Annotated in this window: 43 protein-coding genes, 1 pseudogene and 2 riboswitches (1 of these 46 cut by a window edge); of the genes and pseudogenes, 2 read left to right on the top strand and 42 right to left on the bottom strand. The window is 40.8% G+C overall.

What is annotated here, in order from left to right:
• Positions 1-132: 132 nt before the first annotated feature.
• The 30 genes from gcvPB to PG766_RS07905 form a co-directional block, all read right to left on the bottom strand.
• Complete coding sequence (gcvPB, locus tag PG766_RS08050) at positions 133-1563, bottom strand: aminomethyl-transferring glycine dehydrogenase subunit GcvPB (RefSeq protein WP_008372053.1); 1431 nt, start codon at positions 1561-1563, stop codon at positions 133-135.
• The gene (gcvPA, locus tag PG766_RS08045; RefSeq protein ID WP_118198824.1) at positions 1563-2876 is read right to left on the bottom strand and encodes an aminomethyl-transferring glycine dehydrogenase subunit GcvPA; all 1314 of its coding nucleotides are present in this window, start codon (positions 2874-2876) and stop codon (positions 1563-1565) included. Before gcvPA ends, gcvPB begins: the two co-directional genes overlap by 1 nt.
• Before the next feature lie 24 nt (positions 2877-2900).
• Positions 2901-3278: a glycine cleavage system protein GcvH gene (gene gcvH, locus PG766_RS08040; protein ID WP_008372058.1), complete on the bottom strand. Its 378-nt coding sequence runs from the start codon at positions 3276-3278 to the stop codon at positions 2901-2903.
• A gap of 106 nt (positions 3279-3384) precedes the next feature.
• Entirely contained in the window at positions 3385-4473 is a 1089-nt protein-coding gene (gene gcvT, locus PG766_RS08035) for a glycine cleavage system aminomethyltransferase GcvT (RefSeq protein WP_055246402.1), read from the bottom strand.
• A gap of 15 nt (positions 4474-4488) precedes the next feature.
• The gene (glyA, locus tag PG766_RS08030) at positions 4489-5736 is read right to left on the bottom strand and encodes a serine hydroxymethyltransferase (RefSeq protein ID WP_118198823.1); all 1248 of its coding nucleotides are present in this window, start codon (positions 5734-5736) and stop codon (positions 4489-4491) included.
• A gap of 264 nt (positions 5737-6000) precedes the next feature.
• Positions 6001-6113: riboswitch (glycine riboswitch) on the bottom strand.
• A gap of 463 nt (positions 6114-6576) precedes the next feature.
• Positions 6577-7968 carry a glycine--tRNA ligase gene (locus tag PG766_RS08025; protein WP_117822739.1) on the bottom strand — a complete coding sequence of 464 codons (1392 nt, stop codon included), beginning with the start codon at positions 7966-7968 and terminating at the stop codon, positions 6577-6579.
• A gap of 178 nt (positions 7969-8146) precedes the next feature.
• Positions 8147-8899 (bottom strand): DNA repair protein RecO, encoded by a 753-nt coding sequence (recO, locus tag PG766_RS08020; protein ID WP_270590726.1) that lies wholly within the window; start codon positions 8897-8899, stop codon positions 8147-8149.
• On the bottom strand, positions 8844-9014 hold the full coding sequence (locus tag PG766_RS08015; RefSeq protein WP_173699385.1) for a hypothetical protein: 171 nt from the start codon (positions 9012-9014) through the stop codon (positions 8844-8846). The genes recO and PG766_RS08015 overlap by 56 nt, the downstream gene beginning before the upstream one ends.
• A 116-nt stretch (positions 9015-9130) precedes the next feature.
• A complete protein-coding gene (gene era / locus PG766_RS08010) occupies positions 9131-10027 on the bottom strand; it encodes a GTPase Era (protein WP_008372068.1) in 897 nt (298 codons plus the stop codon).
• 11 nt (positions 10028-10038) lie between these two features.
• Positions 10039-12963: an insulinase family protein gene (locus tag PG766_RS08005; protein ID WP_182438606.1), complete on the bottom strand. Its 2925-nt coding sequence runs from the start codon at positions 12961-12963 to the stop codon at positions 10039-10041.
• Positions 12964-13248: 285 nt separating this feature from the next.
• Positions 13249-14847, bottom strand: coding sequence for a Na+/H+ antiporter NhaC family protein (locus PG766_RS08000; RefSeq protein ID WP_243014401.1), 1599 nt, complete (start codon positions 14845-14847; stop codon positions 13249-13251).
• Positions 14848-14986: 139 nt separating this feature from the next.
• Positions 14987-15154: riboswitch (Lysine riboswitch) on the bottom strand.
• A 62-nt stretch (positions 15155-15216) separates the two neighbouring features.
• Positions 15217-15438, bottom strand: a complete 222-nt coding sequence (locus PG766_RS07995; RefSeq protein ID WP_182438605.1) for a hypothetical protein — start codon at positions 15436-15438, stop codon at positions 15217-15219.
• Between the two features lie 46 nt (positions 15439-15484).
• Positions 15485-19024, bottom strand: coding sequence for a pyruvate:ferredoxin (flavodoxin) oxidoreductase (gene nifJ / locus PG766_RS07990; RefSeq protein WP_118198820.1), 3540 nt, complete (start codon positions 19022-19024; stop codon positions 15485-15487).
• A gap of 264 nt (positions 19025-19288) precedes the next feature.
• Positions 19289-20389, bottom strand: a complete 1101-nt coding sequence (ychF, locus tag PG766_RS07985) for a redox-regulated ATPase YchF (protein ID WP_022220674.1) — start codon at positions 20387-20389, stop codon at positions 19289-19291.
• 83 nt (positions 20390-20472) lie between these two features.
• On the bottom strand, positions 20473-21603 hold the full coding sequence (locus tag PG766_RS07980) for a tyrosine-type recombinase/integrase (protein ID WP_117980708.1): 1131 nt from the start codon (positions 21601-21603) through the stop codon (positions 20473-20475).
• A gap of 115 nt (positions 21604-21718) precedes the next feature.
• Complete coding sequence (locus PG766_RS07975; RefSeq protein WP_008372088.1) at positions 21719-21919, bottom strand: excisionase; 201 nt, start codon at positions 21917-21919, stop codon at positions 21719-21721.
• A 41-nt stretch (positions 21920-21960) separates the two neighbouring features.
• Entirely contained in the window at positions 21961-22776 is an 816-nt protein-coding gene (locus PG766_RS07970) for an ATP-binding protein (protein WP_008372090.1), read from the bottom strand.
• Positions 22776-23303, bottom strand: coding sequence for a replication initiator protein A (locus tag PG766_RS07965; RefSeq protein ID WP_117781072.1), 528 nt, complete (start codon positions 23301-23303; stop codon positions 22776-22778). Before PG766_RS07965 ends, PG766_RS07970 begins: the two co-directional genes overlap by 1 nt.
• Before the next feature lie 977 nt (positions 23304-24280).
• On the bottom strand, positions 24281-25189 hold the full coding sequence (locus PG766_RS07960) for a sensor histidine kinase (protein WP_243014396.1): 909 nt from the start codon (positions 25187-25189) through the stop codon (positions 24281-24283).
• A gap of 113 nt (positions 25190-25302) precedes the next feature.
• A complete protein-coding gene (locus PG766_RS07955; RefSeq protein WP_044998951.1) occupies positions 25303-25980 on the bottom strand; it encodes a response regulator transcription factor in 678 nt (225 codons plus the stop codon).
• A 19-nt stretch (positions 25981-25999) separates the two neighbouring features.
• On the bottom strand, positions 26000-28072 hold the full coding sequence (locus tag PG766_RS07950; protein ID WP_008372098.1) for an ABC transporter permease: 2073 nt from the start codon (positions 28070-28072) through the stop codon (positions 26000-26002).
• Positions 28062-28829, bottom strand: a complete 768-nt coding sequence (locus tag PG766_RS07945; protein WP_062304187.1) for an ABC transporter ATP-binding protein — start codon at positions 28827-28829, stop codon at positions 28062-28064. Before PG766_RS07945 ends, PG766_RS07950 begins: the two co-directional genes overlap by 11 nt.
• Positions 28830-29997: 1168 nt before the next feature.
• Entirely contained in the window at positions 29998-30327 is a 330-nt protein-coding gene (locus PG766_RS07940) for a TfoX/Sxy family protein (protein ID WP_118198819.1), read from the bottom strand.
• Between the two features lie 33 nt (positions 30328-30360).
• The gene (locus PG766_RS07935; RefSeq protein ID WP_008372125.1) at positions 30361-30744 is read right to left on the bottom strand and encodes a VOC family protein; all 384 of its coding nucleotides are present in this window, start codon (positions 30742-30744) and stop codon (positions 30361-30363) included.
• 54 nt (positions 30745-30798) lie between these two features.
• Complete coding sequence (locus tag PG766_RS07930) at positions 30799-31413, bottom strand: TetR/AcrR family transcriptional regulator (RefSeq protein ID WP_118198818.1); 615 nt, start codon at positions 31411-31413, stop codon at positions 30799-30801.
• 137 nt (positions 31414-31550) lie between these two features.
• Positions 31551-32453 carry an ABC transporter permease gene (locus PG766_RS07925; protein WP_118198817.1) on the bottom strand — a complete coding sequence of 301 codons (903 nt, stop codon included), beginning with the start codon at positions 32451-32453 and terminating at the stop codon, positions 31551-31553.
• Entirely contained in the window at positions 32453-33364 is a 912-nt protein-coding gene (locus tag PG766_RS07920; RefSeq protein ID WP_118198816.1) for an ABC transporter ATP-binding protein, read from the bottom strand. Before PG766_RS07920 ends, PG766_RS07925 begins: the two co-directional genes overlap by 1 nt.
• A gap of 626 nt (positions 33365-33990) precedes the next feature.
• Positions 33991-34791 (bottom strand): helix-turn-helix transcriptional regulator, encoded by an 801-nt coding sequence (locus tag PG766_RS07915; RefSeq protein WP_118198815.1) that lies wholly within the window; start codon positions 34789-34791, stop codon positions 33991-33993.
• Positions 34792-35142: 351 nt separating this feature from the next.
• Positions 35143-36540 (bottom strand): MFS transporter, encoded by a 1398-nt coding sequence (locus PG766_RS07910; protein WP_055157439.1) that lies wholly within the window; start codon positions 36538-36540, stop codon positions 35143-35145.
• 169 nt (positions 36541-36709) lie between these two features.
• Entirely contained in the window at positions 36710-39748 is a 3039-nt protein-coding gene (locus PG766_RS07905) for a glycoside hydrolase family 2 TIM barrel-domain containing protein (protein WP_118198814.1), read from the bottom strand.
• A gap of 200 nt (positions 39749-39948) precedes the next feature.
• On the opposite strand from PG766_RS07905, the gene PG766_RS07900 reads away from it, so the two are divergent.
• A complete protein-coding gene (locus tag PG766_RS07900; protein ID WP_055157435.1) occupies positions 39949-40812 on the top strand; it encodes an AraC family transcriptional regulator in 864 nt (287 codons plus the stop codon).
• Positions 40813-41197: 385 nt separating this feature from the next.
• Here PG766_RS07900 and PG766_RS17235 read toward each other — a convergent pair whose 3' ends face one another.
• From PG766_RS17235 to PG766_RS07865, 7 genes and pseudogenes are all read right to left on the bottom strand, one after another.
• Positions 41198-41704 carry a hypothetical protein gene (locus tag PG766_RS17235; RefSeq protein ID WP_182438603.1) on the bottom strand — a complete coding sequence of 169 codons (507 nt, stop codon included), beginning with the start codon at positions 41702-41704 and terminating at the stop codon, positions 41198-41200.
• 317 nt (positions 41705-42021) lie between these two features.
• Entirely contained in the window at positions 42022-43197 is a 1176-nt protein-coding gene (locus PG766_RS07890) for an IS91 family transposase (RefSeq protein ID WP_330428608.1), read from the bottom strand.
• 2 nt (positions 43198-43199) lie between these two features.
• Positions 43200-44042 (bottom strand): tyrosine-type recombinase/integrase, encoded by an 843-nt coding sequence (locus tag PG766_RS07885; RefSeq protein ID WP_118198812.1) that lies wholly within the window; start codon positions 44040-44042, stop codon positions 43200-43202.
• 314 nt (positions 44043-44356) lie between these two features.
• On the bottom strand, positions 44357-44647 hold the full coding sequence (locus PG766_RS07880; protein ID WP_243014394.1) for a cyclophilin-like fold protein: 291 nt from the start codon (positions 44645-44647) through the stop codon (positions 44357-44359).
• A gap of 171 nt (positions 44648-44818) precedes the next feature.
• Positions 44819-45361: a flavodoxin family protein gene (locus PG766_RS07875; protein ID WP_118198810.1), complete on the bottom strand. Its 543-nt coding sequence runs from the start codon at positions 45359-45361 to the stop codon at positions 44819-44821.
• A 2-nt stretch (positions 45362-45363) separates the two neighbouring features.
• Positions 45364-45955: pseudogene (locus PG766_RS07870) on the bottom strand (sugar O-acetyltransferase).
• A 2-nt stretch (positions 45956-45957) separates the two neighbouring features.
• Positions 45958-46956: an alpha/beta hydrolase gene (locus PG766_RS07865; RefSeq protein ID WP_118198809.1), complete on the bottom strand. Its 999-nt coding sequence runs from the start codon at positions 46954-46956 to the stop codon at positions 45958-45960.
• A gap of 119 nt (positions 46957-47075) precedes the next feature.
• On the opposite strand from PG766_RS07865, the gene PG766_RS07860 reads away from it, so the two are divergent.
• Positions 47076-47513 (top strand): MerR family transcriptional regulator, encoded by a 438-nt coding sequence (locus tag PG766_RS07860; protein WP_118198808.1) that lies wholly within the window; start codon positions 47076-47078, stop codon positions 47511-47513.
• Between the two features lie 55 nt (positions 47514-47568).
• Here PG766_RS07860 and PG766_RS07855 read toward each other — a convergent pair whose 3' ends face one another.
• The 5 genes from PG766_RS07855 to pknB form a co-directional block, all read right to left on the bottom strand.
• On the bottom strand, positions 47569-47868 hold the full coding sequence (locus PG766_RS07855; protein ID WP_270590727.1) for a winged helix-turn-helix transcriptional regulator: 300 nt from the start codon (positions 47866-47868) through the stop codon (positions 47569-47571).
• A gap of 281 nt (positions 47869-48149) precedes the next feature.
• Positions 48150-48800, bottom strand: coding sequence for a thiamine diphosphokinase (locus PG766_RS07850; protein ID WP_008372144.1), 651 nt, complete (start codon positions 48798-48800; stop codon positions 48150-48152).
• Positions 48793-49455 carry a ribulose-phosphate 3-epimerase gene (gene rpe, locus PG766_RS07845; protein ID WP_118198806.1) on the bottom strand — a complete coding sequence of 221 codons (663 nt, stop codon included), beginning with the start codon at positions 49453-49455 and terminating at the stop codon, positions 48793-48795. Before rpe ends, PG766_RS07850 begins: the two co-directional genes overlap by 8 nt.
• Position 49456: 1 nt before the next feature.
• Entirely contained in the window at positions 49457-50344 is an 888-nt protein-coding gene (rsgA, locus tag PG766_RS07840) for a ribosome small subunit-dependent GTPase A (RefSeq protein WP_008372146.1), read from the bottom strand.
• 12 nt (positions 50345-50356) lie between these two features.
• Positions 50357-51051, bottom strand: partial view of a Stk1 family PASTA domain-containing Ser/Thr kinase gene (gene pknB, locus PG766_RS07835; protein WP_118198805.1) — the end only. Its footprint extends 1408 nt past the window's final position; only the last 695 of its 2103 coding nucleotides appear in the window; its start codon lies off the right edge, out of view — the gene reads right to left on this strand; its stop codon occupies positions 50357-50359.

Below are 51051 nucleotides of genomic sequence, written 5' to 3'. Positions count from 1 at the left end.
CTGCCGCTTCACGAAAATTCATTCGTTAAAGCGACAGCCCCCTGCAAGATTTCTATATGGACTGAACTGATTGCTTTCAATATAAGTAATCTTTTCAATCATAGTTTTTCCCTCGCTTTAAGCTATAACTTATTAGTCCTGCCATTCGTATCGCAGATATGGATGTCTTGCTGCTCCAACCTCATCCATTCTTGTAACCGGTGTTGTAACAGGAGCCTGATGAAGCTGTTCGGCATCTGTTTCTGCAATTTCATACAGTTTGCGTAATACTTCTACTGCTTCATCCAGAGTTTCTTTGGACTCTGTCTCTGTCGGCTCTACCATCAGTGCTTCCTCAACGATCAGCGGGAAGTACATTGTCGGTGGATGTATACCGTTATCAAGAAGTCCTTTTGCAATATCCATTGCAGAAATTCCTGTTTTCTTTTTCAGATCTGCAAGACTCATTACGAATTCATGCATACATACCTCGTCATACGCCATTGTATAAAGGTCTTTCAGTTTGTTCATCATGTAATTTGCATTCAGAACTGCATTCTGGCTCGCTTCCGGAATACCTTCGCGTCCCAGTGTCTTCACATAGGTAAGTGCTTTTACGATGACTGTAAAGTTTCCATAGAAGCTCTTCATCTCACCGATGCTCTGTGGTTCTTTTACAAATTTCAATTCTTCTTCTCCATCTACTACATAAGACGGAAGGAACGGAACCAGCATGCTCTTGCATCCAACAGGTCCGCTTCCAGGACCACCGCCACCGTGCGGAGTTGAGAAGGTTTTGTGAAGATTCAGATGGATCACATCAAATCCCATATCTCCAGGGCGAACAGTTCCCATAACTGCATTTAAGTTTGCTCCGTCATAGTAGCAAAGTCCGCCACAGTTATGAACGATCTCCGTGATCTTCAGGATATTCTTATCGAAAAGTCCTACCGTATTTGGATTGGTAAGCATAAGTCCTGCTGTATCCTCTCCGCATACTTCCTGTAATTTTTCAAGATCAACACCACCATCCGGTGCAGATTCAATGCTGACTACCTGGAATCCTGCCATTGCCGCACTTGCCGGGTTGGTTCCATGTGCAGAGTCCGGAACGATGATTTTCTTTCTCTTTTCGTCTCCACGGCTCTTATGATATGCTTTGATCAAAAGGAGCCCTGTAAACTCTCCGTGAGCACCGGCTGCCGGCTGGAATGTCATACGATCCATACCTGTGATCTCGCAGAGAAGATTTTCAGATTCTTTGATGACTTCCAGGCATCCCTGTACCGTATGTGTCGGCTGCAGTGGATGAATCTCTGTGAATCCCGGAAGTGCTGCCATATCTTCATTGATCTTTGGATTATATTTCATTGTACAAGATCCGAGTGGATAAAAACCATCATTCACACCATGTGATTTCTTTGCAAGTTCTGTATAATGTCTGCTCAGTTCAATTTCAGAAAGCTCTGGCAGATGAAGTTTTTTCTCTCTTTTATCTTTTTCCTGTGGAAGTGTTACTTCTACATCGCATTCTGGCAGTAAATCGCAACCTCTTCCAGGTCTGCTTTTTTCAAATATTAACATTACTGTACCTCCTTCAGAATCTGAACAACTGCGTCCATCTCTTCTTTGGTATTCACTTCTGTACAGCACCACAGGATTCTGTGTTCGTCAAGCGGAAATCCTCCAAGGATTCCTTTTTCCTCAAGTGCTGCAAGTGCTTTTGCGGCCGGAACATCGGATACAGTTACGAATTCATGGAAAAATTCTCCTTTGTTCTCGGTCTGATATCCAACTTTTGCAAGTTCTGCTGAAAGATAATGTGCTTTTGAAGTTGAAAGTGTTGCTGCTTTCTTAATCCCTTCATTGCCCATTGTTGCCAGATAAACGCCTACTGCAAGTGCGCAGAGTGCCTGGTTTGAGCAGATATTGCTGGATGCTTTTTCACGACGGATATGCTGTTCTCTTGCCTGAAGAGTAAGTACATAACCTTTCTTTCCATTGTGGTCTTCTGTCTGTCCAACGATACGTCCCGGAAGATTTCTCATCATCTTCTGTGTTGCAGCCATAAATCCAAGATATGGTCCGCCGAATGCAATAGAAAGTCCAAGTGGCTGTCCTTCGCCAACTGCCACATCAGCTCCATATTCTGCCGGTGTCTTTACTACACCGAGAGAAATCGGATTGACATTCATCACATATTTCGCACCAGCTCCATGTGTGATCTCACCAATCTCGGCTGCTTCTTCCAGATTACCGTAATAGTTCGGATGTTGGATCAGTACACATGCTGTCTGTGCATCTACATGTTCTTTCAGATATTCCATATCTGTAAGTCCGTCTTTTTCCGGAATTACTTCTATTTCCATTTCATTACCGAAGCAGTATGTTTTGATTGTTTCAAGAACATATGGATTCACGGTAGCTGAAACAAGTGCTTTGCTGCGTTTTCTGTCACGGCACATTGCCACACCTTCTGCGGATGCTTCTGCACCATCATATACGCAGGCATTGGAAATATCCATTCCTGTCAGATCACAGATCATGGTCTGATATTCAAAGATCGACTGCAGGATTCCCTGGCTGATCTCTGCCTGATAAGGAGTATATGCAGTTAATAAATTTTCTTTTGAAATCACGCTCTTTACTGTTGCCGGAATAAAATGCCGGTAAGCGCCTGCGCCGCGGAAAATCGTCTTAAAGACCTGATTCTTTGCAGCAATATTTTCCATATCACGACGTACTTCTAATTCTGTTTTTCCTTCCGGAATATTAAGACCGCCCTGGATCTTTACTTCTGCCGGAATGTGTGCGAACAGATCATCAATTGTCTGAAACCCGATTTCTTTCAGCATTTCCTGACGCTGTTCTTTTGTATTCGGTACATAGCTTCCCATAAATGGTCCACCGCCTTTCCCTGATTATTCTTCGCTTGCTACAAATGCCTCATATTCTTCTGCTGAAAGAAGTTCCTCTGTTCCCGATACATCTTTTACTTTGATGAACCATGCATCATACGGAGCGCCATTGATCTTTTCTGGTGCGTCAAGAAGTTCTTCGTTGATTTCTTCAACTTCTCCTGTTACCGGTGAGTATACATCTGATACCGCTTTTACAGATTCAACATCTCCAAATACTTCTCCTGCCTCTACACTGTCTCCGGCTTCCGGAAGATTTACAAATACGAGATCACCGAGTGCTGACTGTGCATAATCCGTAAGACCAATTGTCCAGACTCCACCTTCTTCTTTTACCCATTCGTGTGATTTTGTATATTTTAATTCTGCTCTTACTTCCATGATTTTAATCTCCTTTTCTTTTCAACTGCCGGTCGCCTTTTCCAAACACTCTCTATCGCTTTTTTCTGCGACCGGACTGTTAATCTATTTTCGTTATTATTTTCTTTTATTTTGCTCTCTTATAGAACGGAAGCTGCACAACTTCTGCTTCCACTCTTCTTCCACGTACATCTGCTTCTACTTTGTCGCCAATTGCTACGCTTCCGGCATCAACAAGTGCCATGGCGATCGGATATCCAAGATAAGGGCAATGCGTTCCGGATGTTGTATGTCCGATCTTCTGATCTCCAGCATACAGATCCTGATGTTCACGGATGATTCCTCTTCCTGTTACTTTAAGACCAATTCTTTCGATCTTTGGTGTTCCTCTGTCTTCCATGGCTTTCTTTCCGATGAATTCGTCTTTCTTCATCTTAACACCGAAGTTCAGACCTGTTTCAAGAGGTGATACTTCATCATCCATCTCATGTCCGTAAAGAGGCATTGCTGCTTCCATACGAAGTGTATCACGAGCACCAAGTCCACAAGGGATCAGTCCCTCTTCTTTTCCTGCTTCAAGAAGTGTCTCCCACATCTTTTCTGCCAGATCACTTGCCAGGTAGATCTCTACACCATCTTCACCGGTATATCCTGTCTTGGATACGATGCAAGGCATTCCGGCAACTTCTGCGCCAAATACTGCATGATAATATTTCTTTGGAATATTTTCTTCTGTTGTAAGTTTTCTTAAAATTTCCATCGCCTTCGGTCCCTGAAGAGCGATCTGTCCATACTGGTCGGATACATCTGTAAATGTAACCTCTCCTGACTGATGTGCGAGCATCCACTGATAATCCTTATCCTTGTTTGCTGCATTTACTACGATAAAATAGTGATCATCTGATCTTTTGTATACGATCAGGTCATCTACAGTTCCACCGTTCTCGTTACACATCGGGCTGTATCTTGCCTGTCCGTCAACCATATTTGTAAAATCGTTTGTAAGGATGTGCTGCAGATTGACAAGAGCATCTTTTCCTTCACAAAGGATTTCGCCCATATGAGATACATCAAAAAGTCCTGCCTGTGTACGTACTGCCATATGCTCTTTGATCACGCCTGTCTCATACTGAACCGGAAGAAGGTATCCGGCAAACGGCACGATCTTTCCACCTGCTTTTACATGAGCGTCATAAAGGGGTGTTTTTAATTCCATTATTTTTTCCTCCTGTTATTCATAAAGTGGATATTTATCGCAGATCTTTGTAACTTCGGCACGGATTTCATCTGCTTTGGTATCAAAGTCTGTAATCGTCATCTTGATCAGTTTTGCGATGGCCTTCATATCTTCTTCTTTCAGACCTCTTGTTGTAACAGCCGGTGTTCCAATACGAACTCCACTGGTCACAAACGGGCTTGCAGGATCATTCGGAACTGCATTCTTATTAACTGTGATGTAAACTTCATCCAGTCTGTTCTGAAGTTCTTTTCCTGTGATGTTCATGTTCTGAAGATCTACCAGAATCAGATGGTTGTCTGTTCCACCACTGACAAGGTTGAATCCTTCTTCAACCATGGCTTCTGCAAGTGCTTTTGCATTCTTGACAACCTGTTCCTGATAGATTTTGAATTCCGGTTTTAATGCTTCTCCAAAGCATACAGCTTTTGCTGCGATAATGTGCATCAGAGGTCCGCCCTGTGTTCCCGGGAAGATTGCTTTGTTGATCGCTTTTGCATATTCTTCTTTGCACATGATCATTCCACCACGAGGTCCTCTGAGTGTCTTATGTGTTGTTGTTGTAACTACATCAGCATAAGGAACCGGGCTCTGGTGAAGTCCTGCTGCAACAAGACCTGCAATATGTGCCATATCTACGAAAAGATAAGCTCCAACTTCTTTTGCGATATCTGCAAAAATATCAAAACGGATCTCTCTCGGATAAGCCGAAGCTCCTGCTACGATCATCTTCGGTTTGCATTCATGTGCAAGCTTTCTGATCTCATCGTAATCCAGAACACCGTCATCATTGACATTGTAAGGTACGAAATTGTAAAGGATACCGGAAAGGTTTACCGGTGAACCATGTGTAAGATGTCCGCCGTGTGCCAGGTTCAGTCCCATAACTGTATCGCCTGGTTTGATCAGCGCCTGATATACAGCTGTATTCGCATTTGCTCCTGAATGCGGCTGTACACATACATGGTCACATCCGAATAATTTCTTTGCACGTTCAATTGCAAGATTTTCAAGAATATCTACATCCTCGCATCCGCCATAATAACGTTTTCCCGGATAACCTTCTGCATACTTGTTTGTCGGTACAGTTCCCATCGCAAGCATAACTGCCGGGCTTACGATATTCTCTGATGCGATCAGTTCAAGGTTTCTACGCTGACGGCCAAGTTCTAACTGCAGCGCTTTCCCTACTTCTTCATCACATTCAGTAATGTAATTTGTTACATCTTCAATTCTGTTCATTCTCTTTTACCTCCTTAGAACCAACTACCTGGTCTTTTTTGCTCCCTTTTCGGTGTGTTAAATTCAGAATTTTATCATTTATATCTATGTTTTTCTGAATATTCTGCTTTTTAGGGTACAAAAAAAACAGGCAAAAAAGTTTTCGTCATTGAAATCTTTTTTGTCTGCCTCTGTCCGTTCACCTGAAAGATCACCTGGGCTTTTGCGCTATACAGTCCAGACTACTTCTTCGGTACAATACATATATATTGTTCTCCAGAGTGTTGTCCGAATATGTTCCTTTTGCCTGAGAGTTTCTGCCTGCCCCTTCGGCTCATGCTGCACATTAAATAACGGTGCGCGCCGTCTGTACAACAAGTATCTCACATATTCATCTTCCAACCTTAACGTTAATCCCATTATATAATTGTCGTTACAATTAGTCAAGCGTTAAATAATTTTCTTTATTGTTTATTATTTGTCAGAATATTTAATAGTTTTTCCCTATAAGCATTGTTTTTATTGACTATTTTTTAACTATATCATCGATTTTCTTTGTCTATTTTCACACTTGCCAGCATTTCCCCTGCCGAAAAAAAGTTTCCACCAGTAAAGTTGAATGACAAATGGGACAAATATAAGTGTTCAAATTCGATTGTTGTGCCATGGCGAGGAGACTCAGAAATTATGGAAGCCTCTGCTGACATAATTTTCGCTTTCAGAGGCTCCTCAGAATGGTTGGCACAACGGAATTTGAACACTTATATTTGTCCCATTTGTCTCACAACTTCCCCAACAAACTTTTTTGCACAAAAAGATCCGGACTTCCCAAACATGGGAAATCCGGATCTTTTCAAATCTCTACCACTCAAATTTCTTCTCAAAGTATGCTTTGAGATCTTCAATTTTAATTCTTTCCTGCTGCATTGTATCACGGTCACGAACAGTAACTGCTCCGTCTTCTTCTGAATCAAAGTCATAAGTTACGCAGAACGGTGTTCCGATCTCATCCTGACGACGATATCTCTTACCGATATTTCCTCTGTCATCAAATTCGCAGTTGTAGTATTTGCTAAGCATAGCATAAACCTTCTCAGCGCCTTCGTTCAGCTTCTTGGAAAGCGGAAGCACACCAATCTTAACCGGTGCAAGTTCCGGATGGAAATGCATCACAGTACGTGTAGAACCGTCTTCCAGTTCTTCCTCATCATATGCTGCGCAAAGGAACGCAAGTACCACACGGTCAGCTCCAAGTGATGGTTCGATTACGTATGGGATATATTTTTCATTGGTCTCATCATCAAAGTAAGTCAGATCCTGTCCGGATACATTCTGATGCTGTGTCAGGTCATAATCGGTTCTGTCTGCGATTCCCCACAGCTCGCCCCATCCGAATGGGAAGAGGAATTCTACGTCTGTTGTAGCCTTGCTGTAGAAAGAAAGCTCTTCTTTATCGTGATCTCTGTAGCGGACTTCATCTTCCTTCAGTCCAAGTGAATACAGCCAATTCAGGCAGAAGTTCTTCCAGTAAGCAAACCATTCAAGGTCTGTATCCGGTTTGCAGAAGAATTCAAGTTCCATCTGTTCGAACTCACGGGTACGGAATGTAAAGTTACCCGGTGTAATCTCGTTACGGAATGATTTACCGATCTGACCAATACCAAATGGAAGTTTCTTTCTTGAAGTTCTCTGTACATTCTTAAAGTTTACGAAGATTCCCTGTGCAGTCTCAGGACGAAGGTAAACAACGTTCTTTGCATCTTCTGTTACACCCTGGAAAGTTTTGAACATCAGGTTAAATTCACGGATCTCTGTGAAATTATGTTTTCCACAAGTCGGGCACGGAACTTCATGTTCTTTAATAAATCCTTCCATCTCTTCATGTGACCATCCGTCAATGCTGTCCGGAATATCAATTCCATGTTCATGTGCATAATCTTCAATGATCTTATCTGCACGGAAACGTTCGTGACATTCCTTACAGTCCATCAGCGGATCACTGAATCCTCCCAGATGTCCGGAAGCGATCCATGTCTGCGGATTCATCAGGATTGCACAGTCAACACCTACGTTGTACGGGTTCTCCTGTACAAATTTCTTCCACCATGCTCTCTTTACGTTGTTCTTAAGTTCAACACCCAGGTTACCATAATCCCATGTATTTGCAAGCCCACCGTAGATTTCAGACCCCGGATATACAAAGCCTCTTGATTTTGCCAAAGCTACAATTTTGTCCATTGTCTTTTCTACCATAACACTAATCCTCGCATTCTTTTTATTTTTCGTTAGAAGAACAACGCCACTTATCGCGATAACATTTATTCCTCTCTGATTCACCTATTATACCTATTGCATATAGGTTTTGCAAGCTTATCCTGCTAATTTTCGCCAAATTTGTCTTTATTTTCTAATCTAATATACAATTTTCCGGTTATTTCAGCCCTGTGAGCTGCTCCAGAATCTCAAGCGACTTGAATCTGTGAGCCACGTATACATCCAGATAACGCCCCATTAGCTTTCCCAGTTCCTTTAAAACTTCATCGCTTAAGGTAAAGGTATAGAGCTTTTCCACCGGTGTCCCGACAATGAACTGCATGGCATAAAGGGTAGACGTATTCAGCCGCATTCCGTCATAGACATTCTGACCGCATTCACTGCAGACCAAACCCCCCTCCTTTACACTGAACACACAGGGACGTTCCCTGTTTCCGCATCTGACACACTGAAATACCTGCGGTCCTTCCCCACTGACACTGAGTGCCTTCAGTTCAAATATGTAGCGTACCAGCTCAAATGGAATGATCTTTTTCGTCAGCACGCGCATCGTCTGATAAAGAAGCTTCAACATTTCCCGCTCGTCATTGGCTTCCCTTGTATAAAAATCTGCAAATTCGAGAAAATAAAATGCATAGTATGCCGCTTCCACATCCGTGCGGAGCTCTGCAAAATAATTTTCGATCTCTGCCGACTGAAGAGTGTTGGAATTTCTTCCTTCATACAGCATGAATTTTCCGAAATTACAAGGTGTACAAGCCCCTGCAAGCGGACTGTTCGGTCGTCTCGCCCCTTTTGCAAACGCTGATATTTTCCCTTTTTCTTTTGTCAGGATCACGACTCTTTTATCATATTCACCGATCGGTGCTGCCGACAGAATCATCCCTGTCATTATTGTTAACTGATTCACTGCATTTGTCCCCGTATTTCTCCGTTTTCGCTTTACAGACTTCCTTTTCCCGGTAGGAGAGATAATCCTCCACCCGTCCTGTCCTTGCAAACTGATCCCAGTATTCCTGATTCATCCTTCGGTCACCTCATCTTTTTCTTATGCCTTTTAAGATTAGGTTCTCCCATATTTTCAGATGCTATACTGCGTAATATCTGCCAGCTGTTTTTCCGAGAAACACCTTGACATTTTTTACTCGTCTTCTCGGTATCCGAAGTTCTTGATCAGGAAATCGCTGTCTCTCCAGTCTTTCTTTACTTTTACCCAAAGCTGGAGATTTACCTTACATTCGAGCATCTGCTCGATCTCATATCGCGCCGTACTGCCGATCTTTTTCAGCATGGATCCCTGCTTGCCAATGATGATTCCTTTATGTGAATCACGTTCACAGATGATCGTTGCCTCAATATCCATCACTTTTTTGCGTGCTTTCATCTTCTCGATCGATACCGCAATTCCATGTGGAATCTCCTCATTCAGGCAGTGTAGTGCTTTCTCACGGATCAGCTCTGCCACGATCTGCCTTTCCGGCTGGTCGGTAATGGTATCTTCATCATAAAACTGCGGTCCATACGGAAGATATTTCATGATGACCTTTAAAAGCTCATCTGTATTTTCACCGGTTCTTGCAGATACCGGAACGATATCTGCAAACTGGTATACTTCGTTGTATTTTGCAATACACGGAAGAATGTCTTCCTTCTTCACGGTATCTGCCTTGTTGATGACCAGCACGACCGGTGTCGTCACCTTCCCAAGCTGCTGCACAATGTGCTGCTCTCCGGCTCCGATAAAGGTACTTGGTTCAACCAGCCACAGTACCACATCCACTTCATTTAAGGTGCGCTCTGCCACATTTACCATGTAGGTCCCAAGCTTGTTTTTCGCCTTATGGATTCCCGGTGTATCAACAAATACAATCTGTCCTTCATCGGTCGTAAGTACCGTCTGGATCCGGTTTCTGGTGGTCTGTGGTTTATTCGATGTAATAGCGATCTTCTGACCGATCAGATAATTCATAAGTGTGGACTTCCCCACATTCGGCCTGCCGATCAACGTTACAAATCCTGATTTAAAATCTGCTCTCATGCATTCTCCTTCTAAAATAAATTCTCAACTGTCATAAACAGTTCTTTTTCTTCTTCTATCTTTGCTTCGTTTCCGATCACACAGATCTGATCATTTGCAAGCACCGCACGTGCCACACCTGCAAGTGCACGGATATCATCCTGGTTGGCCGTAAGGATCTCTTCTCTTTCTTTTCTGATCATCTCTGCACTGACATGATTCATATAAAGGTTCATAGAACGGTCTCCCTTGGTTGCCGGTGTCATCGGCTGATCAATGTTGCTGATCGTTCCGATAATATATTTTGTCATATCACGCTCACTAACCGTGAAGTTCTCCAGATATTCCGGAACTCCGTCATAGATTTCCAAAGTTCTTCCCAGATTCGGATCACGGTAAGATACAAAATACCCCTCACCAATGCGGTTAAAGTTGCTCATGCATCCATAAGCTCCTCCTTTTACACGGATATTGATCCAGAGATACTCATAACTCATGATCACTTTCAGGATCTGCAGTGCCCCGTTATATTCTTCTCCTGCATCAATAAAGTTGCCTGCCTTTGCCGCAAACTGTACTTTTGAAGAAGTCTTAAAGCCTTCATTCTTCTTCTCACAGTGCAGGATGCATCGGCTCTGTGGCATCCTCTCCGGATAAAGGACTTCTTTTAAGCTTCCGATCTCCTCTTCTAAAACGGCAAGTCCCTCTCTTGAGGCTGTGTAACTGATCATCACATTGCCTTTTCTGAAAAGCAATTCCGACAAAGCCTTCAATCCGCTGATGATTTCTTCTTTTTTCTCATCAAAATGTTCTTCCATCTCACGGATATTCTGGTAATATTCTATTCCATTCGTCGTATCTTTGAATTTTGAAATCGGTGACTTATAAGACATTGCCCGGAGTGCTGCTGCGGAATGTCCTGCAGACAGGAAACGATCCTGCAATCTGGTCTTTGTCATAGAAAGAATCTCTTTCAGACGTTTTTCATCATCCAGTTTCGATGCTGTCAGAATCTCTTTCATCATACGGATGGCAAATGGAATCTGTCCATAAAGTGCTTTCCCTTTGATTTCAAAAGTTGCCCTGAATTCTTTTTCTTTGACCTTCGTCACATCCGGATAAAGCTCCAGTGAAGTTCCGATTCCTCCGGTATGTCTGTTGATCTCGTTGAAAAGTTCTCCATATTCATAATGCTCGGTGTCAATGATTCCGAGAACTGCCTGCAGAAGTCCTACCATCGGGAGATCTTTCTCCGGCACATCGGAAAGGTCAAACATCAGATCCAGATAACCGATTCCGTTCGTTTCAATCTCATGGAAGACAGTCGGGATATCTGCAATCTTCATCTCTTCATTGTAAATCGGTGCGATCTCTCTGGAAATATCCTCCCTTGTCAGCATCGGAATCTTCTCCAAATCCTCCTGACTTGACGGTTCTTCCTGATACTCCTGTAAATGCTTCGTATCTGTAACCAGCTTTTCGATTTCTTCCCTGCTAAGGCTTTCTTTGTATGCCTGCAGTTTTTCTTTTAATTCTGCATCCAGTCTGGCTGTACGTCCCGGTTCCGGCACGATCGTAACCAGTGCTCCATGCTGATTATCCAGAAGGTATGTCTGAATCAGCTTTTCAAAATACCCGGTACTGATCTGCTCTTTTAAGAATGCAAAGGTGCCCAGCGCCTCCACATGGATAAACGGCTTTGTTTCATCATAAAGCCAGCTGTCAAATATCTGCAGACCGTACATCAGTCCCTTCGGATAGCCTCCGAAGTCTGCTTCACGGTAACGGAATTCATGGTAATTGATTCCCGCTTCCAGTGCCTTTTTGTCCATTCCGTTTTCTACAATACCTTTTAATGTATCTTCGATCACTTTTACAAATTCTGCCTTCTGCTCTTCATTCGCATTCTTTGCCACGATCGAGAAAATCGGCTGATAGGTGCTGCTGTCATAAGATCCGCTGATATCTTTTCCGATTCCTGCTTCCAGAAGTGCTTTTGTGATCGGTGCTCCCGGAGCAGAAAGCAGTGCATAATCCAGGATCTGGAATGCCAGATACAGCTTTTCATCCAGAGAAGTCCCAATGACCTTATTGTAGGAAAGATAGGTATTATCTTCTGTCGATTCATTACTTGCGATCGAATACGGCTTTGTGATATCATGCATTTTTTCAAACGGCTCCTGCAGATGGATCTCAGAATCTACTTCTTTTCTATCGTAAGCAGACAGATATTCCTGATCCAGCCAGTTTAATTTCTCTTCCATATCCATATTGCCATAGAGGTAAATATAACTGTTGGACGGATGATAATAAGTTCTGTGGAAATTCAGATATTCTTCATAAGTCAGTTCCGGAATCACATCCGGATCTCCGCCGGACTCATTTGCATAAGTCGTATCTGGAAACAGAGAATTCAGGATCATACGGTCCAGAACACCATCCGGTGAAGAAAAAGCTCCCTTCATCTCATTATAAACAACTCCGTTATAAGAAAGCTCCCCATCTGCTTCCTCCAGGTGATAGTTCCAGCCCTCCTGCCGGAAGATCTCTTCGTGTTTGTAAATATTCGGATGCAGGACTGCGTCCATATACACGTCCATCAGATTCTGAAAATCCTTTTCATTACAGCTTGCAACCGGATATACGGTCTTGTCCGGATAAGTCATCGCATTCAAAAAGGTGTTCAAAGATCCTTTTACCAGTTCCACAAACGGATCCTTGGTCGGAAACTTTTCCGAGCCACACAGAACAGTATGTTCCATGATATGTGGCACTCCGGTACTGTTCGTGGTCGGTGTGCGGAATCCGATATTAAATACTTTATTTTCATCATCATTGGAGATCAGAAGCACCCTCGCACCGCTCTTTTTATGTCTTAAAAGTGCTCCTTCCGATTTCAGATCCGGAAGAGGTCTGTGCTCAATGATCTCATATGCTGTAAGCTTTGTTAAATCCATATATGATTTCCTCCAAGTTCTGTAGTTAGTCTCATAAATAACATTGTACACATTTCTTTGATTTGATACAAGGTCTTGGTGGGAAATGTTTTCCATATGTTTTCCATAATCCGATGTATCTTCCCAGTTCTTCATGATTTTTCCGTCAACTATGAGAAACACGCTCCGCGAGTTTCTCAAGTTATCGCGTCAGTCACCAAGGTCTCGTGCAAGCACGGACTTTGATTCATTACTCGCGTAAATAAAATAAGGAACAGCTACGAAAGCCATTCCTCATTTTCTCTATTATGCTTCTTTCTTCTGTGAAAAAGCTGCTGTCTGCTTTTTCTGTGAAAATTTCATGAATGTCACAAAGGCAAGCATCATGATGATTCCTGCCGGAAGTGCGATCCATGCACTCTGTACGAATCCGGCAATAATATAAGTGATAAACGAGATCACCGCGCAGCTTGCCGCATATGGAAGCTGTGTATTGACATGATTAATATGATTGCACTGTGCACCAGCAGATGCCATGATCGTTGTATCCGAAATCGGTGAACAGTGGTCACCACAAACTGCTCCGGCCATACATGCGGAGATAGCAATGATCATCATCGTCTCATTCTTTCCTTCAAATGCATGTACCACGATCGGGATCAGGATTCCGAATGTTCCCCAGCTTGTACCGGTTGCAAATGCAAGAAAGCATCCCACAAGGAAGATGATTGCCGGAAGAAGATTTACCATACCTTCCGCACTTCCGGCTACAATGCCTGCTACATATTCTGCCGCTCCAAGACTGTCAGTCATAGATTTCAGTGTCCATGCAAAAACAAGAATCAGGATTGCCGGAACCATCGCCTTAAATCCGTCAGGGAGACATGCCATACACTCATCGAATTTCAGCACACGTCTTACCAGATACAGCACGATTGTGATCACAAAAGCAAAGAAACTTCCATACACCAGTCCCTGGGAAGCATCACTTCCAGAAAATGCTTCTACAAAACCGACTCCGTCAAAGAACCCACCGGTGTAGATCATTCCGATCACACAGCAGATGATCAGTGAAATGATCGGGATCAGAAGATCCATTACTTTTCCTTTACAGTTATCCACTGCCTCTTCCTCCGTATTTGCATACGGTCTGTCCGGTGTGGTGTAAATATCACCTTTTTTTGCATTATCTTCATGAACCTTCATCGGACCATACTCAACCTTCATCACAACCATTGCGATCATCATCAGGATAGTAAGGATTGCATAGAAGTTATATGGAATTGCACGGATAAATATTGAAAATCCATCTTCACCTTCTACAAAACCCGTAACGGCTGCTGCCCAGGATGAAATCGGTGCAATGATACATACCGGAGCTGCTGTCGCATCGATCAGATACGCAAGCTTTGCTCTGGAAACATTCTGCGCATCCGTTACCGGACGCATCACGCTTCCGACTGTCAGACAGTTAAAATAGTCATCGATAAAGATCAGTACACCAAGAATGATTGTTGCCAGCTGTGCACCTACACGGCTCTTGATATGGGTACTTGCCCATTCACCGAATGCGGCAGATCCTCCTGCCTTATTCATCAGGCAGACCATGGTTCCTAAGATAACCAGGAAGATCAGGATTCCCACATTATAGCTGTCAGAAAGAACAGCTACGATCCCTTCCTGAAAAATATGGGTGATGGTTCCTTCAAAGGAAAATCCGGAATAGAATATTCCACCTACTAAAATTCCTACAAATAACGAGCTGTACACTTCTTTTGTGATCAGTGCCAGTGCGATCGCAACCACCGGTGGAACCAGTGACCAGATGCTGGCGTACATCTTCGGTACATACTCCTCCGCGTCTGCTGCAAAGGTGACAAGGGGACTTGCCATTACGCAGATCATTACAGCTGCGAGCAGACTGCTTAACTTTCTCATTTTTTCTCTCAATTAAAATACCTCCTGTTTTAAAACATAAAAATGCCATGAATAACGCTTGCACCGGCAAAACGCATTCATGGCATGTAAAGTCTTCCTTAAATGTTCTTCCGATAGCGCTCCACGTGTGTGACAGTACGCTGCATCTTCTGCATCGTCCCAGAAACCGGGGTTGGGGTTCCGGCTCCTTCGGCGGTATTTCCTTTCTCTTCTGTCGGCTTCCCTGCCGCATCTTTCAGAAGATACTGATAAATCCCGCGCCTCTATCAAGCTGAATATTCATCATTTTCTTTATCAACCATACTACAAAATTTTCATTTTTGCAAGAGATAATTGCTATTTTACAATATCTACCGCTTCTTTTGTCATTTCTTTGATCTTTTCAAATTCTCCGCCATTTATCAGAGCATCCTTTACCATCCAGGTTCCGTCACATGCGAGTACCTTGTCAAATGCAAGATAGTCTTTGACATTCTGTGGACCTACAACACATTTGCAGGCAGTGTGCAGCGCAAGTTCTTTTGTGTACGCGTCCCCTTTTGAATCCCCCCAAACCAAAAAGGAGTCAGAGACTTTCGTCCCTGACTCCTCATTAAAGTCAATCTTATTCTTCAGAACCGTACAGTGTAACGAGTTTCTGCAGATATGCATATCTAGCTTTTGCTTCTTCTTCGTTCTTAGCAAACAGAACTTTAGCCTTTTCAGGATTGAATCTGGCAAGAGCGTTGTAACGAACTTCACCGTTAAGGAATTCTTCGTATCCGGCAAGATCTGGTGCCTTGCTGTCAAGAGTGAACTTAGATCCTTCTGCTTCTGGATTGAAACGGAAGTTGTTCCAGTATCCACATTCAACTGCAAGCTGTTCTTCTGTCTGAGCTTTGCTCATACCCTTCTTGATACCATGGTTGATACATGGAGCGTAAGCGATGATCAGGGATGGTCCCGGATATGCTTCAGCTTCTGCGATAGCTTTTACAGTCTGGTTGAAGTCAGCACCCATAGCGATCTGTGCAACGTATACGTAACCGTAGCTCATTGCGATAGAAGCAAGGTCTTTCTTCTTAGTTTCTTTTCCGCCTGCCGCGAACTGAGCGATAGCACCAGTCTTAGTAGACTTAGAAGACTGTCCACCTGTATTAGAGTAAACTTCTGTATCGAATACCATTACGTTGATGTCTTTTCCACTTGCAAGTACGTGGTCAACACCACCGAATCCGATATCGTAAGCCCATCCGTCACCACCGAAGATCCACTGGGATTTCTTAGCAAGGAAGTCTTTCTTTTCTACGATATCTTTGCATGTCGGGCACTCGCATCCTTCTAATGCAGCAACAAGTTTGTCTGTAGCTGTTCCGTTAGTAGCTCCGCATCCGTATGTTTCAAGCCATTCGTTGCAAGCAGCTTTTGCTTCTTCGCTGGCTTTATCTGATGCAGCAACTTCTTCTACTTTCGCTTTCAGACCTTCTCTGATTGCTTTCTGAGCAAGTAACATACCATAACCGAACTCAGCAGCATCTTCGAACAGTGAGTTAGACCAAGCCGGTCCCTGTCCCTTAGAGTTTACTGTGTAAGGTGTAGACGGTGATGAGTTACCCCAGATAGATGAGCATCCTGTTGCATTAGCGATGTACATTCTGTCACCGAATAACTGTGTGATAAGTTTAGCGTATGGAGTCTCTCCACATCCAGCACAAGCTCCTGAGAACTCAAGCAGTGGCTGTTTGAACTGAGATCCTTTTACTGTATTTTCTTTAAATTTAGCAACAACTTCCGGTTTTACTTCGATTTCTGTACCAAAGTCAAAGTATACCTGTTCTCCTGCGTTCTCTTCCATGTTACCCATAACAAGAGCTTTTTCACCCTTCTTACCTGGGCAGACATTTGCACAAGAACCACATCCTGTACAGTCATAAGCTGATACAGTCATTGTGAACTTCATTCCCGGCATACCGATCATGTCGATTGCTTTCAGTCCTTCTGGTGCTTTTGCAAGTTCTTCTTCTGTAAGAGCTACCGGACGGATTGCAGCGTGCGGACATACATATGCACAACGGTTACACTGGATACATGTCTCTGACTGCCAGATCGGGATATCTACTGCGATACCACGTTTTTCGTATGCAGCTGTTCCTGACGGTGTAGATCCATCTACATAGTCTTTGAATGCAGATACAGGCAGTGTGTTACCTTCCTGAGCATTAACCTTAGCCTGAATGTTCTTAACGAATGCTACTGCATCTTCTCTTCCACCCTTAACTTCTGGTGTGAACAGACCTTCGTCTTCGCAGTTCTTCCAGCTTTCCGGTACTTCAACAGCGTTAACCTGTTTAGCTCCGGCATCGATAGCATCGTAGTTCATCTGTACGATCTTATCACCCTTCTTGCCGTATGTAGCTTTTGCAGCTTTCTTCATAAGGTCGATAGCTTCTTCTTCCGGAATGATGTTAGCCAGTTTGAAGAATGCAGACTGAAGAACTGTATTGATACGTCCGCCAAGTCCGATTTCTTTACCAATCTTGATACCATCGATTGTGTAGAATTTGATGTCATGGTTAGCGATGAATGCTTTTACCTGTCCTGGAAGATGTTTGTCCAGTTCTTCTACTGTCCATGGGCAGTTAAGAAGGAATGTACCACCATCTACAAGTTCCTGAACCATGTTGTATTTGTTGATATATGACGGGTTATGGCATGCAACAAAGTTTGCTTTGTGAATCAGGTAAGTAGATTTAATTGGTTTCTTACCGAAACGGAGGTGAGACATTGTAACACCACCGGATTTCTTTGAGTCATAATCAAAGTAAGCCTGTGCATACATATCTGTGTTATCACCGATGATCTTGATAGAGTTCTTGTTAGCTCCGACTGTTCCGTCAGCTCCAAGTCCCCAGAACTTACAGTTGATTGTTCCTTCCGGTGTTGTAACCAGTGGAGCACCTACTTCAAGAGAAAGTCCTGTTACATCATCAACGATACCGATTGTGAATTTAGCTTTTGCTTCATTTTCAAATACAGCAACAACCTGAGCCGGTGTTGTATCTTTAGAACCAAGTCCGTAACGTCCTGAGTTGATCTTAACAGCATCGAATTTTGTTCCTTTAAGAGCTGCAACAACGTCAAGGTACAGAGGTTCTCCAAGAGATCCTGGTTCTTTTGTTCTGTCAAGAACGTTAATGTACTTAACGGAATCCGGAATTGCATCTACAAGTGCCTGTGCACAGAATGGTCTGTAAAGGCGAACTTTAACAACACCAACCTTCTTGCCCTGAGCAAGTAAGTAATCGATTGTTTCATCGATTGTGTCGCAAACAGATCCCATAGCGATGATTACGCTTTCAGCGTCCTCTGCACCATGGTAGTTGAACAGTTTGTAGTTTGTTCCGATCTTAGCGTTAACTTTGTCCATGTATTCCTGTACGATTGCCGGCATAGCATCGTAGTATGGGTTACATGCTTCACGAGCCTGGAAGAATGTATCCGGGTTCTGAGCTGATCCTCTTTCACATGGATGGTTCGGGTTCAGTGCATGTGCACGGAATTCCTTGATTGCATCCTTGTCTACGAGATCTTCCAGATCTTCGTAATCCCATGTTTCGATCTTCTGGATTTCGTGTGATGTACGGAAACCATCGAAGAAGTTAATGAATGGAATCTTACCTTTCAGTGCTGCACAGTGTGCAACCGGTGTCAGGTCCATAACTTCCTGTACGCTGGATTCACAGAGCATTGCGCATCCAGTCTGACGACAGGCGTAAACATCTGAATGATCACCAAAAATATTAAGAGCGTGTGAAGCTACTGCACGGGCAGATACGTTGAATACACCCGGAAGCTGTTCACCAGCAATTTTATATAAGTTAGGAATCATAAGAAGTAAGCCCTGGGAAGCTGTGTAAGTAGTAGTAAGCGCACCTGCTGACAGTGAGCCGTGTACAGTACCTGCTGCACCTGCTTCAGACTGCATTTCTGTTACCTGAACAGTCTGACCAAAAATATTCTTTCTTCCTTGTGTTGCCCATTCGTCTGTGGCTTCAGCCATTACAGATGAAGGTGTGATCGGGTAAATAGCAGCAACTTCTGTATAAGCATAAGAAGCATGAGCAGCTGCATGGTTACCATCCATGGTCTTCATTGATCTTGCCATTTTCTTTGTTCCTCCTTAGATTGTGTCAAAACTTTTACTTGTGTTAAAATTTTTCTACACTTTCGTTCGATATTATTATAGCTGTTCATATATGAAAAGTCCAGTCATTTTACTGTTCTGATTGTTCCTTTTGACGTACAACCCCTGCATTTCAAGAGGTTGTTTTATGCAAACTATAGTAAGCTTATACTATCTTATATCATAAAAGAGACGGACATCTGTCCGTCTCTCACCATACATTATCAATTACTTTTTTAACAAATATTATACGTTGAATCTAAACAGGATAATATCTCCGTCCTGTACAACATAATCCTTACCTTCCAGTCTTACCAGACCTTTTTCTTTTGCAGCGTTATAAGTGCCACATGCCATCAAGTCATCATAGGATACGATTTCAGCGCGGATGAATCCTCTTTCAAAATCAGAATGGATCTTTCCTGCTGCCTGTGGTGCTTTCGTTCCTTTTTTGATTGTCCATGCACGGACTTCCGGTTCTCCTGCTGTCAGGTAACTAATCAGTCCAAGAAGGCTGTAACTTGCCTTGATCAGCTTTTCAAGACCAGATTCCTTAAGTCCCAGTTCTTCCAGGAACATGCTCTTTTCATCATCATCAAGTTCCGCGATCTCCTGCTCAATCTCTGCACATACAACGAATACTTCGCAGTCCTCTCTTTTTGCATACTCACGGACTGCCTGTACTCCTGCATTACTTGCACCGTCATCGGCAAGATCATCTTCTGCCACATTTGCAGCAAAAATAACCGGTTTGTAGGTCAGAAGATTGTAGCTTTCCAGCCACTGCTGCTCATCTTCGTCATTGATATCGTCAAAGCTCTTTGCCATCTTTCCATCTTCCAGATGTGCTTTAATTCTTTCCATCAGTGCCAGTTCTTTTGCAATCGTCTTGTCATTTCTTGCTGCTCTGACTGCTTTGGAAATTCTTCTTTCCAGGATCTCAAGGTCTGAAAAGATCAGCTCCAGGTTGATCGTCTCAATGTCACGCAGCGGATCGATACTTCCGTCTACATGGACAATATTGCTATCCTCGAAACAACGTACTACATGAACAATTGCATCAACCTCACGGATATTTGCAAGAAACTGGTTTCCAAGACCTTCTCCTTTGGATGCACCTTTTACAAGACCTGCGATATCTACAAACTCAATCGCTGCCGGGATGATCTTTTTGGTGTGATACATCTCACCAAGCACATTCAGACGTTCATCCGGTACAGTAACAACACCCACATTTGGATCAATGGTACAGAATGGGTAGTTAGCTGATTCTGCTCCTGCTTTTGTCAGTGAATTAAATAAAGTACTTTTTCCTACATTCGGTAATCCTACGATTCCTAATTTCATTTTTTCTATTTCCTCCTATAAATCCTTTGATTTCAAGGGATTTCAGCATACTTATTTTTGCAAGTGGGCCATTTAGTGGGCCATTACATTGCCATAAGTGCTTCTGCTACCAAGTCCATTTCTTTTTTCTTTTCTTCCTCGGTAGTATGAACATATAAGTTCATTGTAATTCCAATATTCGAATGGCCCAGTAACATCTGAAGTGTTTTCGGTTTCATTCCTGCTTCAATACATCTGGTAGCAAAAGTATGTCTCAAGATATGCATCGAAAATCTTGGAATTTTTGCTTTGTCACAGATTTTAAACAGCGCTGTATCATATGTACTGTTCTTGACAGGTGTTCCTTTTCGACACAGAAACACAAATTCTTCCCATTCTGTTGAAATTTCTGAAATCCTCTTATTCTTTTCTTTTTGTTTTTTTAGTATAGAAACCGCTTCTTCTGTTAAGGGTATCGTACGGTAACCTGATTTACTCTTTGGTTCTCCGATACGCCACTCCTTTGCACTGTAACGATATTCCATACTTCTGCGAATCTGAATTGTTTTGGATTTAAAATCGACATCTCCCCATTTCAATCCTACCAATTCGCCTGTTCGCAATCCGGTTTGTAGTATAAAACGATACTGATTTTCATAGCTTTGATTTTCTGCATATTGTAAAAATGTTTTTTGTATGTCTCTTGTTAAAGCAACCTTCTTCTCAGAAGGCTTTCCCATATCACTTTTCACAGATTTTTTACAGGGATTGCTACGCAAGACTTCATTCTCTTTTGCATACTCAAACATATTGTATAATGCAATTCTTGCCTGATAAATTGTAGATGTGCGATACCCCTGATCTGCCATATCATAAAATATTTTCTGACATTGAAGTGGTTTCACGTCTGATAGTGTCATCTTCCCAATTACCGGTTTAATATTTTTAATATATCTCTCCGTATAATTGCGAACAGTATTTGAACGGACTGTTTTCTTTTTTATCCCAATCCAATAATCAAACCATTGATCGACCAGCATATCTGATGGCATTGAAATATCACTGTGTTCATCCACATAAGTCGCATCAGCAATCCATGCTCTGCACTCTTGCAGCTTTTTGAATCGTTTATGTTTTCTCTTTCCAAACCGATCTACAAATCTGGCTGAGTATAATCCCGTACTTTCCTGGGATATTCCCTTGCCAAGTTCTTTGCCTTTTAAATCTTTTCCCATATTTCAGCTCCTCTCATAAGAAGCCCTAATACAGTACCTTGTATTATACCATAGCATCTTATTTTTGTGAATATTCATTTTCATCTCATCTCCTGCCCCATCTCCTGTCAATCATTTATATTTCCACACTTTCCGAAATGAATTTTTCAAATTCTTTTCTCTTTACAAGTTTTTTCGTGCCTACGTAAAGCACAAACGGACATCTCGGTTCTTTCAAAAGACCACTTATTCTGTTTTGTCCAATATTACTGTATTCTGCTGCCTCTTCAATTGTAAGAGCCACTTTTTCACATATCGCAACATGTTGTTTGCTCATAAAATCCTTCCCTTATTATTTAACGTGCGTAGCATACACTTCTATCCGCAATACACACGATCATTCTTTGTATTCAACAACGTTTTCGCTTTCTCCATTTTCATACTTGCAATCGCTTCTCGTTTACTTGTACCTCCAACATACATTGGTGTACACATTTCTAAAATACGATCATAGATACGCCTTTTGTCCAACATGGTCTCGCTTTTTATTTCTTTCAGCGGAAGATTGGTTGTGATGATCAAAGGTCGTCCCGAACGGATCCTGCGGTCTATGACGCTAAAAACAATTCCTAACGCATATTCTGAATTTCGTTCCACTCCAAGATCATCAATAATCAAAAGCTGGTAAGAAGCCAATGCATTGATATATTCCGTTTTGTCTGCCAGTGGAAATATATCATCAATAATGGTATTGAAATTTGTCATCTTTACCGTTACTTCCCGCTTAAGAAGTTCATTGGCAATACATCCGGCAACATAACTTTTCCCGGTACCAACCGGTCCCCAGAACAAACAGCCTATATGATTTCTTTTCATTTTCTCCCAGTTATCAACATAATTTTTTGCCTTATGCATTACCGCATCTGACATATCTGCATTCTCAAATGTCCACTCTTCCATTCTGCTCTCGTCAAAACAGATGCTTGTATTTCTGCTGACTAATTCCCGGTGCTCTTTGTCTTTAAAATATTTTTGTTCTTCTTCATACGCTTTTCTGTCACAGACACATTGCCTGGAATGTTTCTTCATTCCCATAAAGCCCCCCTTGGGGAAAAATGCTTCTTTCGCTTCCCCACAGACTTTGCAGTATTTCAAACCATCACTGCCTACACATACAGTATCTTCTTCTCTCATCACAAACTCTCTCCTTCCCCATAGCAATAATTTACTTCATGATATTTATTTCTTTTATATTTCTCAGTTACTTTACTAGGTGCCACATTTCCGACTCCTGCACAGCCATTTTTGCAACCAGATGATGGGTGCTTTCCCGACTCTGTTGCAGCCATCTTTTCAACCGCCTTATCATCAACCGTCTGTAAACCTATCTCATCAGATGGAATTTTTACATATAAATGATTGGGTTTTGAAAATCCACCGGATCTGCGAACCAATAGTCCCACATCATCCAATTCCTTCAATGCTGTTTTTACAGAAGATTTGCATTTGCCGATTTGAACAGACAATTCATCAATTGGAAATATCAAATAAACATTTCCATACTTGTCTATCCAGCTATTCTTTCTCGATATCCGCGCCCGGTCATACAAAATCATATAAAGAAATTTTGCATTTTGAGAAATTCGAAGCTTTAGCAAAAACTTCGGAAACCGGAAGTACTGAAGCATCTGCTCTGACTCCTTCATGTATTCATATTTCATTCTTTTCTCGCCTCGTTTCTATTTCTAAGTGTTGTAAAAAACATTTTTATGCCGGCTCAAAAATGTCCTTACATATATTCAAAAGATGAAGGGCATAAATACAGGTTCTTGATGAAAATTTTTATATTTTTCCTGTCCAAAATACCCTTACATAAAACGAAACGCTGAGAGACATTTTTACAGCCCCCTGAGGAAAACTTTTTTATTTTTACGATTAATTAAATATTTGAAAATAAAAAAACACTCACCTATCCAGGTGAATGCCTTATCAAAATTTTCTTATTTTGTTGTCTGTGATGCTTACTCAGAAACACTTGCGTGTCTGCTAAAATGTAATTGCCAGCAATTATATTTTCACGTGGGCATGGGGATGTAATCCCCATCAAGTCTACTACTCGTAAGTAATACAAAATTGTCAAAATGACAATACTGTAATACACGGGTGGATCTTGCTCTGGTTGTAACGTATGAATTCATACAATAATAGGCCCAAATGGGCACTTTCACCATTTGAGCCTATATATTATATATGTCTTTCAAATGATAGCTTAAAAAATAGCTGTCTAGACGGTATGTTTTTAACGTAGAATTGATTTTATGGAAGACAAGGCATGGAATGCTTTGTACCTTTAATGGAAAAATTTAATGATATTTACCATGTACAAAAAAGAAACGGCAGATAAAAAACATCACACGAATCCTTATCGTGCTGTAAACTATATAAGAGATGAGAACGGAAATCCTATATGCCCTATTGGACGTAAATTTCTTTTCAAACGAAAACAACATGTAAGATATAAAAAATATGGACGTACAGAAGAAATCTATCCAAGCTTATTAAGTGTACCCTTTTTACATAAAACAGTGACGATTTTCAAAAAACATATATTAATGTAAAGAAACGCCAGAACCAGCATTTGTCGGAACTAGCGTTTCTTTAGCAGAGACTTATTTTACAGCCCCGTTTTTTGCTTATATTATTTTCCTCCGTTGGATCTCAATTTTGGAAAGAAGATGACTATCTTAAAGCCCTTTTCCCACGGGGAAGCAGCTTCCAGACGAAGGTTTAGATCGTCAGCCATCTTCTTAACCAGGTAAAGCCCTATACCGGTAGCTTTCTTTCTGCTGTCAGTAGAATCCCCGGTAAAGCCCTTTTGAAAAATATACGGCAGATCATATTTTTTTACACCGATGCCATTATCCTCAACTGAAAGGACATCTGCGATCTCCGAATGTATCATAGAGATTGTTAGCATGGGACTATCGCTGCTATATTTTATGGCATTGCTCACGATCTGTCCCAACATAAACTGAAGCCCTCTACGGTCTGTATAGACTGTTTCAGATTGCAGTTTATTGATAATTACAAACTGCTTTTCTTCCAGAAGTGGGGCATAGTCCTCCAGAACTTCCCCCAAGCAGTCATTCAAATTGATATCCTTAAACTGATAATCCTTTGTACTGCTCTTTAACCGGGCATAGTATAACATCTGAGTGACATCCTCCTGAAGCTGACTGCGGACATAATCCAGTTTTGCTTGCAGGGGAGGAGACATTTCGTTGCTCCGATTATCCAGGAGCATGGTCAACAACGATAAGGGCGTTTTCGCTTCATGTGCCCAGCCCTCCACATATTCTTCATAGTCCTGTAGGGCATCTGCCATACTGTTACTCTCAGTTTTGTGTTCCTGTAAAACTGATGCCAGAAGCCGGATAGATTCTCCTTCTTCCCGGCTGATGGCACTGAGCAGCCGTTCCTCGTTGCAGATGGTAGGATCACTGAGGAAATCCCGGAACAGCTCTCGGCGGGTGGTCTCCCGCTTGTTTAGTACAAACAGAATTGCTGAAAACAAAAGGAGGCTTGTCAGAACTACTAACCCACTCAAGGTTTGAAATGCCTGAATGTCAGAAATCCAAAGAATGATAGCACAAAAGCAATCCACGCCCAACAGCAACAGCAGCCAGGGGTAGTACCGTTCTATCATGCGCCAAAGCCGCTTCATGGAGCCACCCCCGTTTCCAGACGATAGCCCATCCCACGAACCGCAACGATTCGCTGCTTCATCTCAAGACCGGACATCGTCTTTTTCAGCCTGGTCAGATTAACCTGCAAGGCATTTTCGTCTATGTATTCCGTGGTTCCCCATAGTGCTATGCAAAGTTGCTCCGTCGTGACCAGAGCATCGCCGCCGGACAAAAGAGCAACCAACAGTTTTCCCTGATTTTTTGGAAGCACGACAGAGGTATTATGAATATAAAGCGTGTAGGTCTGCTGGTCTAACAGGAAATCTGGTCCCTCTATGAGATTGGTACGGCCTTCATACCTTTTGAGAATATTGGATACCCTGGCAAGAAGTCGATCTTTTCTGCACGGCTTCGTCAAATATTCATCAGCACCCAAGTGGAACGCTTGCAGTTCATCCTTTACCTGATCTCTGGAAGTCAGTACCAGGACGGGGATAGCGGTTTTATTCTTTAGTTCCTGGCAGATTTGAAAGCCACTGATCTCCGGCAAATTCAGGTCTAAGATCACAAGGTCAGGACGAAGGGCTGCCAGGAGCCGAACGGCATCTTCCAACTCGGTGATTGCCTCCGCAAGATACCCGTCTTTTTGAAGCATATTGCAGAGTTCTTCCCGCATATAGACTTCATCTTCCACAACAGCAATTCTTTTCACGGCAGCACCTCCTTCCAAATTATTCTTCTCTCTGTGGCTGCATCAGTGTCAGCAAATACCGATCACTGGAGCGCTTGACCACTCTCATATAAATATATTCTATCACGCAAAGCAGCAAAATCATAGTAGCAGATACAAGCAGCATTTCAGACACTGTCCCACGGGTTCGAGACGAGAGTATCCCTGTAAATAACGCCCTGACTCCAAACAGACTGCTGACAGCCGCAACCAATACAGGAAGTCCCATAAACCAGGTAATTTGCTTTCCAGCAGACTGGCAAAGGGTTTCGTAAGTAGCTCCCAGGCGGATCAGAGTCTGGTATCTGCGCCCGGTTTTCTGCTGACTCATCAGGAACTGAACACCCACGATGGTGTTGGCAACTACCAGGAAAACAATTGCTAGATATAGGGTAATATAACTGGATGCTATGGTGTAGAAAAGCTGACGACCCATATTCTGAAGATAGCTTTCATATTCAATGCCAGTTTCGTCCAGCTTCTCGTTCAAATCCAAATATGCAGTCATAAGGCTATTTCCATCCAGAGCCTGTTCACTGAGCACCGCATTGACATAGGTATCATACATCCCCTGGCTATAATATAGGAATGCTTCATCCGGAAGAATCAATGCAAAGGACAAGGTTATAGAACGGTCCGTGACCAAATTCACAGACTGAACCTCTCCTGTAAGATGAATCGGACTACCATCCAGTTCCACCTTGGGATGCCCGGCCAATACTTGGTTCAGCATTGCGGTACGGCTTACCGTAGTAAACTCTGTATCAATATAGACAGCGGCCTCCTTTTCGCCTAATTGGAGAGCCGGATTGCCGGACAATTCCAACAAACGATTATAGTCCGATAAACAAATCAAATATGGGTATGTGGCATAATCAAGATTGTTCAAAAGGACATCCCGGTCTTCCGACTGGGGCAGGCTTCGAAGAGAGTCCATAACAACGTCCATGCTGTAGGCATTATCATAATCTTCTGTGGTGTGAATACTCCCAACCCTCATTTCAAAAAGCTCTGAAAATTGATTTTCCAAACCGTTTTCTTTCAGGGCTGCCTTTATATTCGGAAGAACCTGCGATGAATCTTCTGCAGTATGATCTTCAAAAGTATAGTCGATTACATGGTCAGAAGACAGGCTATTCGTTCCTGCAATTCCTACGCCCGCACCAAAACAACACAGCGCTGCCAGAATCAGCAGGGAGCTGATGGCAATGGAGTTTGACTGATGAATGACATTCTCCTGAATCTGCCGGAAGGTAAATACATGCAGCTGCTTATTTCCTTTTCCTTTCTTAACAATCAAAGCAATCAGCGCACGCATCCCATAGAAAAGCAGCATCGTACCAACTATGCCCAACAGCAAAGTCAGTCCCATCATACTTACCTTTGTCCATGCAATTCTCTGAATCGCCATGTAGTAAGCCACTGCCAACATCACACTTCCGCATATAGCAGCCAGTCCATAGATAACAGATGGCATTTGCTTTTTGGGGTGGTTCGTTGGCTGGGATAGCAAAGTACCGATCTCTTGGCGGCTGATTCGTCCACTCAAAATCAGAAGTGCCGTCAGCTTAATTGCCAGAAATCCTGCCAGCGTCCATTCAATCGCAGACCAGGATAAAGAAAACTGATGACCGATGATCCCCATGCCTACCAGTTTGGCGGTGACAAGACTGACAATTTCTGAAAGCACCACAGCCACAGGTAATCCTATGAGCATGGCAAGAATACTGGTCAGGAAATCTTCCGCCAGAAGCATACCAAACAGTTTACTTCTACGCATCCCCAACATTAGATAAACACCAAACTCATGCCGTCTGCGCTCGAACTGATACTTGCAGGCAAAATAGATCAAAAAGAACAGAATACCGAGGGTCATCCCATAAAACGCAGGAATCAGAAGCAGGAGTTTGTCAACTGCGTCACTCTCCATTTTCTGCAAAAAGAGCATCACATCTTGAGTGGAGATGGAAAGAATCATGTAAAATGCAACAATAGAAATCACCAGGGAGCTGAAAAACAGACCGTTTTCCTTTCGGCTGCGGCGACTGTTCCGAAGAATGAGATTAGAGAACATTTGCGCTGCCCCCTCCCAGTTGCGCCATCACCTTCAGGATGCGCCCGTAGAACTCCTGCTGGCTTTCGTCTCCACGCCGAAGCTCATGAAAGATCACGCCATCCTGGATGAACAGGATGCGCTTACAGAAACTGGCGGCATTGGAATCATGGGTTACCATCAGGATCGTAGCTTGTTCGTCACGATTCAGGCCGGACAGCTTCTCCATAAGACTTCTTGCGTTCTTAGAATCCAGCGCACCCGTCGGTTCATCGGCAAGGATCATTTGGGGATGTAAGATCAGAGCCCTTGCTGCCGCAACACGCTGACGCTGGCCACCGGACATCTTGGACGGAAACTTATCCAGAACATCAGAAATTTCCAGATAGTCAGCCAACTGCTTCAGCCGCTGGCTGCTTTCTGTTTCGGCTACCCCATGCAAGGAAGTCGGGAGCAGGATATTTTCCCTGCCAGTCAGGTTGTCCAGCAATTCAAAGTTCTGGAATAGATAACCAACTTTTTTGCCACGGTACTCGGCAAGAGCCTTTTCCTTGAGGGATTGCAGAGTATCTCCCTCCACCTGAATGCTTCCACCTGTAGGCTGAATCACAGTTGCAATACAGTTGAGAAGCGTGGATTTGCCGGAACCACTGCTTCCCATAATACCGAGAAACTCTCCCGGCATGACCTGAAAAGTGATTCCGTTCAGTGCTCTCGTCTGGTTTGGCAACGTCCCATAGACTTTGGTAAGATTTTCAATATTCAAAATTGGTTTCATGTGAATGCCTCCTATCCATTTCTGGGTAAATGATAGCACAGAAGCACAATAAATAACACTTACAGTCGCTGTAAGGATTCTGTTCCTGTTTTCAGAACAAGAATGACGCATCAAGCGGAATAAGTATATGTTTTGTATAAACGTCGGGTGACAATGAAAAAATATGCTGGACTACCGGATTGGCTAACTTGCATTTCTTTGTCAATTCTGGTAACCGCTTCAAACATGGAAGTTTCTGTTCTTACTTTTATTATACTCAATCAATAAAATCAACACGGTTCAGCAAATTTTAATTATTTCCAATATGACAAAATTGCTTCCTGTTATATTTATCTATTTCTTTATTTCTCTATTATTCCGATCCGGTCTTCCAAAGGTATAAATAAGGTGTAAATTATTCGTCAATCATCAAAAAATCCTTTAAAGCCTAGGCTTTCACAGCATCCATTAAACACTGCCGTGACAATTAAAAGCAAATCATAATACAACAACGTTCTGTTCGATACTAGAAATATATCATCAGCATGCAGTTTGAGTGAAAAAAGTCTCATGGTCATGAGCAAAAATGAAAGCAAAATTTATTAGATGGTACAACATACTATGCCTTTAAAATTCCAGTTACATATTCATATTGGAACCTAATCACCAGTTATTTTTATTATAATACTTGCAAAAAAGAAGCGCTCATACAAGCACTTCTCCTTACCATATTAGGACTTCAATCAAAAGTTAATGGGCCACAAAGTGGGCCATTTTTCAAAAACTTACATGAATTTATATAGAGTTTTATCCAAGTCGGAAATCCGTTAAATGCTCTAGCTATCAGCATTTAAAGGCATTTAACAACTTATATGGACATTTATGAAATCGGTCTCGTAATAACGATTCCTAATTTCATTTTGTATATTTCCTCCTATAAATCCTTTGATTTTCAGTATAATTATCTAAATTCAGTACTCTGTATTATACCATAGCCTTTTCTCTTTGTGAATATTTAAGTTTCTGTTTTCTTTACACTTGTAAGCGACCTTATTTGTAAAACTTAATTTTCTCTAAGATATTTGTTGCGCCTGCCGCCAATGACAGATCGTTTTTGATGAAAATTTTTTTCGGTTATTTGAATACCTGAAAACCCAAAAATACTCACCCATTCCGGGTGAATGCCTTATCAAAATTTCCTTATTTTGTTGTTTGATTTATGAACCGGCAATTCGTCATACATTGCTTTAAAAAGTCCAGCCAAATATTCCTTACTGTCAACATCTTCTACTAACAGCATCTCCTTTGCCTCTTCATACGGTAATTCATAAATCGCAGTTGCCATATAAGAAACTGCAGATTTTGTCGGTTTCACAAGTAACCTGTCATCATATATGCCTCCGACAATCCTGCCACGATAATATATGATATATTCTTCCATCATTGCACGATAATTAATTTCTTCTAAATCAGATAACTGCTCTAATATAAATTGTAAATATTCTTTGCTTGAGGCCATGTTTTTGTCCTTTCAAATACCTGCATTTTCAAATTATACTGTAATCTCAATTTGATTATCTTCAACCGCAACAATGCAGCTTTCGTAATATCCATCACCCGTAGTCCGTGGTCCACTGATAACCTCATAACCATCCGCTTTTAATTCTGCCGTCAACGCATCCACTATTTCTATACTTCCTACGCTAAAAGCTATATGTGAATATCCCGTACGAACTATTTTCTTCGGTAAATCAGCCATTTCCGGTAAATTCATTATTTCAATACGTGCACCATCCTCAAATGTGAGAAAATACGAATAAAAGCCTGTTTTCTGATTATGATATCCAGCATTTGATTTTGCTCCCAAATATTTCATAAAGAATTTTTTTGTATTTTCCAAATCATTTACATAAAGTGCAACATGTTCAATTCTCATGATTATTACTCCATTCCTGATGCTCTGATTCATCGTTCAAATCGTTTCATCCTTTCAACTTATCTGCATTTCCTGTAAGAAATGATCCATATGCTCTTCCAGTAACTTTATCACTTGACTTTTGTCTTCTTCTCCATCATATATGCTATAAAGCAAAAAAATAGGTCCATAAAAATCAAGTGCTGTCTGTCTGGCTTTTCCTTCATCGCCCAGCATTCCTGAAAACAAAGCTTCCATATAAGTTAATGGTCCGCTTGCAAGATAATTCTGATATAGCTGTGCCATCTGTGGCTCCCTGTACTGTTCCAATGCCAACATCTTACGAAAACAGCTTGAAAATTCTTCCTCCGTCCAATGAAGAAACTGCACCTTTGTGAACTGCTTAATCTTATCAAATGCCGTTTCTTTATACTCGGCTGTAACCTTTTCCAGCTCACCCTCCGACATTTCATACTGCTTTACTCTCTCAATATCCAATTCATTCATTTTTTCAATAATACTGTCCAATATCTCCTGCTTGCTTTTATAATGCTTATACAATGCAGCCTTGGTTACTCCAAGTTTTGAAGCAATATCATTCATGGATGTTCCTATATATCCACTCTGTGCAAATAACTTCAAAGCTTCTTCCAATATTTTTTCCTTTGTGTTCTTTTCTTTGCTTTCCATGTCTATCTCCTAATTTAAATCTGTTATTAAGTTATCTTTTGGTAACTTGTCAAGTAAATTATAAATTAGTGTTTTTTTCCATATCAATGATTTGTGAAATGAAAAAGGCTTTGTCTATCTGCCGAAAATAATATTTTCTATCGTCCGCCTTCACCATCTGGCAGCAATGTAACAAAATAATAAATAATTCCGAATACAGCTATACTTCCCATCATAATACCGATCATCTGATTTACACCTACCACATTTCCATGAAATACCGGATTGCAATCAAGAGTGGCTCTTATCGCTTCAACCATTTCATCCGGATAATGTTTTCTCTCCATCTCCATGAATACTCCGTGAAGCATATGATTCTTAATCAATGAAGTGGCATATGTACTCGGGAGATAAGACAGTGCCTTCTGAAGACCTGATCCAAAATTTGAAATCGGCATATAAGCACCACATATAAAACCATATCCTGCGCTGACAATTGTACCTACAGCCGAAAGCTGTCCCTGTGTTGTCAACGGAAAGCTAATGATACTTGAAAGCGTACTTCCAAACAGGACGAGCAATATCATATCAAATAAAACCCATAATACATCTACTACATTCAGATACCATCCCATTTTAAGCAGATATCCCAGACATAATACAAACGCAAGTGCATTGACCATCAATGAATTAGCTACTGTTGACAGAAAATATCCTAAATATATTTTTCCCTTGCTGACCGGCGAAACATTAAAATCCTTCCATGTTCCATTTGCCTTGTCCTGCACCATAGTCAGATTCACGCAGAATGTTACAGTAATACAGCTTACTGCCATAAGTGATGCTGTCAGTTGTGCTGCCACGGTTCCATTAATGAGCTTATCTGAAATCGTGATCATATACGGAATCGCTGCTGTAAAAGAATCTCTGAAAACTTTTGCAAGAAACGTAGCATACAGAACAATCAGAATGACGGGGGTAATCATTGATGTAAACAACATCCCTTTATCTTTAAAAAACAGTTTCCTGTTCCTGTTCATCAATGCCAATACTGTTCTCATCAATGCTCACCTCCTAGCTTTTTCCCTGTGACTGCAAGAAATACATCATCCATTCCGCCTTTTACTACTTCATAATCCCTGAATAGGTCCTGATGCTCTACAATAAGCTCCGTAGCTTCTTTCGTATTTCTTACTTTTATCTGATATCCGTCACGTATTTTTTTATATTCTCTGTTCAATGACTTTATTTCATCTTCGGAAATACCGTAAACAGACACTATATCCTGTACATAATCATTTTTAAGTTCAAACGGTGTACCTTCCGCTGCGATACTTCCTTTGTCGAGAATCACAACATACCCGGCATTAGCAGCCTCTTCCATATAATGGGTGGTTAGAAATACTGTCATATTTTCATTTTTCTGAAGCTTCTCGATAACATTCCAGATTAATTGCCTTGTCTGTGGATCAAGCCCTGTTGTAGGCTCGTCAAGAATCAAAATTTCCGGTCTGTGCAATAATGCACGGGCAATATCACTCCTCCTTCTCTGACCTCCCGACAGCTTACCTACAGGTCTGTTTAAAAACTCGTCAAAATCCAAAATCTCGACCAGCTCCTGTAATCTCTTATCAAAGGCATTCCCTGTAATGCCGTACAAAGCAGCTCTGCTCATTAGGTTCTCTTTCACCGTAAGTGGTTTATCAAGTACGCTATCCTGAAATACAACACCAAGCATCCTTTTTGTCTGTGCGCCGGCTTTGTCAGTTTCTATTCCGTTTACCTGAACCGTTCCACTGTCTTTTTTCAGCAGTCCACAAAGAATAGAAATGGTTGTACTTTTCCCTGCACCGTTTACTCCTAGAAATGCAAACAATTCTCCTTTTTTCACACGAAAGCTCAAATCATTTACCGCTTTTACTTCGCCAAAGCTTTTATTCAGGTGGCTGATTTTAATGATATCTGATTCCATATCTTCTCCTTATATTTTCATTTTTCCTTAAATGCTGCAACATATGTTGGATTTATCTTTTAAAATAAAATCCATATATTAAAAAGTAATATGAATGCAAAAATTGTCCATGCCCCTTAGCAGTTACCAATCGGTTACTTATATTGTAGTAACCAATTGGTAACTTGTCAATCTTTTTATAATCTTCTATCGGATGAACATCCGAAACATAAATCATCGGATCATATGAATAAAAAATATAATTTTTTCGCTTGCCGTTTTCGTTCTTCACTTGTTTTGTTATAAGCCATTATCTTTCATCCGATCTGATTTTTGGTATAGAAATCAAATCGGAGCATGGCGGTGACCGGATATGTGATATCCCACAATTCTCAAAAAATGTCGAAAAAAAGTGTTGCAACCAGTATGATGATTACAACACTTTGTTCATTCTTATTGTTTAATTCTTTTTGCTGGACCCATTGATGCAAATACCACTTCTCCTATTGCTCATGTCTCCCCTCAAAACATTACATTTAGAAGCATATGACATAATAATTAACCACTACCCCATATTATAAATACCACCCAGAGATACTTATTTCAGACTGATAATCAGATTTTTATTGAATTTATTAATCTATATGTTATGACAACATATCTTTCAGACATGTACTCCGGTAGTCACTCGGTGATATTTTATATCTTTCTTTAAATACTCGGTTAAATGTTCTCTGACTTTCAAATCCACTATCCAGACAAATGTTTGTAATAGAATCACTCGTATTTTCCAAACGCTGGCATGCATAGTTCAGCCTTACATCGTTAAGATATTGATTAAAGTTTCTATGGAATGTTTTGGAAAAGAGTCTGGATAAAACATATTTGCTCACCCCCAGATCTTTTGCCATCTCTTCCAGCGAAAATTTCTTCTTAAAATTTGCTGATATATAGGAAACTGTCTGGTAAATAAGATCGTTGCTCCCCACATTACTCTTTTCTACCAAATTTAATTTTCCTATGCAACGTGCCAACACAATTTGAAGATATGCCTGTGCAACAGTAATATCCGACTGTTCTGTCTCTAAAATTGCATTTATAACCCTATATACCTCCGGTTCAACCTTTTCCGCTTTGATGATTGGATATTCAGGAGCCATGGATTGCATGATATCTGCAAATTTGGCTATCGTAAATGGCGATGCAATCAGATAAGTCGCTTTATTTACACCGGGTATCAGTACCTGATAGTGATGAATAACATCTGGAAATACAAAGCCTATATCTCCTTTTTCCATATGGTATAGTTCCTGTCCGACACCAAGTTCTAATGCTCCACTTGTTACACAAACGATCTCCAGTGCATTATGAAGATGTGGTTCAATATGTTTTGACTTCCTATTTATTGCTATGATCTCCTCTTTTGTGTCAACATATTTTAACTGCATGAAATACTCCCCTTTGCAACATTTGTCTATATCTTCTTTCGATTTGGCAAGCAATCCTTTTACACCTATCTTATAATCAACTTGTAAATAAGGAAAGGAGGAATTGCAAATGAGCAACCTAAAAAAATATCTGAATGACCTTTTAGTATTCTACACTGAATATTTTGAGCATCCTTACCATGCATAAATACTAAAAGGACTATTTTGTGAAAACTGAATATTTTCTTAAGGCCATTTCACAAAAATGAAGTGGTCCTTTTTTATTTTCAAAATACAGTTCAATCACTTTATATATAGAAAAAAGCACTGTCTCATCGAGCAACGACCAGACAACGCTTTCTCCTGTCAATTCTAATTTATGTCTGATGCATCTGTTACTTCATCTGTAGCAATTCCTTTTTCTGCTTTCAGTTTTTTATTTGCATCTTCTACATTCATTCTTGAAAGTACAAACATAATCAATACATCAAAGATTAACGGAAGCCAAAGATACATAAACTGCATCATATCAAGTGCAGACTGCGGCTGAGTTGCATTTGTTCCGATATATCCACTGAACTCAAGCAGCCATCCAACAACAGCGGTTCCAATACCTCCACCGATTTTTACGCCAAGAGAAGTACAAGAGTACATCGTTCCGTCAATTCTCTTTCCCTGTGTAAGATAAGTGTACTCAGAGCAGGATGCGATAACTGCATTCATATCTCCCTGCCATGGTCCCTGACCTAAGGCTGCAAGAGCTGTAAATGCCATCATCAGCGGAACACTGCCCATATATCCTGCAACAACAACAAGTGCTCTACCGATGACTGCTAAGACATAACCTCTTAAGTTCAGTTTATACATACCTTTCCACTTACCAACTAATGTCGGTGTGAAAATCAGGGCAATGATCAGTGGAATATTTACTGCCCATGCAAATTGTCCAAACAAATTCTTATTTTTCAGTACCCATGTCATGTAATAAATGCCAGCTCCAATCATGGCACCATATAACTGCTGTAAAATATATGTTCCACAAATCATCATGTAATATTTGTTTTTAACAAGAAGCTTGAATGCCTGTACCATTCCGTACTTTTCATTATCATTCTTTACTTCTCCTTCATTAAGTTCTTCCTCCGGAAGTTCCTTAACAGAAAGTGCTGAAATCGTATTTACGACCAGACCAATGATTGCATAGATAATAGCAACCGTTCTCCATGCTGCAGCATCTCCACCACATTTATCTACAAATCCAACTGTAATTGCCTGAATCAGAAGACTTGTTGAAAACGCAAAAATAAAACGGTAAGATCCCATCTGCACACGCTCTTTGCTGTTCTTTGTAATCAGTGACGTAAGTGCTGAATAGGCAATATTGTTTGCTGTATAAAACACACCATTTAACAGTGTGTAAGAGATAAAGAACCATGCATATTTAGCCGTTGTTCCCAAGCTGACTGGTACTGCAAAACAGCAGACCAGCGTAATGGCACAACCAATATATCCATATAGCATCCAGGGTTTCGCTTTTCCCATTTTACTGTGTGTTTTGTCAATCATTGATCCAAAAAATATATCCGTAAAACCATCAAATAGTTTTGATACGGCAATCAGGGTACCTACGACACCTGCAGCAAGTCCTACTGAGTCCGTCAAATAGACCATCATAAAAGATGTCAGGAACGCATAGACTACATTACCTGCAATATCGCCTGATCCATATCCAATTTTGTTATACCACTTCAAATACTTTTTTTCTTCCATCGAATTTCTTTGCTCCTCATCTTCATCGCACTTAGAATTTCAAGATGTCTAACAGAGTATGATGTCTAATTCTAGTTTTTTCTCTGTTTTTGTCTGATTGCTCTGTATATCCGGACTTTACATAACAATCAGACTCTCTTTCCTTGTTTACGGGTTACATGAAACTTTATTATCCCTTTATATACGGTATCAGTGTAAATTGGAACCGGAATAATACATCATCAAATCGGTACTGCTCCAATACAACTGGACCACAACTGTTAGAACCAATGCCATTTAGTGCATAGTCAACACAAAATACTACACTATCTGATTCTGTCAGTTCATAATTATGCGTTTTCTCCTCAAGTTCTTCCTGCGTATAATAAGAAGCATTGAATGAGAAAGCATTTTCCGCAGAGACCACAATTCCATATCGGCTGTTGTTAAGCTCTACATATTCACAATCATAATGGCTTCCATTTTCCTGTGGGCGAATATAATCCTCATGCAAATCATCTACATTTGCCTGATACAAGCCGTGGCTCGCAGCCTGATGTTTGTCACAATAGCTTTCCTGTGGTCCCATTCCAAAGTATCGTGCAGCTGAAAGTTTTTTATCCAGGAACATCCTCACACCAAATCTTGGCAGGTCCGGAAATTCATCATCTTTTGTTACTGCAATATCTGCATCAATCTTTCCAGCAGCTTCTATTTTCCATGTGATCGTCACATCAAGAATCTTCTGTACTGTCTCTGCCACAACGGATGCATGGCTTATAATTTTCACACCATGCTTTCCCTGCACGACCTCTGTCGTGTAAGCTCTTGTATAAGCTTTATCATAATGGGCTTTCTTCCATTCAGACTTGATGTACATATCATTATCTGTTGGTGCCCTCCAGATATTTAATTCCATCGGGTGGTTCAGATATTCCCGACCTGCAAATTTCATCTCTGTAAAAAGTGCAGTCCGTCGGTCGATTGTATATGCGAATTCACGGCCTTTGATATGAATCTGGGTATCATCTTCACTCACCTGTAATTCAGAATCCGTCACTGTTTTTTCAACCCATTTTTCTGCTAACTGGCATTTGGCATCCTTCTGGCTTACTTCGATCTCATCAAATCCAAGGATATAATCCTCTTCCAGCAGAGGCATTTCTTTTTTCAGGTGGTAAATAAGTTTTAAATAACATTTTCCATTTTCCGGAACGTTGACCTGCAGGTTTGTTTTTCCTTCACTATGTGGTACCACAGATACTTCATCAAGTTTTCCTTTCCCAATCAAAAGTCCATCCTGTGTCAATTCATAGCTGATTTTCACATAATCTTTCAGATTATCAAAATCCATGTAGTTATGAAGCACCAGTTCTCCGCTTTCTTTGTCATAGGAAATAACCCTTGCCGGGCGATAAACATTCTTGTATTCCAAAAGTCCTGTATGTACCGTTCTGTCCGGATATACTAATCCATCCATACAGAAGTTGCCATCATGAATTTCTTCGCCATGGTCGCCCCCATAAGCATATATAGTCTTTCCATTCTCAGCAGTTCCATGAGCAATCGCATGGTCACACCATTCCCAGACAAAACCGCCACACATTTTATCATTATCCTGAATCATCTGGAAGTAATCTTCAAAATCTCCAGGTCCGTTTCCCATACTGTGACAGTACTCTACCAAAAGAAAGGGTTTGCTTCCATCTTTATCCAGATATTCCTGAATTTCGGAAAACGCCGGGTACATCCGGCTGTACACATCCAGATTGCTGTAATCATATGTTTCATCATAATTACGATATCTTGCACTCTCATATTGTGTGATACGGTCTGGATCAAAATTCTTTGTCCATTCCAGTGCTTTTTCAAAGTTGCAGCCATAAGCACTCTCATTTCCCATTGACCACATAACAATACAGAAACGGTTTTTGTCACGTTCCACCATGAGTTTTACTCGATCAACGATTGCCTCTTCCCATACCGGATCATCTGCAATCTTCTCATTCCATCGTTTGAACCGATTGTAATCGGTGTCTTCTTTTCTGTAGATCATAAATGGACCATGAGCTTCAATATCTGCTTCATCTATTACCATGAATCCATACTTGTCACACATTTCATAGAAAAATGGTGCGTTCGGATAGTGGCTGGAACGGATCGCATTAAAATTATGCTGCTTCATTAACGTAAGATCGGTTGTAATCTGTTCCGGATTGATTGTAAATCCAGTAACCGGATCAGAATCATGTCGATTGACACCACGGAATTTAATCTTCTGTCCATTTAAATAAATAACCTGGTCTTTAATCTCTATCTTTCTTAATGCAATGTGATCTACAATTACTTCATTCTCTGTTTCAAGAATCAGTTTATATAGATATGGATTTTCTGTATTCCAAAGTTCCGGACTTGCGATTTCTAATACAGCTGTTCCTTCTTCAGCAATACTTCCTAGTGCTACAACTGCTCCGTTTCTATCTTCAATCGAAATTTTTACATTTAACGGAGAGTAGAATTTCATTTCAATTTCTACTTTCGCAAGCATATCCTCAATTCTTGTTTTAATATGATAATCACTGATTGCCTGTTTTGGGCGTTTCAAAATGTACACATCCCGGAAAATACCACTCATACGGAATTTGTCCTGATCTTCCAAATAGGAACCATCACACCACTTCATGACCAGAACCGCTATGCTGTTCTCTCCGTCCCGAAGGAGGTCGGTGATATCAAACTCACTGGTCATATGAGAAACCTGGCTATACCCTACATAAGAGCCATTGATCCATACATAAAAGCAACTGTCTACTCCTTCAAAATTCAAGAAAGCTTTTGGTGCATTTTCATCTTTGTGATAAACAAAGGTATGTGCATATGTTCCACATGGAATATCCTGTGGTACATACGGTGGATCAAATGGGAACGGATACCTGATGTTTGTATACTGATGTGTGTCATATCCTGCCATCTGCCATACACTCGGAACCTGAATCTCATCAAAATTTTCTGTATCATAATCTTTCTCAAAGAAAGGTTCCTGAACATCATAGATACTGTTAAAATACTGAAACTTCCAAGTTCCGTTCAATAACTGCATTCGGTCTGACTCTTCCCTGTGCTCCACCAGGTTATCCATTCTTTTGGATGCCGGAATAAAATAGGCTCTGGCTGGCATTGTATTTTCATGCAGTACGCTTAAATCCTCATAATAACGTGGTACAATCATAAATAACTCTCCTTTAATACATATACATTTTTTTGCACTTTGTTTTTCCACAGCAAACCTTGTCTTTTACTTTTATGTTTACTCTTCTCTGTTTTGCTATATATATCTTATCCTAATCTGCAAAACATGTCTATGAATTGGATTAGACAAAATATGCACTAAATGATACAATAACAAAAAAGGAAAAGAGGTGCTACCATATGTATATGAATACCGGTTATTTAAACCACTCCCATATGGATTTCAAAGACAAAAGTCGCCCACTGGTTGTAGGAAGTTGCGGTACTTACCGCCTTTCCAGCCATCCAAAGTTACCAACCTACCGTCCAAGGGGACGCCTGGATTATCAGATTATCTATATCACTGCTGGTTGTGGGCATTTTCATTTTGACAATATGGATACCGAAACGATTGTCCCCGCCGGTAATATTGTACTGTACAGACCGAAGGAACTTCAGAAATATGAATATTATGGGAAAGATAAGACAGAAGTATACTGGATTCATTTTACAGGCAACAATGTAAAAAATATCCTACGGCAATATGGATTCCCGGATAAAGAGCGTGTATTTCAGGTCGGAACCTCTATGGAATACGAACAGATTTTCAAGCGTATTATCATCGAGCTTCAGCGTTGCCAAGATAATTATGAGGAAATGCTTGTCCTTCTGCTCCGTCATCTTCTTATCATCTTTCATCGGGAACTGACCAGGGAACATATCTCGAAAAATGAATACCTGGATCACGAGATGGATAACGCAGTTACCTTTTTCAGTGAAAATTATAACCAGAATATTAGCATAGATGATTATGCTGCCTCACGTGGAATGAGTGTCAGCTGGTTTATCCGAAACTTCAAAAAATACACAGGTTCTACACCAATGCAGTTTATTGTGGGAATCCGAATTAACAATGCCCAGATGTTACTTGAAACAACAACCTATTCCATCAATGAAATTTCTAAAATCGTTGGGTATGATAATCAGCTTTATTTCAGTCGGCTTTTCCACAAGCTGAAAGGATATTCCCCAAGAGAGTACCGAAAGATAAGAAACAAGTTCTAAAATCCACAATATCATAAATCCAGTTTCCCCTCCAAAAGAGGATGCCACGGAATCATCAAATCAACGATTCCATGGCATCCTCTTCTCTCTTTTTGCTATTCTTATTTTACAAACTCAACCGAATAATAATACATATACTCATAAACCATTTCTTACCATGACGATTTGATTTGTGTTGCTTTCCGCTGGAATTAAAGCGTCAGCCTTCTAGATGTCAAAATTTCGAGACTCAATCACACTCTCTATTTTCTCGCTGTCTACGCTTAACAACTGCCATTACTGACAGGCACCCAAGACTCGATACTGGCGGTTGGTTAGACCTTACCAGGCAGGCATTTCATCTGCTAGACTATTCGCCCTTATCTGGGCGCACAATCCCAATTTATCATCCCACTTTGCTTCTTGTAATGGAGAATTCCCCATTCAGCTCATTCATCGTTGCATCGGACTGATCCATGTAGAAGTTACCGGTATTTAAGTTGACCGGCTCAAATCCAAATTCACAGTACAGTCCTCTTCCCATCAATGCTCCGTCAATCCGCATCTTATCCTGATCCGTAAGAGGTGCCGGGCTATATGGGACATTGGTCTGTGGGTTACGGATAAAGATCGTATTATTCGCAACAACCAGTGCATGCCGACCAGATAATTCATACTGGTATCCGCATCCGGGATACAGCAGAACAATGCGACCTTCTTCTCTCCGATGCTGTACAGATCCAGTTCGTCCGTACAGGTCAGATTGGCGATCTGTTTCAGATTGAACGCTGCCAGACGGACACCAACAGAAATCAAAATCGACTTCACAGTCTTTCCAGTAACAAAATGTCAATAGTTTTTTAATCACTTTTTCAAAAAAGGCAAAAAAATAGAACGTATAGTTAATTTCCATACGCTCTATCTCACATTTCATATTATATTTTTGAAGTCTACAAACTGTTAAGGAAACAATCGGAGTTGGTGTAAACGAAAAAGCAGCCTTGAGTTCTGATAAAAACTGCCCTTTCGTTTACATCAATTTCGATTTTACCTTGGTGAACAAAGTCGCGTCCCTTTAGCCGATAGCTATGGGGATTCAATCGTTGCTCTTTTCCTTAAGTTTATCATACCGGATGTTTTGGTAAAAGTTTTTTTCTTCAAGAAATCAATTTCAGGCATGACAAACAAACCTCCTATGCGGAAGTCATTTATTCTATGCAATTGTAGATTTTAACATCTCATATGTGCACGAAAAGAAGAACTGTATTTATCTTTGCGGGGTGATACCATATTCCCTCCGCAAGAAGAACATTTGCATACATCGATATTATACAAAACCTTTATCATTTCTACGGCATTTAGATTTTTTAATGTAGAAATGTATTTCTTACATCCAAGCAGGTTTCTGCAGTGAGTTATCTTTTTTCTCTTGTTTCTACATGATAGCAGACCATAGTGCCGGATTCTGACAAATCGTTTGGGAGGAACATGCATCATGAATCGACGGATGAATTCTTCTCCTGAAATTGTTTTCTCTTTCCAGCAGCCTTCGTTTTTATAGTCTTTTACTACATATGTAACTGTCGTATCTGTCATGGATTTGATTCGATGATTACTGATTGCTATCCTGTGGGTATATTTTCCAAGATAATTGATAACCGACTGTGCACCATTGAAAGTTTCTTTACAGTAAGTGACCCAGTTCTTTTCATAACACTTATCAAAAAGTTCTTTAAAATGATAGCTGTTCTGATATTTCTCTGCTGTACCATGAAATTTAAGCTTAGAATCATTCCACAGGCTTTTTAACTCATCCATATATTTTCCACGAAACACTTTTGAGATAACACCATATGGGAGAAAAAATTTTCCACCTGTATCTTTCCAGTTGTTTTCATCATCAAGTCCACCTCCAAGAACAATGGTATGAATATGCGGATGATAATTCATTGCAGAACCCCAGGTATGAAGAATACAGATATACCCTATATTAGCTCCTAGATATTTTGCGTCTTTTGCCAATTCATTCAAGGTTGCTGAGGCAGCATGATACAGTGCATCATACAACAGCTTCTGGTTGCTGTAAATGATGGAATTCAATTCATCAGGAACTGTGAATACTACATGATAATAAGGTGCATCAAGTACATTCTCTTTTTGTGCATCAATCCATTTCTCTTTCGGAAACTCCTGGCACATGGGACAGCATCTGCTTCTGCAGGAGTTATTATGAATGCTGATACATCCGCAGTCTTCACAAACACTGATGTTTACACCAAAAGCGCCTGTTTTACAGTTCATGATATGATAAGCTGTTTTTCTATGATGAGCAGGAGGGCTATTCCTCTTTTCATAAGAAGGATAAAACCGTTCAAATACATCTTGTATCGTACATGATTTCTCCATAATCATTCACCGCCCATCTCATCAAATGGACTCCTAATTCCAAGCAGAGTTTTATTGCTTACATGCAGATAAACCTCTGTTGATTTTGGATCACGATGTCCCAGAAGCGCTTGAATATATTTTACATCACAGCCGGATTCAAACAGATGACTTGCAAAGCTGTGACGTAAACAATGCGTGGAGACGTGTTTCTGAATGCCTGCTCTTTTGGTACTTTCACGAAAAAACTGAATGACACTATCTTTTGTAAGATAATCCCCTGTCCATGAACTTGGGAACAAAATCCCTCTTGGTCTGCCACATTGAAACCAGTATTCTGTCAGTATCTCGAGCGTCCGGTCTGCAAGCAAAGTATAACGATCAGAGCGACTTTTCCCATCACGGATGTGTATGGTTTTGTTCTTGCGTGAAATATCATCATAATGAAGATGTGTGACTTCTGAAACACGTAGTCCGCCTGAATACATAGTAGCAATCATAGCTTTGTGTTTCAGATTTGGCGTAGCATCAAGAATAGCCGATATTTCTGCTTTTGTAAGCACTGTCGGTAACTTCCTGTCCCTTTTCATACGAGGTATGTCCTCATCGTCCCAATTCATCTTCAATACTTTCTTGTAAAAGAAGCGGATTCCTGAATGGTAGTGATTGTATGTTTCTGGTGAAATCCCGGAAAGTTTCTTTTCAGTTAGGAATATATCAACATCGTCAGTTGTTAATGCATCTATATCCTTGGCTGTGTGGTTCAAAAAATGAGCAACACTGGTACAGTATGCATGAATCGTGGAATCCTTGAGATTCCGTTTATTTGCAGCAGATCGAATCTGATTAAAAATTTCTTCGTACATAATAAAATCCTCCATGTAAAATCAGTAGTTAATGAAAAAACCTGCTTACATGGAGGTGCATTAGCATAATAAAACCACTTGTCAGAAAAGCGGTCAAATGGTATTCTTTTCATAGGCAGTGGTGTCTTTCTGTATTGAATTGTTTTGTGTGGTAACTTTACAATATCAAATACTGGTAAGAATTGCCATTGCCTATTTTATTATTGAGAAAAAGAAAGCTGCGCCACAGCCTTGGCAGACCATCGCGCAGCGATTTTGTTCAACTTGAAGTTGTCGATTTCCTTGCAATAGAAAACAACATTCTGATTTACTCACTATTTCGCAATTACTATTTTCAAAGTGATATCCCCATTTGACAAAAGTTCTGTCACATCACCTTTTGGAATATTCATTTTCCCCAGTCTGGTATATGCCCATGAATTTGATCCATAAAACACTACTATTTTGTCTCCACTGTATAGAACTATATCACCGCTATGAGTAGTTATCTGCTCATCCTTTTTTGTATAACTTTTTCCCAGAGAACCAACCTGCTCATTGTCACTATACATAGACATCTGCACTACGATATCACCTTTGCCTGCTTCTTCCATAAGTTCTTGCACAGTCTGATTATCTTCCCATATAACCGGGATTTCAGTGTCGTTAAAATTATAACTTCATGTATTCTTTCTCATCATCCATCGCCGATTTGACGGTAATTTCTGTTTCTCTACATCCTACAAGCCCAGATAAAACTAATATACACAGACTAAATAACAGTACTCTTTTCAAACTCATAATTTCTTTCCAAGTTCATATGCTTTTTTCATCACATCAGCATGGCTTGCAGCTATATTTGCAGCATCAATTCCACCGCCACCGACCATGCCTTTCAAGGAAGCCTTTTCAAAACAGTCTACCCAGCCTTGCAGACCATTGTAGGCTTTTTCAAATGCACTTTCATCATTCTCAGCAGCAGTTGCAATCATATAAATATCTCTGAATGAATAATCTGTCGAATATAAAGGATTCAATCTATCAAGAAGTGTTTTCATCTGGCCACACATCTCATAGTAATAAATTGGTGTTGCATAGACAATGACCTCCGCATCCTTTACTTTTGCCATAATATCTGCAACATCATCCTTCAGTACACACATCCCATTCCTCTGACAGGATAGACAACCGATACAATATTTTATATCTTTTCCTTTCAAAGAAAGAAGTTCCACATCATGCCCGGCTTCTTTTGCTCCCTTTGCACACTCATTTGCAAGTATATCAGAATTGCTGCCTCCTCGAAGACTTGTCGATATGATCAATACTTTTTTTGCCATGATTAAATTTCTCCTTTTTCAGTGTCTTTTTTAACCTTCCGTATAACTTTCGCAGGCACTCCTGCCGCAATCATATTGGCCGGAACATCTTTTGTTACAACTGCTCCGGCTGCAATGACCGAACCTTCACCAATCGTAACCCCCGGAAGAACCGTTACATTTGCTCCAAGCCACACTTTTTTTTTCGATGTGAATCGGCTGAAATATCATACCTGCTCTTTTCTCGGGATCTTCCATATGATTGATCGTTGCCAATACTGCATTATGTCCAATCAGGACTCCATCCTCTATATAAATACCACCCTGATCCTGAAACTTACATCCTGCATTAATAAAAACATTTTTACCTATATGGATATTTCGTCCGCAGTCTGTATAAAACGGAGGAAACATTCCAAAACTTTCATCTATTTTTTGTCCGGTAAGTTCCGACATAAGCTGTATAATTTCTTCTTTTGTATGATATTTGTTATTCAGCTCCATCGTTATCTTTAATGCCCTTTGAGACAGCTCATGCATAACCAGATGTTCTTCACTTCCACCATCTACGATATATCCGGGCTTCATATTACTCAAATATTCTTCACACGTCATAATTAACCAACTCCGTTTTCTTTAAAAAATTTCTGAATTTTGTCAAATGGGATCACATTCGGATTATCGTATAGATCTGTATGAACAGCTCCCGGAATTGTCAGCAGTTCTTTATTGTATGTGTACTTGCTGTCCTTAATCATATTTTCATAAGCATCTTTTCCAAAATAATAGCTGTGTGCTTTTTCTCCATGAACGATAAGGACTGCACTTCTGATTTCATTACTGTACTTTAATATTGGCTGATTCATAAATGACATACATCCAATACTGTTCCAGCCATCATTTGAATTCAGGCTCCTTTTATGATAACATCTGCCTTTATAATACTCACTGTAATCTTTTACGAAGAAAGGTGCATCTTCCGGAACCGGAAGGGGAACACAACCACCGCCTCTTGAATATTCGCCTTTACGGTATTCTTCTGTCCTGAGGGTATTCAGTGACTGTTTCTTTGCATAACGTGCTTCTTCACTGTCCTCAGAATCAAAGTATCCATTCGCATTTACTCTTGTCATATCATACATGGTAGAAGCAACGGTTGCTTTTATTCTTGTATCCAACGCAGCTGCGTTAAGAGCCATTCCACCCCAGCCGCAGATTCCAATGATTCCTATTTTATCCGGATCCACATCTTCCCGAACAGAAAGGAAATCAACAGCAGCCATAAAATCTTCTGTATTAATATCTGGAGAAGCCATAAATCTTGGATAGCCTCCACTTTCCCCCGTAAAAGAAGGGTCAAATGCAATTGTTAAATATCCTCTTTCAGCCATTGTCTGTGCATATAATCCGGAACACTGTTCTTTGACTGCCCCAAATGGTCCGCTTACGGCAATCGCAGGATATTTCCCAGATGCATTTTTCGGTTTATACAAATCTGCGGCAAGTGTGATTCCATAACGATTTACAAATGTCACTTTCTTATGGTCTACTTTTTCACTCTGTGGAAAAGTTTTATCCCATTCAGATACCAGCTTTAATTTTTCTGTTTTTAACATATTTAACATCCTCCATATGCAAAATTTCTTGTAATTACACTAACAATAGTATATGATATAAATATCTTACAACCTAAAGTTAACTTTAGGTCAAGCATAAATTTGAAAGAAGGTTTTTTATGTATACAATCGGTCAGGTCTCTGCAATGTTTAATCTTCCTATTTCTACATTAAGGTATTATGACAAGGAAGGCTTTTTCCCTAATCTGGAACGCAAGGGAAATATCCGTTATTTCAGCGATAATGAATTAGAAGCACTTCGTATCATTGAATGTCTGAAGAAATCCGGTCTTGAGATAAAAGATATAAAGCAATTTTTTATCTGGGTATCTGAAGGCAGCTCCAGCTATGAAAAAAGGAAAGAATTATTTGAAACCAGAAAATCAGCTGTTGAAACTGAAATTCAGGAACTTCAAAAAACTCTCTCCCTCTTAAAATTCAAGTGCTGGTATTACGAAACAGCAATGAAAGATGGTAACGAAGATGCTATAAATGCCATGTTGCCTGACAAACTTCCAAAAAATATACAGAAACTATATGATAAAGGGCATGACTGATTTTTGCTTTCTCCATCAAACTGGAATTGTTCAAGCTTTTCAAATACTAACGTCCTTAATTCTGTTCAATAATTGATTTATAGTAGTTACCAAAGTCAGCAAGTGAATTAACAATTGGAAGCATTTTTGTTCCAAGTTCCGTTAAGCCGTATTCAATTCTCGGTGGCTGCTCATGGTAATCGTGGCGATATGCCAGCCCATCACTCATCATTTTTCTTAAACTATCTGTCAAAACCTTTTGTGAAATACCATCTATACTTCGTTGTAGCTCATTGAATCTCCATGGACGCTCTTTCAAGTTACGCAAAATCAGCAGTTTCCATTTTCCGCCGATAAGAGATACTGCTGTTGACATACCCTGTTTATGAAAGCTGCGAATTGCCTTCTTATTAAAGTGTCGCTCCATAAGCACCTGACTTATTTCCTTGCCCGACTGCATTTTATGCCACTTTCGGATGCACTCCCTGCAGCATGTTGCCGGATTGTGTCCAACCCTTTTTCAGATTCGTGATTTTTTCAAAATCCGGCTTTATAATCAAAAAAGTACTCATCTCAGACACCTAGTATCTTTTACGCAAAAAAACCAGATACCATTTTCGAATGATATCTGGCTTTTCTCTTCTTATACATCTCTTATCAGTCTTTCGTTTCCATAATAACAATCCGACCATTTACAAAACTGATCTTCACTTCATCATCCACAAACTGGTTGCTCACCGTCAGACTGTCGCACGGCATCAGATCATGATGATTGAGCGGCCATTTCGTACCCTCCAAACTGAAATCATAAATCTCACCTTCCAAAGAAAATACAGAAAGATATGGTCCGTATGCTTCTGACTTTTTCAGCACACAGGATTTATTCGTTACCCAGATTTTATTTTTCTCATCCAGAATGCAGGCATTTACTCCGGCATCACATGCCACACTAAGTGTCTGGACATTCGCCCACAAATGATCGATTCTTCCACCGGTTGCCCCAAGAAGGATCATCTCTTTGCTTCCCAATGTAATTCCCAGCCGAAGAGCAATCTCTGTATCCGTCGCATCCTTAACCGGATTATATTCCCGGATCGGAATATTCGTCTCCTTGCGATAGTAATCAATCACCTTTGGATCAATACTGTCAAAATCCCCAACAATATACTGAGGCTCAATCTTATGGTTATACAGATACTCAAGCCCCTTATCTACTGCGATAATATAAGCCTCCGGATTTGCTTCAAGAACCTTCTCTGCAAATCCCTCGTCAAGCATTCCCCCACTGATAATGACTGTCTTACTCATAATTCTTTAAAATCTCCATCAATTCTCTTGTGTTTTCTCCTGCATTCCCTTTGAATACAGCTGATCCCGCAACAATCACATTTGCTCCCGCATCCAGTGCTTCTTTCACATTGAATGCATAAATTCCTCCGTCAACCTGGACATCAGTCTCAAGTCCACGTTCATTCAGCATTGCCCTAAGTGTTCTGACCTTATCCAGCATCTCAGAAATCAGCTTTTGTCCGCCAAATCCCGGGTGGACTGTCATCACAAGGAACATATCCACTTCACCAAGGAATTCCTTCAGGACCTCCACCGGTGTATCCGGTGAAATTGCCAGTCCTGTCTTCATGCCACACGCTTTGATCTTGTCCAGAGTCGCACGTATATCCTTGCATGCTTCATAATGTACAGTAAGAATATCCGCTCCTGCCTCTGCAAATGCTTCCACATAACGGATTGGTTCCGTGATCATCAGATGCGTATCTATCACCTGCTTTACCGCCGGTTTGATTGATGCAAGCACAGGCATTCCAAAAGAAATACTCGGTACGAACACGCCATCCATCACATCAAAATGTAAATATACCGCTCCATTTTCCTCTGTCTGGCGGATACCTTCTTCCAGATTACAAAAATCTGCCGATAAAATAGATGGTGATAATTTATATTCCATTTTAGTACCTCCTTTTTTCCTTCTGTTCCAGTTCCCGATACATCTCGCAATAATCTTCATACCGCACCGGATGCACTTTTCCCTCTTCCAGAGCCTCTTTTACCAGACACCCCGGTTCACTGATGTGATTACACCCCTGAAACCTGCAGCCTCCCTGATACTGATCAAACTCCGGAAAATAATATTTCAATTCTTCCTTGCCAAAATCATTGGTATACAGTGACGAAAATCCCGGTGTATCCATGATATAGGAATCCTCGTCGATCGGGATCAGTTCTGAATGGCGGGTAGTATGTTTTCCCCGCTCGATCTTTCTGCTGATACTTCCGGTCTCCATATTGACATTTTCCTGAAGACAGTTGATCAGAGAGGATTTTCCAACTCCTGAAGGTCCGGCAACAGTTGTTGTCTTTCCTTTTAGTGCCTCTTTAATCTCCAGAATATTTTCTCCTTCTCTGGCACTTGCAAAGATCACACGGTACCCACAAGCCTCATACGTCTTCTCCAGAGACTCGATTTCCGGCTCATCTGCAATATCCTTCTTGTTGAAACAGATAATAACCGGAATCTCCTGCCGCTCCATCATAACCAGAAACCTGTCCAGCAGATTAAAATGCGGATCCGGCTTCTTCACTGCAAATACAACCAGTGCCTGATCAATATTTGCCACTGCCGGTCTGATCAGTTCATTCTTCCTTGGAAGGATCCGGATGATATTACCGGTCTTCTCTTCTGCATCTAAGATCTCATATTCTACCAGATCTCCGACCAGTGGTTTAATCTTCTCCTTACGGAAAATTCCTTTTGCTTTACATTCATAAATGACAGATTCTACTACGTCATAAACGTAGTAGAATCCTGCAATCCCTTTTATAATTCTTCCCTGCATAAAACAGTCCTTTTAATTTCCTGTATTGTTGCCGTTATTTGAGTTGTTACCGGAATTATTGCTACCCGAATTGTTACTGTCGGATCCACTGCTTGCCTGTGAGCCATTGCTTACATACAGTGTGATCGCAGTTCCTACATCTACCGATGTACCTTCTCCCGGATCAACTTTTACAACTTTTCCAGATGGTTCTGCACTGTCAATATCAACTTCTGTATAAGTCAGATTTCTGGCATTCAGTGCTGAAATCGCATCTCCAAGTGTCTTTCCTGTCAGAGTTGGTACCTTCACCTGATCTGCAGGCTTTGGTCCTTTGCTGACAACATAACTCACACTTGTTCCTTCAGCCACCTTCGTTCCGGCATCTGTGCTCTGACGGATAATCATACCTTCTGCATAATCATCTGAATATTCTTCACTACTCGTTCCGCCATCGGACAATCCGCTTGCACTCAGTGTAGATACCGCATTATTTACATACATTCCCACAATTGACGGAACTGACACTTTGTCCGGCTGTTTTTCACCTTTACTGATATACAGTGTGATTTTAGAGTCAGCAGATACCTCTGTTCCCTCTGCCGGATCAGTCCTTGTAGCTTTTCCACTTTCAACATCACTGCTGTATTCACTGGTAACAGTAATGTTCTTGCTCGTAAAGCCCTGTTTGATCAGTGCTTTCTTGGCTGCATCTTCATCCATTCCCT

Source organism: Coprococcus sp. LG101-27, from assembly GCF_027695515.1.
GTDB lineage: Bacteria > Bacillota > Clostridia > Lachnospirales > Lachnospiraceae > Allocoprococcus > Allocoprococcus comes.
The sequence above is the reverse complement of the archived record's forward strand: the minus strand, read 5'-3'. Positions and strand labels throughout refer to the sequence as shown.

Coding starts and splice junctions, on each gene's coding strand:
- PG766_RS07905 (WP_118198814.1), bottom strand. CDS start 39,748: ATGATTGTACCACGTTATTATGAGGATTTAAGCGTACTGCATGAAAAT.
- PG766_RS07930 (WP_118198818.1), bottom strand. CDS start 31,413: ATGGAAAGCAAAGAAAAGAACACAAAGGAAAAAATATTGGAAGAAGCT.
- PG766_RS07860 (WP_118198808.1), top strand. CDS start 47,076: ATGTATACAATCGGTCAGGTCTCTGCAATGTTTAATCTTCCTATTTCT.
- PG766_RS07980 (WP_117980708.1), bottom strand. CDS start 21,603: ATGGGAAAAGATTTAAAAGGCAAAGAACTTGGCAAGGGAATATCCCAG.
- PG766_RS08000 (WP_243014401.1), bottom strand. CDS start 14,847: ATGATCTGCGTAATGGCAAGTCCCCTTGTCACCTTTGCAGCAGACGCG.
- PG766_RS07975 (WP_008372088.1), bottom strand. CDS start 21,919: ATGAGCAAACAACATGTTGCGATATGTGAAAAAGTGGCTCTTACAATT.
- PG766_RS08005 (WP_182438606.1), bottom strand. CDS start 12,963: ATGGATTTAACAAAGCTTACAGCATATGAGATCATTGAGCACAGACCT.
- PG766_RS07900 (WP_055157435.1), top strand. CDS start 39,949: ATGTATATGAATACCGGTTATTTAAACCACTCCCATATGGATTTCAAA.
- gcvPB (WP_008372053.1), bottom strand. CDS start 1,563: ATGTTAATATTTGAAAAAAGCAGACCTGGAAGAGGTTGCGATTTACTG.
- PG766_RS07935 (WP_008372125.1), bottom strand. CDS start 30,744: ATGAGAATTGAACATGTTGCACTTTATGTAAATGATTTGGAAAATACA.
- PG766_RS07915 (WP_118198815.1), bottom strand. CDS start 34,791: ATGCAGTTAAAATATGTTGACACAAAAGAGGAGATCATAGCAATAAAT.
- PG766_RS07970 (WP_008372090.1), bottom strand. CDS start 22,776: ATGAGAGAAGAAGATACTGTATGTGTAGGCAGTGATGGTTTGAAATAC.
- PG766_RS07920 (WP_118198816.1), bottom strand. CDS start 33,364: ATGGAATCAGATATCATTAAAATCAGCCACCTGAATAAAAGCTTTGGC.
- nifJ (WP_118198820.1), bottom strand. CDS start 19,024: ATGGCAAGATCAATGAAGACCATGGATGGTAACCATGCAGCTGCTCAT.
- glyA (WP_118198823.1), bottom strand. CDS start 5,736: ATGAACAGAATTGAAGATGTAACAAATTACATTACTGAATGTGATGAA.
- PG766_RS07875 (WP_118198810.1), bottom strand. CDS start 45,361: ATGGCAAAAAAAGTATTGATCATATCGACAAGTCTTCGAGGAGGCAGC.
- PG766_RS17235 (WP_182438603.1), bottom strand. CDS start 41,704: ATGGAAATTAACTATACGTTCTATTTTTTTGCCTTTTTTGAAAAAGTG.
- era (WP_008372068.1), bottom strand. CDS start 10,027: ATGAGAGCAGATTTTAAATCAGGATTTGTAACGTTGATCGGCAGGCCG.
- gcvT (WP_055246402.1), bottom strand. CDS start 4,473: ATGGAATTAAAAACACCCCTTTATGACGCTCATGTAAAAGCAGGTGGA.
- PG766_RS08015 (WP_173699385.1), bottom strand. CDS start 9,014: ATGAATCAGGAATACTGGGATCAGTTTGCAAGGACAGGACGGGTGGAG.
- gcvH (WP_008372058.1), bottom strand. CDS start 3,278: ATGGAAGTAAGAGCAGAATTAAAATATACAAAATCACACGAATGGGTA.
- PG766_RS07890 (WP_330428608.1), bottom strand. CDS start 43,197: ATGGAGAAATCATGTACGATACAAGATGTATTTGAACGGTTTTATCCT.
- PG766_RS07885 (WP_118198812.1), bottom strand. CDS start 44,042: ATGTACGAAGAAATTTTTAATCAGATTCGATCTGCTGCAAATAAACGG.
- PG766_RS08025 (WP_117822739.1), bottom strand. CDS start 7,968: ATGGTAGAAAAGACAATGGACAAAATTGTAGCTTTGGCAAAATCAAGA.
- PG766_RS07865 (WP_118198809.1), bottom strand. CDS start 46,956: ATGTTAAAAACAGAAAAATTAAAGCTGGTATCTGAATGGGATAAAACT.
- PG766_RS07945 (WP_062304187.1), bottom strand. CDS start 28,829: ATGAAACCAATTTTGAATATTGAAAATCTTACCAAAGTCTATGGGACG.
- ychF (WP_022220674.1), bottom strand. CDS start 20,389: ATGAAATTAGGAATCGTAGGATTACCGAATGTAGGAAAAAGTACTTTA.
- PG766_RS07925 (WP_118198817.1), bottom strand. CDS start 32,453: ATGAGAACAGTATTGGCATTGATGAACAGGAACAGGAAACTGTTTTTT.
- rpe (WP_118198806.1), bottom strand. CDS start 49,455: ATGGAATATAAATTATCACCATCTATTTTATCGGCAGATTTTTGTAAT.
- PG766_RS07950 (WP_008372098.1), bottom strand. CDS start 28,072: ATGTTCTCTAATCTCATTCTTCGGAACAGTCGCCGCAGCCGAAAGGAA.
- PG766_RS07850 (WP_008372144.1), bottom strand. CDS start 48,800: ATGAGTAAGACAGTCATTATCAGTGGGGGAATGCTTGACGAGGGATTT.
- gcvPA (WP_118198824.1), bottom strand. CDS start 2,876: ATGGGAAGCTATGTACCGAATACAAAAGAACAGCGTCAGGAAATGCTG.
- PG766_RS07855 (WP_270590727.1), bottom strand. CDS start 47,868: ATGTCAACAGCAGTATCTCTTATCGGCGGAAAATGGAAACTGCTGATT.
- PG766_RS07965 (WP_117781072.1), bottom strand. CDS start 23,303: ATGAAATATGAATACATGAAGGAGTCAGAGCAGATGCTTCAGTACTTC.
- rsgA (WP_008372146.1), bottom strand. CDS start 50,344: ATGCAGGGAAGAATTATAAAAGGGATTGCAGGATTCTACTACGTTTAT.
- PG766_RS07940 (WP_118198819.1), bottom strand. CDS start 30,327: ATGGCCTCAAGCAAAGAATATTTACAATTTATATTAGAGCAGTTATCT.
- PG766_RS07910 (WP_055157439.1), bottom strand. CDS start 36,540: ATGGAAGAAAAAAAGTATTTGAAGTGGTATAACAAAATTGGATATGGA.